Below are 57,671 nucleotides of genomic sequence, written 5' to 3' on the forward strand. Positions count from 1 at the left end.
TGGATGCGGGCGAGACCTTCACCTACAGCCTGGTCAACAACGCCGGCGGCCGCTTCACGATCGACGCCACCACCGGCGTGGTCAGCGTGGCCGGCGGCCCGGTACTGAACTACGAGGCGAACACCAGCCACGAACTGGTCGTGCGCGTCACCGACGGCGCGGGCCTGTCCAAGGACCAGACCATCAAGGTGCGCGTGGCCGATGTCAACGAAGCGCCGGTGGCCACCGACTGCTCGATCACCATGGCCGAGGACTCTTACGTCAACTTCCGTGCCACCACGATGGGTAGCGTGCAGTTCGATGATGGTCTGGCGCCGGCCGTGCGCATCGACACCTTGCCTTCGCAAGGCGTGATGACGCTCTTCGGCCAGCCACTGGCCGTGGGCCAGATGGTCAAGGTCGACGATGTCGAGAACATCGAGTTCAAGCAGAACCTGTTCAACCTGCAGTCCTTCGGGTACACGGACGTGGACAGCGGCGACAGCATCCAGGGTGTGCGGATCGATACGCTGCCCAGCCATGGCCAGCTGGGGCTCAACGGCTACGTCGTGGAATCAGGGCAAATCATCGCCGTCGCGGACTTGCAGAACCTGGTCTTCAAGCCAGTTCACGACTTCAACGGCGCCACCAGCTTCAGCTACAGCATGCAGGATGCGGCGGGCGCCTTCTCGCCCGCGCCGGGCACCTTCACCATCAACGTCACGCCGGTCAACGACACGCCCATCATCGACCAGGTCGTCTCGCAGGATGTGCGAGAGGGTGGCCTGACACGGCTGGAAGGGCTGCACTTCAGCGACGCGGACGCGGGCAGCAACGCCGTCACGGTCAAGCTGCACGTGAATGCCGGCATCATGCGTTCCAACGGCACCAGCCTGGTGCAAGTGGAGGGCGACGGCAGCGACACCATCGTGCTCACCGGTGCGCTGGGCGACATCAACGACTTCGTTGCCAATGGCGACGGCGTGCACTATGGCGCGCCGCAGACCTATGCCAAGCCGGAGATCAACTCCACCATTGAGCGGCTGGACGCCCAGGCCGATCCTGCGGTGCGCATCGTGATGAATGCGACGCAGGGCACCTTCAATGCCAACGAGAGGGCGGGCATCATGGTCACCGGCAATGGCACCGGCACGCTCACCGTCGTTGGTCGAGCCAGCGTGCTGAGCGATTACCTCGAGCATGACGTCACGCATTCGCAGGCCGCCCAGAGTACCCTGCTGCAAGTGCGCATCAACGACAACGGCAACGCGGGCGAGGATCCAGGCCTGACCGGCGAGGCCAACAATGAGAAGGCGTATTCATTCACCAGCTTGTTGGTGGTGCCGGAAGGGCACGATCTGCGGGCGTCGTATGTCGCAGGCTCGCCCGACAACGGCCCTGGGCTGAGCGCCACGACGATTGCCGGAATGGCGGTGGGCACGCCGCTGCTGCTGGCGGGGACGGTCGGTGCAAACTCTGGCATCCGGGCGCGCACGATCGAAGAATTCTTCAAATGGCTCTCCGAGATCCTGTGCGGCGCGCCAACTGCGGATGAACCCCCCTTCACCGACGAAACAGCGGTGGAGCTCGTGGAATCCTCCGATGCAGAGTATTCGCAGTTCGAGGCAGTGAATGATTTTCTCGATGCGAAAGAGATACTGAACGACAACGATAGCTTTGACAGCAGCGTAGACAGCCCGTTGAACGATCTGACGCCGCCGACGCCGCCGACGACGCCGACGACGCCGCCAACGACGCCGCCGCTGCCACCGGCCGTACCGTTCATCCAGGCCTTGTCTGTCTTGCTCGGTCTGGGACTGGGCGTCATCCTGCCCCTGGTTCTCACGTTCAAGCCTTCGGCATCGGACACCCATGTCAACGAAGCGCCCACCATCGAACTGCCTGGCTCGAGTCTGGACGTCTACCAGGGCGAGGCCACCGTCGTCAAGGTGAGGTTCGACGACACCGATGTCGGCGACAACCTCATGAAGGTCAAAATGTGGGCGGCCGATGGCACCCTGCAGGCTGTAAGTTCCGGTGGCGTCACCGTCACCACGCGTAGCGGCGTGAATTCGGATGGCGTTGAAGTCGAGGAAGTGAACCTGGCTGGCACGCTGAGCGACCTCAACGCTTTCATCGAAGCAGGCAAGCTCACCTACACCGCGGATCTGCTGGCCACCGGCCCGGCCCAGCTGCACATCGTCGTCAGCGACAGCGGTGGCAGGGGCGTGGACCCCGGCGCCGAAGGCCAGGGCGGCACGGGGGGCACGGACGACGAACAGGGGTCGGCGACCTACACGCTGAACATCCTGGAGGTGAACCACGCGCCCGAGAGCGGGGATGCCACCATCACGGTCAAAGAGCATCAGCCGCATGTCTTCACGATGGCCGAGTTTCCCTTCGCCGAGTCGGTGGACAGCAACAACCAACTGGCTGGCATCAAGATCACCGCGCTGCCGGGGTCTGGCCAACTGACTGTGTACGGCGTGCCGCTGTTCCTCGTCAATGGCGTGGCCGCGTTCGTGTCGGCGCAGGACATCGCTGACGGCAAGTTCGTCTTCACGCCGGCGAACTCCGGCACCCCGCAGGATTCCACCAGCTTCACCTTCGAGGTGCAGGACGACGGCGGCACGGCGCACGGCGGCAAGGACACGTCTGCCCCGCACACGATGTCGCTGAACGTCGACCATGCCCCGGTGCTGGCCCTGGACGAGTCCACCTTCAACGAGGCGCAGCAACCGAAAGGACAGCTCGCAACGGACGTCGTCATCACCGACGTGGACACCAACCCCGCGGGCATCACCACGGTCAATCTCACCGTCACGCAGCCGCATGCCGGCGACAGCTGGGCGGTGGACATGGTGCGCTTCGCCGATGCCTACCAGCAGCTGGGCGCAGGCGGCACCCCACCCACGGTGAACATCGCCTCCACCGGCGAGAACAGCTACGCGCTGACCTTCTCGGGTGAGAACGGCTCCACTGCGGTTTCCATCGCCGTGGCGCAGGCGCTCATCGACTCGCTGGTGTTCCACACCGAGAGCCCCAACATGGACGAGGGCACACGTGAGTTCATGGTGCAGATCGTGGACGAGTACGGCGTGCGTTCGAACGCCGCTTTGGCCTCCGTCCAGGTCACCAGCACTTTCGGCGAGATCGAGCGCGCCATCGAGGCGAGCAAGCAGGTCATCGCCGGCTTCGTCTCGCAGCCGACGACGGTATCGGTCGATTCGTTCGCCAGCGACCAGCAGCAGGGCCTGATGGAATGGATACACCGCCGCGGCGAACTCGCCGATGCGGTGCGGAAGGCGCTTTCCAAGGCCCCCGTCACGGGCGGCGTCGTCGAGCTGGGCGGCAGCCTCACGGAGGCGCTGGACGTGCTGGGCGTGGACTACGACAAGCGCTCGGCCAACCCGTCGATCGATGTGTCCGAGCAGCCGGGAGCGCTGTTCGCCGACGCCGAGCGCGGCACGGTGCGCCTGTCTGAGGAGTACCGGTTCGCTCTCTTGATGAAGATGGGCGAGCTTCGCGAGTCGATGCGGTTGAGCCAGTACGCCGAAGTCGTCGACGCCCTGGCCGAAGCAGTGCAAGGCGACGGCACGGCCGACGAATGGCAAGTGCCCAATGCGGCGTGGCTGGTGTCCTGGTTGAACTCGGTCGGCGTGACGCAGACAGGCCAACTGGCGACGGATGCATCGGGCACCTTGTCGGCCACCAAGGAAACGTTCCTGCAATTGCTGGCGGATCTCGACCAGCACCGCGTGGCCGAGATGGGCAAGCACTCTCCCTACGTCGAGATGGCCTCCTACCTGCTCACGCAGTGCAGGCCGGAGGGCGGCGTGTGGACGGTCGACAGCGCGCTGCTGGACCTGCTCGACAAGCTGGGCATCGAGCACCAGGCGCCGGCACAGCTGGCCAGCGGCGCCAACCTCGTGCAGAACCTGCTCGCGGTGGGCTCCCTCGCCTATACGAGCGACGGCAAGCTGGCCATGTCGCCCATGACGATCGACAAGCTGACGCGGTCGCTGGCCGATGCCATGGCCGACGGCAAGGGGATCGACTCCCCGGTCAGCGGCCTGCTGGATCTGCTGCAGGCAGCGACGGCGACGAATGGCATCTACACCCTCACCGCCCAGCAGGCCCAACTGCTGCAGGACTCGGGCGTTTCGTTCCGCGCCGTCGAGGCGTTGAGCGGTACGCCGCTGGCGGGCGAGGTTTCGCGAAGCGGGCCCGATGCGCCAGTCTTCTTCAATGAATCAACGCGTGCCTCGCTGCTGGCGCAACTGAGCGTGCTGCAGCTCCAGGCCGATCCGCTGCAGGCCGAGGGCGGTGCGGTGGGTGACCTCCTGCCGGTGCTGGAATCGCTGCAGCGCGCGGTGGACACCTCGTTCTACGGCAAGCCGCTGCAGCAAGTTGGAGCCTCGGACGATCTGCTGGAAATGCTGGTCGCGCAGGGCTTCCAGATCGATGACTTCAGCAACTACACCCAGGCTCAGCGCGACGCCATCGTGCCCGGGCGCGTCGAGTCGGAATCCGGTCTGCTGCAGGTGTTCAAGCTCGACGGTGCGCTCTTCATGGCCCCGGCCGCGGTCAGTGCGCTGACCAAGGAGCTGTCCCGCGAACTGCAGGACATCGGGCTCGATCTCGGCACCCGGAGCGTCCTGCCGGCAGAACAAACGCAGCTCTCCGACTTCACGCCGCTGGAGACGGCGCACCAGCGGCAGGCAGAGCATCCGTCCTTGCTGCCGCTCACCGATGCCATGGCACTGGTCAACGACACGGCGCATGCGCTGAGCGCGATGCTCCGTCCGTCTTCGTCGCAGACTTTGAACGGCGCGGCTTCGACCCAGATCCCGGGCATGGTCGTCGACATCGACCCAGACTTGTTCACCGCGATGATGGCTTCTGCCGGCATCGAAATGAAGAATCTGGGGCCGGTCGGAAGCCTCGACGCCGCCGGGGCAAGCTCGCTGGGCGACGCGGCCCAGCTGGCCTTGACCTACACGGCCGACGGCTCGCTGGTGCTCTCGCAAGCCACCATCGATGCGCTGCGCACGAAGCTCAACGCGCAGTACTTCCACGAACGTGCCGACCTCGCCCACAGCGCCATGGCGGCGCTGCTGCACGACGATCCGGACGCGCACCTGAACATCCTCAATGAGGCCGACAACACGCTGCGCGACGCTCCGGCCTCGACCGCGGGCGTGGGCCTTGCCGTCGTCGATGCCCAGTTGCTGCCGACACTGGTGCAGCTCGGCATCTCCCTGACGCTGCAGTCCCGGACTTCCCAGCCCACCACGGCCGACGTGGATGCACTGCAGTCGAACGAAGGCCGCTTCGTGATCGACGAAGCCCATCAGACGCTCATCATGAGCGAGGGCACGCGCACCGCGCTGCTGCGGCAGGTTGCCGCGCAGATGCAGGCCTCGCAGGTGACCGCGTACACGATCGATCCGCAATCCATCGCCGATGCCCGGTACGCAGGCAATCCCCAAGCGGCCGCCTACAACCCGATCGATGCAGCCGCCGTGCAGGATGCGCTCACGCACGCCGTGCCGGACGTGGTGCACGGCCTCGTGCGCGTCGACGTCGACGAGGCCCTGCTGGCGCGCCTGCACCTGGGCATTGCCGACGCGGGCAACTTCGATGGCAGCAGCGCCGCCGCGGCGACTGCGTTGTTGCAAGCCAAGGTCGGCACGGTGCAGCACGACGCCGATGATGGCAAGCTCGTGATGTCCGTCGCCACGCACACCCTGCTGCAGACGCAGCTGGAACTGGTACAGGACGCGGCCACCGGCGCCAGCCCGCTGGATCCCGCCACCGTGGTGGGCCGGATGGCCGAAGTCAACCAGCTGCTCAACGAAGTGCGCGTGGGGGTGTCCATCGACGACGATGGCTTTGTGTACATGCGGCCGGACAGCGACTTGCTGAGCAGGATCGAGCAGGTGCTCGGCATCACCATCACCGACCTGGGCGCGTTCGACAGCGCGGCCGATCCGGCCACCTATGCACTGGCGGCCCAGGCCAACACCGCCGCCCATACGACGGACGGCTGGATCGTCGTCTCCACGGCCACGCAGCAGGCCTGGACATCGCAACTGTCGGCGGCGGCGGCCGCCGTGGGCGGCGATCTGGAAGGCTCGCACCAGTTCGATCCGAAGGACGAAGCGCTTGCGGTCGTGAATTGGCAGGCCCGCTCCGAGTCAGTCGGCGCGTTCGATGCCATCGAGGCGCAGCTCACGCCGCTGCTGGTGGGTTCCAACTTCGAAGATTTCACGTCGAGCAGCGGCGTGGCGTCGCTGTGGCGCGTGGCGGCGGACGCGGGCTTGACCATCGCCTCGCTGGCCGCGCAGCTGGGTGGCCTGCAACTGACGGATCTGGGCGCCCTCGACACGCATGCAACCAGCACGATCGATGCGCTGCTGGAGGCGCCCTACGGCATCGTGAGGCAGCCCGGCGGCTCGCTCCTGATGTCCCCTGAGACGCGGCAGGACATCGTCGACGCGCTGGCCGGCCGGCTCGCAGATGCCCGGCAGGCGGTGTGCGCGCACGCGGTGGACGAACTGCTGGCCGCCCGCGAGGAGGGCGGCAGGCTGGTGCTGGAGGACAACTCGCTGGTGCAGGACCTGATGCGGCTGGGCCTTGGCGGCTCCGGCCGACTGGTCAGCGGCGATGCGCCGGAATTCGGCGAACTCGCCGTCAACGGCCGGTCGGAGGTGACGCTGACCGAGCTGACGCGTCTGCACCTGCTGTCGCAGATCGGTGCCGTGGAGTCGCTGCATGTGGATGTGAACGCAGACGACGCGGCGGCGCTGCTGGATGCGCTGCGTGTCGTTACGACCTCTCCCAATGGGATCGTGGCGGTGCCGGCCGGCGCCGGGCTGGCGCTGGCGGACGGCTGGCTCAGCCTCCGGGATGGCGGCGCCTATGCCGACACGGCGCTGGGACGCGGGAATCTGCGGGACGCACCGCTGGGCACCGTCCAGCACGGCGCGGACGGCACGCTCCACATGAGCAACGAGACCATGAGCATCCTGCTGGCCGAGCTCGACGGCGTGAAGTCGAACGGCAAGACGACCGGGAGCCTCTCTCCCGACTCCGGCAACTACCTGCAGGCCGCGGCCGAAACGCTCACCTACCTCGGGCAGCTGGACAAGGTGCACGACGGCGACACCCCCTGGTGGCAGACCTTCAAGTCCTGGGTATTCGAACCGGTGGGCAATGCGCAGCAGCACGCCGCCGGCCTGAGCGGCGGCCTGCTGGACCAGGCCGAGATGTTCGGACTGCAGCTGAACGAACTGCACATCGAGACAGAGCAGCAACTGTCCGACGCGATCAGCCAAGGCCAACTGCGGCGGGCGAACACCGTGGTCATCGATGCCGAGGGCAATGTCCTGATGGCCCCCGAGACGCGCAAGAGCCTGGTCGGCGCGCTGCTGGAGCAAGTGCACAACCACTCCGGCGTCGACTGGTCGGAGTACTACGGCGACGGCACCGGAGGCATCAACGCGTTCGCGGCGTCACTGGGCCTGCTGGCGGCCGACGAAGACACGGCTGTCGAAGGTCTCAAGCGCAACGTCACGGCGACGGCCAGCAACGCCAATTGGCTCGAACTCCAGGCCAACGCCAACACTTTGCTCGCGATGCTGCAACTGGACAACCAGACAGCAGCCCTGGGTGGCAACACCTATGGCACGAATCTGACGGCCGACACGATGAGAGTCTTCCAGGACGCCCTGGTGTACTTCGGGCTCGACGATCGCGCACTCGTGAGGGACCTGACGGGCGCCACGCTCGATGACGGCCACTATGCCGTCGATGGTGGCAAGGTGGTGATGACCACAGGCGCCTGGACCGAGCTTCTGCACACCGCGCAACAGGCCGTCGCCCTCAGCGGGCTGCAGGCCGAGCGAGACATGATGGAGGTCTTCGGAACCGGCGACCGCCTGGACGGTTCTCTGCTGCAGTTCGACACGTCCACGTTACCCGCCAGCTACGAGCACATCCTGGCGCTGAGCGAGCTCACGCTCAAGGACGCTTTCGGCGTTTCGCACGGCGTGGACGCCGGTACGCTGATAAGGATCTCGCGAGCAGCACAGGAGGCCGACGATCTCACGTCCTTCCGGAATGAGTCGGTGAAATACGTGGTTGACGGCGTCACCATCGACACGACGAACGGTGCCATGCTCGATCTGTATGTCCGGCTCACCGAGGAGGGCGATTCGTATGCGCTGACGAAGGACGGAGCCGGCATCGTCATGTCGTCTCAGGCACGCCATGACCTCCTTGCCGCAGCGACGAAGCACGTACAGGTGGCCAGCGCCAGCCTCGCCGAGATGGCGAGTGATTCGCTGGGCCAGGCCGAAGACTACTCGGGCGCGGCAGGCGTCAAGAAGTTTCCTGCCGGAGCCATTCTGACGCTGCTGGACGCACTGGGCATCCCGCACATGGTGGCGAGCAACTCGGCCACCGTCTTCACGAGCAAGCTGCCCAACGCGGTCTACATCAGCGGTGCAACCGCCTATGTCTCGGCGGACACCTATGCCACGCTCCAGGAGCGCGTTGACGCCATCGTTCATCACAGCACGGCAGCGGCAAGCAAGGCCCTGGACGACGTGGTCAACGGCACTGTCGTCGTGGGCGACGGCGACCTCTTCCATCAGAACTCTCGCGTTGAAGCGATGTCGGCCGTTGCGCACGACGCCACCGACAAGACCGCCGTCGCGAAAACCGTGGTCTCGGTGCACGTCAGCGCCGACACGATGCAAGCGTTCGTGGACAAGCAATTCATCTCGGCCTGGTCGACTATCGGCTCCCTGAGCGCTGCCACGCAGGACCAGTTCGACGCGTTGTGGTCGAGCGGAAAGATCGCGTCGGCGACCGCGGGAGGCCAGACGGTCTTCGTGATGTCCGAGGAAACGCTGGCGGAGCTCGAATCGAAGATCACCGACGCGGGCACGGCGGTCCAGTGGGGATTGAGAGCCGTTGACGCGTCGCTGATCGACGACCTGATCGGCGCGGGCATCAAGGTGTCCGAGGCGCGGTACCTGCTGGCGGACGGACAGTCGCATACCAGGTTCACTGACGCGACGCAGCTCGACCGTGCGTTGAACGATGCATCGCCCGGAACGGTTTTCGTCGATGACGAGGGCAATGCCTGGATCAGCGGCGACACGGCGGCGCTTCTGCAAACCCAGCTTGGCGCGGCGCTGCATGCGAAGGGCAGTCCGGCGATGGACATTCCCGGCAGCGTCTCCGCTCAGCTGCAGGCCTACGATGCGCTGACGCCCATCTTCAACGGGAAGGCGGATTCCGTACTGATCACCAAAGGCCCCGGTGGAACGTACGAGTTCGACCTGGCCCACATCGGCGAGGTCCAATCCCTGGGCATCGACATGAATCAGATCGCCACTACGGCGAGCCTGAGCGCATCGCCAGTGTCCAGCTACCAGATCGTCGACGGCAAAGCGGTGATCGATGCACGAACCTACGCGGCCATCAGCGCGCAGTTGCCGGTGCAGAAGTTCGCGCTGGAATCCTCGTTGTTCCAGAACGAGTGGCAGAAGGTCTCGTATGTCGGCAGCGACGGCCAAACGCACGTTTACTGGCGCAGCGCGGGGCAGGGCGACCACTTTGCCGACGCATTGACGCAGGCCAAGCTGCCGCTGGCCAAGCTGCCCTTGGAGGGTTTGTCGCTGGACACGCTCTCCGGCAGCATGGGCTACATGATCGATGGCACCGGGCATGTCCTGGTGTCGGACGACACCCATGCCAGGATCGAGCCGGTGCTGGAGCTCGCCACGCTGGTGGCGCGCAAGAGCTTTGCCGACTCGGTGGGGGCGGCGCTGCACAATGCCGCGACACACGACACGCAGCCGCTGGTTCTCATCACCGACCCGACGTTGGTCGATCAGATCCGAAGCTACAAGAGCAATGCGATCAGCTTCTCGTCGTTCGGCGTCGACAGCCAGAACCTCACCGAAGACGGCCGCGCCAAGCTGAGCAGCAGCGCGACCTACTTCTTTGGCAACGATGGCGACACCATCGTCATGAGCGTTGCCACCCGAGATGCGTGGGCCAGCGTGATGGGCGGCATTCCTGAGCTGTCCAACGCGGGCACGCCTATGGCCGCCGTGCCCGACGTCGTCGAGGTCAAGAGCACGATGATGACCGGGTTCCTGCAGAGTCAGTTCGGGCTGTCTCTGGGCAACTTGCACGACGCTTCCAGCGCGGTGATCGCGCCGTCGTCGATCGATGCCGACACGCTCAGCGACAGCGGGCGCCGCGAGCTCGAGGCAACCCACAACCTGGTGGTGGCCGACAAAAACGGCAACCTGCTCATGTCCAGGGAGACGTGGGCCTCGCTCTCGGCGACGGCGGAGCGCGCCATCGCGGTCGCCGGGCACGACCTGAGCAGTACCGCGGAAGAGCTGATCTCCGCCGGTACCGCCATCCAGGTTCGCAACGGCGACTTGGTTGAATTGGCGGGAGACGCCTCGAACTGGATCGAGATGTTCCGGGCGGCCGGCGTGCCGTATGAACTGGTGAACGGCTTGCTGGACGCCGCCGGCAATGCGAGCTGGGATCTGTTTTCCCCGGCCACGCCGGGCACCTTCGCGGTGGGTATCAACGCCGCAGGTCACCTGGTCATGTCGAAAGAAACGGCCAGCGACCTGGGAATTTCCAGTGCGTATGCCACGGACATCTATGCCGCGGCACAAAGCGCGTCGCTGAGTTCCCCCGGCATGCTGGAGTTGCCCGCAAGCACCGACCACAGCGCGTACGACTCTTCACTTTATTGGAGGCCTTCGACCTACAGCAGTGTCACGGCCTCCGCGACGACCGGCTACACGACGGTCACGCGACTGAGGTACATGCTGAACAGCGGCATTGCCACTGATACAAGCATAGTTCAAACGCATTATGAAAGCGACGTCTTGAAGATTTTCAAAGGCTTCAACGACCTGACTGCAGATGCAAAAAAGGAATGGCTGGCGCAACTTTCCGATTACTACATCCACAACAAGAATCTTTTACCGCCAGGTTATGACATTGCTCAGATGCAAAGTGCGCGAAGCGCAGTTGGTGTTCTTACTCAAAATATCCTTACGAACCAATTGGAAGATAAGCTCCAAAAGTTTAAACAGAAGGCGTATGAAATACTGGATGATATTGGAGATTTGGAGGGCTCTCGACTCCCCGCGGGACAGGTGAGAGCAAGGCTGGATGAACTAGCCGAAGCGATGAGATCTCTCTCGCTTGGCACAGAGAGCGTGATCTTTTCGGCAACAAAAATCGGCCAAAAAGCAGATGTGCTGTTGTCCCACGATGACGAAATTGAAATGCAGGTGGTGACAAAGGAGTCTGCTGTAGAAAATCGCATCACAGCTTTGAAAACGAAGTTGGAAAGGATCTTGACCGCTGGGAATGATATCAACGATGAAGATTATGACGCCTTCCAATCTGGATTGAATAGCGCCATTGAAAAATCCATGCGTAGTGTCCTAAAGGATATTGAAAGGCTCGACCATCAATCGGAGGCAACATGGGACGCCCTTGAAAAGGAAGTGCGGCACTCGGATAAGGTGAAGACCATTGCGAACCAGCAGAAGGCGGACCTGGAGCTCTCCAACGGCTTGCAAGCCATGCGCTTCTACGCATCGATCGGAAATACGGCGAACATCGTAACGAAGTGGGTAGACGCCTATCAATTGAATCAGCAGGCTCAAGCCGTGCTGGGGAATACAGCGGAGGCCGAACAACTTCGAGATCTCTACACATTCAAGGCCAGCTCGAAGGCGTTCGGGGGCGTCCAGACCCTTTTTTCTGCATCGCAGCTCTTCGGCTTCTACGGCTTCTTCAAGGATCCGGGGACACTCGCGGCCCACACTGCCTTGGCCAAGAAGCTGTATCCCGCCGATCTGCCGAATCCCTTCTTCAATAAGCCGGATCGCACAAGCCTGATGGAATGGATCAAAAATCGTCACCCGAAAGATGCTCTCACGCTGTGGCCTCTTGCTGATGCCAACCTTAAGCATAATTTAATCAATGTGATCTATCAGGCCGCCGACTGGAGTGGCGCGGTGTCAAGTCTCCTGGATGTGGCCGAAAACGGGAAGACAATTCAGATCAAGGGGCCGAGCTACTCGACCATCTTTCCCATGGTTACCGGTATCTGGGGGGCTACCACGGGGTTTGCCACGGTGTACTCGGACGGTATCGGTTGGTTTTCCGTCGATCGAGGATTGAGCGGCAGAGCTTCCATAATTAATGGGATATCGGCAAAAGGCTACTACGCATTAGCGGCGACCGACCTGGTTTACCAGACCGTGCAAATGGGTCTCACCGAAGGCGCCAACTGGGGGGCGTTCAGCACTGCCCTGTATGGCTCAACGGTGACGGGTCTTTCCTTGTTGGGCGTGCTGACTCCTGTCCAGATATTGGTGGCGTCGTGGATTCTGGCCCCCAACTTCATCAGCATCCAGAACGCCTACGAAATTGGTCGCGAAGCCAAGCTTCTGGAGGCCGAGGGCCGCACGGTAGAGGCGCAACACAACAATGCGCTCTACTATTCTGAGGCCATCAGAGGCTTTGGGGGGGTGCTCGGGGCCCTCGCCGCCGGTATCTATGATTTGATCGTCCAACCCAATACGTGGACGCGTACCGAGTACGAGAAGGCGGCGACGGAACGACTCGCCACGCTGGATGCGGAGGGTGCGTCGAATCGCCCCATCGATGCCGCGGTCGCCCTAGCAGCGCAGTGGGGCGTGTCGGACATGTACCTCATCACGGGCAATATCGTCGACTTCGGCCCCAGCCCCAATCCCATTCAAGTGGTGAAAGCCGGTGTGGCCCATCATGTGGTGAACGGGGTGTCTGGCGCGGCGCAGATCGCGTTCTACGATGCCTCCGTCAATATCACCGGCACGGATGACAATTTCTCCAACAAGGCGCCCTTGAAGATGTCCGCGGACAACGGTGTCGATCTGAGCAACCGGACCGGTCACGCCATCACCTATGTCATCGCCCCCGCTGGATCGATGGAGGTGGAAGGATCCCACCAACACGTGTCGACAGCCAATCTCGAGATCGACGTGTCGGGATCGTCAGCGGACTCGGTCAACCATTTCGTGGTCTACAACCCGAATGTCGTCATTCGTGGCGGCGCGGGAATCGACCTGTACTTCCTCCTTCAGGCTTTGACGCCGATCTTCGACAGCCAGGGGAACCGCGTCGCCGGCTTCATCAGCGACGGCATCCAGAGCCGAGGCCTTGATCTCGTGAGCTTCAAGTTCGCCGAGTCAACCGACACCCATGGTGGTGGCTACACCATCCAGAGCGGCATCGGCTATTCCGGCGCGTCGGCCTACGACGGAATCTACGCCTTCGAGGGGAGTGCTTTCGACGACCACTTCACACGCTATGGCGGCTCCGCCGCAGACGTTGCGGAAGTGTCATACGGCAGCTTCGGCGGCGTTGACACCTTCGATCTGCGCTCGGGAAACAACACCGTCGAACTGGCCTCCGGCGGCGTCGTTCACTTCAACTTGACCGACAAGCCGGCAGAAGACCTGCTCCCCGACACCCTGCCATTGCAGGCCTACAACACGTTGTTCCAAAACTACTTCAGCAGCGCCAACAGCAACTGGGTCGAGGTGAGCAATGCCGCGGGTGGCGGTTGGTTCGAGATTTATGGCCACAATCTGGCGACCGACGTCGTCAGCTTCAGCGCGTGGAGCGGCGCAGGGCTGTCGTTCACCAAACAGGGTTCGCCGGCCACCGTGAATGGACACGAGGTGTCCGCTGGCGACTACGTTGTCACCGATCTGCTGGACAGCACCAAGGCCCATGGCTTCTTCAGTGCCGATGTCGACCAGCTCTATGGCACGTCCCAGGCCGACAAGATCGAGGTCGACGGGGCGTCGAAGCTGAAGCAGTTCGTGGGCAATGGCGGCGCTGACGAGATCACGATCGACAAGGACGGCTTCAGCGTGGTCGAGGGGGCGGGCAACGCCATCATTACCCTGGAAGACGGCGCCTCGAACGCGACGGTCTATGCATCGAGTGGCAACGCGGTGAGCGTCAAAGCGATAGGCGGCGCCAACGATGTCGTCACCATCCACATGGCTGGAACGACATCGGAGCCGGCAGTGATCGTGGACGGCGGCGAAGCGTTTACCGACCTCCGTGCGGTCCTCACATCCGGCAATGCCAAGGTCTCCGCCGGCTGGCATGATTCGACGATCGTCATCAACGCAGACGCGGACAAGATCGAGATCAGCGACAACGTTGGACGCAAAACCGGCCCCGGCAAGCTGAACATCGAATTCCTGGATGCCGCCGGCAATTCGCTCGATGACAATCTCTTCGATGTCAGCCAGTTGTACTTCTACGAGGGCGGCAACAAGGTGGCGGGGTTCAAGAGCGAGTTGCTCGCCGACGGTGTCACGACGCAGTACGACACCACGTGGCATTCGGCGAGCGGACATGACGTGGCGATCACCCTCTACAGCAGAGAGACGGATCTCTCGCTCGGCGCGTACAACGAGACCGGAACGGGGCTCACGACGCTGGACAATCTGATCGCGTGGCCGCAACCACAGCCCGCGCCGGTGCCCGCATGACGCAGCAGCTCGCCATGCCCCTGCCCGGAAACGGGCAGGGCGCTGACGAAGCGACCATCGAAGACGCCGTGATCCGCATCCCGCAGGGGGAGGGGAGCGCGGTGCCCTTCGAGGTCTGCCTGGCCTTGTGCTCGTCACTGAGCGGCCGGCCGGTTTCCGCCATGTCGATCAGCGCCGACCTGCCGCGAGAGGACGACGTGCTCGCTGCGTCGGCCTACGCGCGCGCGGCCGAGCGTGCAGACCTGCGCCTGTCGGCGGTGGATGCCGCCGACGCGGGCGCGGCGGTGCGGCAGGGCGACAGCCTGATCGTCCCGCGCGGCGCCGGCTTCGCGGTCATCCGCAAGCTGGCCAAGGGCGTGCACCTGCTGACGCCCCGCGCCGGGGCGCCGGTGGCGCACGAGCCGCTGGACGAGGCGATGCTCGCAGCGGCCATCGCGCAAGGCGGCTGGGCCGTGCAGCCGGACTACCTCGCGCATGCGCCGGGCACCGATCTGGCGTTGCAGCCCGATCGATACGGCTGGCTGCGGCGCACGGTGGCGAGCCAGTGGCGCACCTACGCGCACGTGGCGCTGGCGTCGCTGATCGCGAACGTGCTGGTCATGCTCGCTTCGTTCTACAGCATGCAGGTGTACGACCGGGTGGTGCCCAACAACGCCTTCGAGACGCTGTGGGCCCTGTCCGTCGGCGTCACGCTCATCTACCTGTTCGACCTGGTCCTGCGCATCGCACGCGCCTTCATGATCGACTACGCCGGCAAGCGCATCGATCTCGAGGTCTCGTCGCGCCTGTTCCAGCAGGTCACCGGCCTGCGCATGGCGCAGCGGCCGGCGTCGGCGGGCTCGTTCGCCAATCACCTGAACGAGTTCGAGGCAGTGCGCGATTTCTTCACTTCGCTGACGCTGAGCGCGGTGATCGACTTGCCGTTCGTGTTCATCTATCTGGTCGCCATCGCGTTCATGGGCGGCGTCCCGGTGGCGCTGGTGCCGGTGCTGGCGATTGTGGTGATGCTGGGGGTGACGCTGCTCCTGCAGAATCCGATCGACCGCGCGGTCAAGGCGTCGATGCAGGCCTCCGCGCAGAAGCACGGGATGCTCATCGAGGTGCTTGCAGGCATCGAAGCGATCAAGCTGTCGGCCAGCGAGGGCGTGTTCCAGGGGACGTGGGAGCGCGCGGTGAAGAAGATCGCGATGGCGTCGATGCATTCGAAGCTGTTGTCCACGATCGGCGTGTCGCTGGTGGGCTTCGTGCAGTCGATCGCCGGCGTGGCCATCATCGTGGTCGGCGTGTACGGTGTGGCAGAGCAGCACCTGACGATGGGCGGGCTGATCGCGTGTTCGATCCTGGCCTCGCGCGCCGTGGCGCCGATCGGGCAGCTGGCGTCGATGCTTTCGCGCTGGAAGCAGACGCGCCAGTCGATGACGACGCTGGACCAGATCTTCCGCCGCCCGGTGGAGCGGCCGGCGGGCAAGTCGTTCGTCGTGCGCGACGCGCTGGAAGCCACGGTCGAGTTCAACGGCGTGAGCTTCAGCTACACCGGCGCGCCCGCGCCTGCGCTGCGCAACGTGAGCATCGCCGTCAAGCCAGGCGAACGCGTGGCCGTCATCGGGCGTTCGGGCTCGGGCAAGTCGACGCTCGCCAAGCTCATCACGGGCCTGTACGAGCCGGGCGAGGGTTCGGTGCTGGTGGGCGGCGTGGACACGCGCCAGCTCGATCCGCATCAGCTGCGCCGCTCGATCGCCGCGGTGGCGCAGGACCCGTTCCTCTTCAACGGCACGATTCGGGACAACATCGCGCACGGCACGAGCACGGCCGACGAAGCCCAACTGCTGGAGGCGGCCAAGGCTGCAGGCGTCGACGACTTCGTGCGTACGCACCCGATGGGCTACGACATGCCGGTGGGCGAGCGCGGCGCACTGCTGTCCGGCGGGCAGCGCCAGGCGGTGGTGCTGGCGCGTGCGCTCATCGGCGAAGGCCGCATCCTGCTGCTGGACGAGCCGTCGAGTTCGCTGGATTTCGCGGCCGAGAACAGCCTGCGCGCACGCCTGTCGCAGCGGCCGGCCGGCGAGACCCTGATCCTGATCACGCACCGCATGACGATGCTGGACCTGGTGGACCGCGTGATCGTCATGCACGCCGGCCAGGTTCTGGCGGACGGCCCGCGTGACGCGGTGATGAAGAAGCTCTCGCAGCCGAGCTGACGCGGGAGCGTGCCGTGTTCCACGATCGGTAATTCGCGCGTAACTGGTGGGGTTCTATCGTGGTAACCGGCCTCTGCAGGAGGGGCAGACCGGGTGCCTGCGGCGCTCAATTCAAAGGAGTGCTATGCGACATCGTCATGTTGCCCGGCTTGCCCTGGCGCTTGGGCTTGTCGGGGGAGCGATAGGTGCAGCGCAAGCCGGGTTTCCGGGCGACAGCGGCATCATCGTCTATGTGGATGCCAGCGGCCACATCAAGAAGGTGCAACCCGGCGGCGGAACTCCCGTGACGCTGGCCGTCGGAACCAGCCCGGTGGTTTCGCCCAATGGCAAGAGGGTTGCATACCACGCCGCAGTGGCCGGACGGAATCACGTGTTCGTGGTGAATATCGACGGCAGCAATGTCGTCGACCTCGGGCCGGGCTCGGCGCCGGCCTGGTCGGACGAGGGAACGAGGATCGCGCTGTCCAGCAACGGCCTCTACGTCGTCAATGCTGCCGACGGATCGCAGCGGACGCTCATCACGAATGATCTCGAGGTCGATCGGATCAGCTGGTCGGGTGGCGGCCTGGTCTTCAGCAAACTTGTGGCCACGCCCGGCGTTTACGACACGTTTCGCGTCAACCCCGACGGCAGCTCCAGGGAGTTGTTCAGGCCGGCTGGCGCATCGCCGCTCGGGGAGCCGTCGTGGTATCCCCATCCAAACGCAGCCATCGCCGTGGGTTCGGGCGCCAGGTGCCTCTACAAAACGAACACATCCAGTGCCGTCCAGGTGCTTTCCACCTGCAATCAGGCTTACCCCAGCGTCTCTCCGGATGGATCGAGCGTTCTCTCGACCGCGATCGGCTCGAACAACCTCGTGGTCTCACCTCTCTCAGGCGCATCTCCCCAAACTGTCGCGCAGTTCGGCTTGCAGGCGGACTGGGGTCGCCGCCCCCGCACCGCGATGCTCACCACACTGGCGAGCGGCCAGTGGTCCACCCCGGCCGCATTGGCCGGCGACACCGACGCCTACACGGCGGCCAGCGCAGTCACCGTGATGCCCGACAACGGCTCGATGGGCCAGACGCTTCAGCAAGTGGTGAGCGTGGGCTCGGATGGGCGCGCCTATCACCGTGCACAGCGGGTGGACGGCAGTTGGACCCCGAACGCGCCGATTCCCGGCGTCGGGGGGAGCAGCGCGGGCTTTTACGCCAGGCGAGTGGCCATTGGCGGCGCCAAGGACGGCAGCGCGCAGATGGTCGTCGTCGGCTGGGACGATCTCGTTTACCACGGCATGCGCTACGCCAACGGCAGCTGGTCCGGCATGAACCTGCTGGACGGCGCCGACGGTGCCGCGAACTTCGCGGCGCGCGATGCAGCCATCGCCATTTGTTGCGACTCGTCCACCTCACCCGGTGCGGCGCAGGTGGTCGCCAACGGCCTGGCCACGGGTCCCGTGTTTCACCGGGCACGCTTGTCTGACGGCCGCTGGCTACCGTTCCAGCAGGTGACGGGCCTGCTCAACTCGACCAGGCTCGCCGTCGCCGTCGACGCCGCCACTTCCAACACCTATGTGCTGGCGACAGCAGCCCCGCTCGGCATCGTGCGGCAGCTGCGCTACGCCAACGGCGCTTGGGACGCGTGGATCGCGTCGAGCAACTCGGCCGGCGCCACCGACGTGTCGCTGGCCATCAGCAACAACGCAGGGTCGGTCGTTGCGAAGGTGGCATATGTCGATAGCCTCGGCCAGCTGCAGTACCTGGAGCGCGCCGACGCCAACAGGCAGTACGCGTGGACCTTGCCGCTCACGACCCAGGTCTTGATGCCGAACGCTCGCAGCGTCTCCGTCAGCAACACGGCCGCGGGTGCCGAAGTGCTCGCCGCACAGATGCAGCCGCAGCAGTAGGCGGGGAGTGCTCAGGTTCCGCGATCGGTAGCTCTTCTGTAACTGGGGGCCATTTAAGCTGGTTCTCATGAATACGCTTGCGCCGAAGGAGGCCGCATGATCGGCGCAGGCTGGATACCGAGGTTGCGTTCCTGGATCAAGGACGCGACCCCGGACCGGGATGGCGAGGCGGGCACCCGGGCGGTGCGCTTTCTCACCTGGTCCGTTGCGATCTTCGTGCTCATCGCCGTCGCATGGGCTGCGATGTTCCATATCGAGGAGATCACGCGCGGCCAGGGCAAGCTGATCCCCGCCGGCCGGGTGCAGGCGGTGCAGAACCAGGACGGAGGCGTGCTTTCGGCGATCCATGTGCAGGAAGGCACGCGCGTGAGAGCCGGCCAGTTGCTGGCCGAATTCGACAGCAAATCGCTGGAAGCCGACTTTGCCGAGCCGCGCCGTCGCTGGCTCCAGAGCCTGGGCGTCATCGCCCGGATCGACGGCGAGCTGGCCGGCCGCCCCCCCGTCTTCCAGCAGGCGCTCGACGATCAGCCGCAGATCCGCGCCGACGAGCTGGCCGCCTGGCGGACGAATCGCGCCGAACTCGAGGCGACCCTCACGGGCCTGGACGAAGTCGGCCGGCAAAAGGGCGAACAGCTCGTGCGCGCCCGCAAGGAGTCGGCGCTGAGGCGGGATGAAGCCGACCTGTTGACGAAGGAGCTCGACATCCTTCGTCCGCTGGTGCCGGCGGTGATCGCCGAAACGGAGATGCTGCGCAAGGAGAGGGAGCTGCTCAACGTCCGCAGCGCGGTCATCCAGCAGGAGCACGCGATCGTGGAGCTGACCAGCGCGCTCGCCCAGAACCGGGCGGATCGCGCCAAGGCGATGGGCGACTATCGCGCGCGGCTCCAGAGGGAGCTCGCGGATCGCCGCGCCGATGTGGACATCAACGCCCCGAAAAGCGTGGCCCGCGCAGACAGGGTGGCGCGCAGCCGGGTCGTGGCGCCCATCGACGGACTCGTGAAGCAGGTGTACTTCCGGCACCAGGGGCAGGTCGTGCCGCCGGGCGGCGTGGTCCTGGACATCGTGCCGTCGCAGGATGTCCTGCAGATCGAGGCGCGCATCCTGCCGGGCGATGTGGGCTTTCTTCGCAAGGGCCAGCCGGTCCGCGTGAAGGTCTCGACCTTCGATTTCGCGGTCTACGGTGCCATCGACGGTGTCGTGCGCGAGATCAGCGCCGACACGATCCAGGAGAAGGACGGCAAGGAGTTCTACCTGGTGCAGATCGCGCTGCAGGGCGAGCTCAAGGACAAGGTGGGGCGAGCGCTGCAGCTGGTCTCGGGAATGCAGGTGAACGTGGACATCGTCACGGGAACCCGGACCGTGCTCACCTACCTGTTCAAGCCGATCGTGCGCGGGTTGAACCAAAGCTTCACGGAAAGGTAGCGCAATGCGAGCATGGGTCCTTACGTGCGTGCGTACATGCGTGGTCCTGTCTGTCTGTGCGGCCCTGCCGGCGTTGGCCGCCGACCGCGTGTCGATCCAGGAAGTCCTGCGCAAGGTCGTCGCGACCGATCCGCAGATCGCCATGCGGCAGGCCAGCCTGAATGCCGCGGAGGCCGAACGGCGGGCGAGTGAAGCGGTGTTGTATCCGTCCGTGGATCTGTCGACACAAGCCGGTCGGGCCGCGCGCAATGACGTAGGGGGGGCAGCTTCGTCCAGCGCCGACGATGGCCTTTCGCGCCCGGGCAGGTCGACGTCGCTGACGGTCTCGCAACTGCTGTTCGATGCCGGCAAGAGTTCTGCGCAGGTGCAGATCTCGCAACTGAGAGCCGACAGGGAGAGGATCGCACTGAGAAAGACGATCGACGAACGCGTCCTCGTCGCACTCCAGGCGTCGCTGGATCTGGCGGCCCAGCGCAGCAAGCTCGACCAGGTGAAGGCCGTCGAGGGTCGCCTCGAGCGCCTTGTCTCGATCGTGGAGGGGCGCTTGAGATCCGGGCAGGCACCGCTGGTCGAGTTGCGCCGTGCGCAGTCACGGCTTCTGGATCAGCGTCGTGCGGTTGCCGAGGCCAGCGGGCTTCGTCGCCAGGCGGAGCAGCGCTTCCTGCTCGTGACAGGCGTTGCGGGCACGGACCTCGAGCTCGGATCGATGCCGGCCCGGCAGCTCGATCCACGCGAGATCGGGAAGCTCAGGGCGGCATGTCAGAAGCAGTGTCTCGATGTTGCCGACGCGGAGCTCGCCGTGGAGGCCGCCCGCCGCGAGGTCGACGCGACCACGTCGGCGTTTCTGCCGAAGGTGGTCCTGCAGGCGAGCGCTGCGCACAACATGAACTCGACCGGCGCCCCGGACCACTATTCGTCCCGCAACGTCTGGGTGGTCGCGACGTGGAACCTGTATTCGGGAGGCGGGGACCTTGCGCGTCGTCGCTCGGCTCACGAGCGGGTCGCCGCGGGCGAGGCGCAGACGCAAGCGGTGGTGCAGCAGGCGACCGGCGACTTCGACAAGCTGGAGCAGGAGTACCTGACGGCCATCGAGGTCGAGCGCCTGGCCCGGTCTGCGGCCGAGGTTGCGGCAGATACGCGCAGCCTTGCCGAGCGAGGCTACGAGGCCGGTGTCAGACCGCTTCTCGACGTGGCAGACACGCTCGTCGAAGAGGCACGCGCCCAGGCCAATGTGATCGATGCAGGCACGCAGAAAGCGTTCGCGCAGTACCGGCTGTTGACATTGGTCGGTGACCTGGCGGCGCGCATGGGGGCGGTCGCGGAGTCCTGAGATGCCCCAAAGAGCAAAAGGCCGCTATCTCTGGAGATAGCGGCCTTTGCTTTTTTGTCTATTGGTGCCGGAGAGATGATTCGAACACCCGACCTTCTCATTACGAATGAGCTGCTCTACCGACTGAGCTACACCGGCTAAGCCCGCGATTATAGCGCCTGATGGTAGCCGGTCACGCGCTCGACCTCGTTCTTCGATCCCAAAACCACGGCCACGCGCTCGTGCAGCTTGGTGGGTTCCAGGTCGAGGATGCGCTGGCGGCCGTTGGTGGCGGCGCCGCCGGCCTGCTCGACCAGCCAACTCATGGGGTTGGCCTCGTACATCAGGCGCAGCTTGCCGGCCTTCTCGGGCTCGCGCTTGTCCCAGGGGTACATGAAGACGCCGCCGCGCATCAGGATGCGGTGCACGTCCGCCACCATGCTGGCGATCCAGCGCATGTTGAAGTCCTTGCCGCGCGGGCCGTCCTTGCCGGCCAGGCACTCGTCGATGTAGCGCTTCACGGGGGCATCCCAGTGGCGCATGTTGCTCATGTTGACGGCGAATTCCTTGGTGTCCGCGGGAATCTGGATGTCCTCCTGCGTGAGCATGAAGGAGCCCTGCTCGCGGTCCAGCGTGAACATGGCGACACCGTTGCCCACGGTCAGCACCAGCGTGGTCTGCGGGCCGTAGATGCAGTAGCCGGCCGCCACCTGCCTGGTGCCTGCCTGCAGGAAGTCGGCCTCCTGCACGCCGGGTGAGCCCTCGGGCTTCTTGAGTACGCTGAAGATGGTGCCGATGCTGACGTTGACGTCGATGTTGCTGGAGCCGTCGAGCGGATCGAAGAGCAGGAGGTACTCGCCCTGCGGATAGCGGTTGGGCACGACGTAGATGCTGTCCATCTCCTCGCTGGCCATGGCGGCTAGGTGGCCGCCCCACTCGTTGGCCTCGATCAGCACCTCGTTGGCGATGATGTCGAGCTTCTTCTGGACCTCGCCCTGCACGTTCTCGCTATCGGCCGAGCCGAGCACGTTGCCGAGCGCGCCCTTGTTGACGGCCTGGCTGATGCCCTTGCAGGCGCGCGCCACGACTTCGAGCAGAAGCCGCAGCTGGCCGGGGATGAGGCCGTCGGCGCGCTGCTGTTCGATCAGGTAGCGGGTGAGGGAAATGCTCTTGGGCATTCAAAAGACTCCGGGTTGAATGGGTTATGCAGCCAGCGCACGAGTGACGACTTCGTGCGTGTCCTTGCTGAGGTCGGGCTTGGAAGCGACGCGCATGATGGCTTCGCGGGCTGCGCTGCGGTAGGGCTCGGCCAGCTTGCTCCAGCGGTCGAGCGCGCGTGCAAGGCGGGCCGCGACCTGCGGGTTGATGGCGTCGAGCTCGATCACGCGCTCGCTCCAGAACACGTAGCCCGCGGCGTCGGCGCGGTGCAGCGCGCCGGGGTTGGCGTTGCAGTAGCTGAAGATCACGCTGCGCGCGCGGTTCGGGTTCTTGAGCGAGAAGTCGGGGTGTTTCATCAGCTGCTTGACCAGCGGCAGGATGTCGCCGCCGCGGTCGGGGGCGCCGGCCTGCAGCGAGAACCACTTGTCGATGACCAGCGCCTCGTCCTTGAACATGGCGTGGAAGCGCGCGAGCGCCTGCGCCGCCAGCGCATGGCCGGAGGAGACCAGGGCGTTGAGCGCGTTGAAGCGGTCGGTCATGTTGCCGGCGTCCTTGAAGCGCTGCAGCGTCTTGCCGGGCCAGACCGCATCGCCGGAGCCGCGCGCGGCAAGGCAGAGGTAGACCAGCGCGAGGCCGGCCAGCGCACGTCGGCCGGAGGACTGCGGGTCGGGGCTGTAGGGGCCGGTCTCGCGGTTCTGCTCGTAGGCCTCTTCCCAGTCGGCGAAGAGGCCGGTGGCGAGCTGGGCGCGCATGGCTTCGCGCACGGCATGTACGCGCTGCGGATCGACCACGTCCAGCTGTTCGGCGATATAGGTCTCCGAGGGCAGGGTGAGTACCAGTTCCTTGAAGGCGGCGTCGAGCTGCGGATCACGCAGCACGCGGCGCATGGCCTCGAGGTAGGCCTCGCCCAGCGGCGCCTCTGCGGGGCCGGCGGCCGGCCCGTCGATGGCCTGGATCGCGGCGCGCAGCGCCAGGCGCTGACCCGCTTCCCAGCGGTTGAAGGGATCGGTGTCGTGGGCCAGCAGGGCGAGCAGCTGCGCGTCGCTGTAGTCGTGGTCGAGGATCACCGGCGCGCTGAAGCCGCGCAGGATCGAGGGCACGGGCTCGGCGTCGACGTTGACGAAGGTGAACTGCTCGCCGGCGTGCGTGAGCACGAGGGTGCGCGTACCCGCGCCCGGCGCGTCCTCGCCCGAAAGCTGCAGCGGCAGCTCGCGGCCGTCCCCGCCCAGCAGGCCCAGGTTGACCGGGATCACGAAGGGCTCCTTGAAGGGCTGGCCCGGCGTGGGCGGGCAGCTCTGCACGAAGCTGAGGGTGTAGGTGCGCTGCGCGGCGTCGTACACGCCGTGGGCCGACAGGCGCGGCGTGCCGGCCTGGCTGTACCAGCGCTTGAACTGGGGCAGCAGGCGCGCGAGCTCGGAATCGGGGTTGGCGTCGGCGATGGCCTGGGCGAAGTCGTCACAGGTCACGGCCTGGCCGTCGTGGCGCTCGAAGTACAGCGTGATGCCGCGCGCGAAGCCCTGGCGGCCGACCAGGGTCTGCATCATGCGCACCACCTCGGCACCCTTCTCGTAGATGGTGACGGTGTAGAAGTTGCTGATCTCGATGTAGCTGTCGGGCCGCACCGGGTGCGCCATCGGGCCCGCGTCCTCGGGGAACTGGGCGGTGCGCAGCACGCGCACGTCCTCGATGCGCTTGACGGCGCGCGCTGAGGGCTCCGCGCACAGGTCCTGGCTGAACTCCTGGTCGCGGAAGACGGTGAGGCCTTCCTTGAGCGAGAGCTGGAACCAGTCGCGGCAGGTCACGCGGTCGCCGCTCCAGTTGTGGAAGTACTCGTGGCCGACCACGCTTTCGATGTTGCTGTAGTCGGCGTCGGTCGCGGTAGCCTGGTTGGCCAGAACGTACTTCGTGTTGAAGATGTTGAGGCCCTTGTTCTCCATCGCGCCCATGTTGAAGTCGCTGGTGGCGACGATCATGAAGCGGTCCAGGTCCAGCGGCAGGCCGAAGCGGGCCTCGTCCCAAGCGACCGAGTTGATCAGCGAGTTCATCGCATGCTCGGTCTTGTCGAGGTCGCCGGCTCGCACGTAGACCTGCAGCAGGTGCTCCTTGCCGTTGCGCGCCTTGATGCGCTGCTCGCGCGCCACCAGCTTGCCGGCCACCAGCGCGAACAGGTAGCTGGGCTTGCGGAAGGGGTCCACCCACTTGGCGAAATGGCGGCCGTCGGGCAGTTCGCCCTGCTCGACCAGGTTGCCGTTGGACAGCAGCACGGGGTAGGCGTCGCGGCTGGCGCGGATGGTCACCGTGTAGCTGGCCATCACGTCGGGGCGGTCGAGGAAGTAGGTGATGCGGCGGAAGCCCTCGGCCTCGCACTGGGTGAAGAAGGTGTCCTCGCTCACGAACAGGCCCATGAGCTTGGTGTTCTTGGCCGGCGCGCAGGTGGTGAAGATCTCCAGCTCGAAGGAGTCGGGCAGGTTGTCGATGAGGAGCTGGTCGGCCTCCATGCGGAAGGAGGCGCCCTGGCCGTCGACCAGCACGCGCGCCAGGTTGAGCTCGTCGCCGTCCAGGCGCAGCGGCTCGGTGGCCACGTCGGGATTGCGGCGCAGGCGCATGCGGTTGAGCACGCGGGTCTTGGCCGGGTCCAGGTCGAAAGTCAGGTCGACGGTGTCGATCCAGTAGGCGGGGGCGCGGTAGTCCTCGCGGCGAATCGCCACGGGCTCGGCTTGGGCATCACGCATATGCATCGAGTGTCTCCAGGGAACTTCTAAACGCCTTGTTTCAACGAGGCTTCGATGAAGACGTCGAGGTCGCCGTCCAGCACCTTCTGGGTGGCGGAGATCTCGACGTTGGTGCGCAGGTCCTTGATGCGGCTGTTGTCCAGCACGTAGCTGCGGATCTGGTGGCCCCAGCCGACGTCGGTCTTGCCTTCCTCGAGCTTCTGCTGCTCTTCCATGCGCTTGCGCATCTCGTGGTCGTACAGGCGCGAGCGCAGGCGCTTCCAGGCGACGTCGCGGTTGCTGTGCTGGCTGCGGCTGTCCTGGCACTGCACCACGATGCCGGTGGGCATGTGCGTGAGGCGCACGGCCGAATCGGTCTTGTTGATGTGCTGGCCGCCGGCGCCGCTGGCGCGGAAGGTGTCCACGCGCACGTCGGCCGGGTTGATCTCGATCTCGATCGAGTCGTCGATCTCGGGGTAGACGAAGATGCTGGCGAAGCTGGTGTGCCGCCCGCCGGACGAATCGAAGGGCGACTTGCGCACCAGGCGGTGCACGCCGGTCTCGGTGCGCAGCAGGCCGAAGGCGTATTCGCCCTCGACCTTGATGGTGGCGCTCTTGATGCCGGCGGTGTCGCCGGGCGTCTCGTCCTCGATCTGGGTCTTGAAGCCTTTGCGCTCGGCGTATTTCAGGTACTGGCGCAGCAGCATGCTGGCCCAGTCGCAGGCCTCGGTGCCGCCGGCGCCGGCCTGGATGTCGACGAAGGCGTTGAGCGGATCGGCCGGGTTGTTGAACATCCGGCGGAACTCGAGCTGCTGGATGTCGGCCTCGAGCTTGGCGGCGTCATCGGCGATGGCCTGCAGGCCGGCGATGTCGCCTTCCTCCTTCGACATCTCGTACAGCTCGGTGTTGTCGGAGAGGCCGCTGCCCAGCCGGTCGAGCGTGATCACCACGTCGTCGAGCGACTTCTTTTCCTTGCCCAGCTCCTGGGCCTTCTTCGGGTCGTTCCAGACCGCGGGATCTTCGAGCGATGCGTTGACCGTCCTCAGACGTTCGGACTTGGCATCGTAGTCAAAGATACCTCCGTAGGTCGACCGTCCTGGCGCTCAGGTCCGCGAGGGTTGCGCCGATTTGATTGATTTGCTCTGCATCCATGGGGAATCCTGACGGTGTTCGGGGAAACCTCGCATTTTCTCATGCCCGTCAAGGCCCTTCGCTCTCCAGGAAAGCCTCGATCAGGGCGGCGACCTGCTTCGGCTGGTCGTGGTGCAGCATGTGGCCGGCATCGTCCACGCGCGCGAGGCGGACATCGCGCACCGATTGGAGGCGTTCCCGGAAGTCGGCCAGCGTGTAGCGGCCCTTCCACCAGCCGTCCAGGCTGTCGTCGGAGGCCACCACGGCCAGCACCGGGGCCTCGATCGCGGCATAGAGGGCCAGCATCTCGTCGACCCGGAACAGGTTGGCGTTGATGATCTTGTGGGCCGGGTCGCCCAGGATTTCCCAGCGCGCGCCGCCGTCGGCCTGGGCCCGGGCGACGGACCAGTGGCTGGCCAGCCAGTCGGCCTTGTCCTGCGAGAGGCGGGGGTTGGTCTTCATCAGGCGGCGTGCCACGCCTTCGGGGCCGGCATAGGTCGCCAGGGCCATCTCGCCCTTGTGCAGCCGCTTGAGCTGGTCGATCCACTTGCCGTAGCGCCCCGGCGCCTCGGCCGGCTGCAGCGGCGGCATGCCGAAGCCCTCGAGGTTGACCAGGCGGCGCACGCGCTGCGGCCGGACGCCGCCGTACTGCATCGCGATGTTGCCTCCCATGCTGTGGCCCACCAGGTCGACGGGCGTGTCGCCGGCGTAGTGGTCGAGCAGCCAGTCGAGATCGGCCAGGTAGTCGGGCATCCAGTAGTTGTCGACCGGGCCGCCCTCGCTCTGGCCGAAGCCGCGCCAGTCGGGGGCGATCACGTGGCGCTCGGCGGCCAGGGCATCCACCACGAACTGCCAGGATGCGGCCACGTCCATCCAGCCGTGCAGCAGCACCAGCGGTGGGCGGGACGGCGAGGGCGTGCCCCAGGTGCGGACGTGGTAGCGCAGGGTGCGCACGGGGACGGATTCGCTGCGGGAGGGGCGGAGGGCTTGGTACATGGCCGATCGATGATACGGAGGCTGCGGCAGCCGCGCAGTCCGGCAGCGGACAGTGGCGCGCGGTAGCATTCCGCGCATGCAAAAGATCCAACTTGGGCAGAGCGACTTGCGCGTCGCGCCGATCTGCCTCGGCACCATGACCTTCGGCGAGCAGGTGGACGAGCCCACCGCCCACGCCATCCTCCACCGATCGCTCGAGCGCGGCGTCGACTTCATCGACACTGCCGAGATGTACGCCGTGCCAGCCCGCAAGGAGACCTGCGGCGCCACCGAGACCATCATCGGCAACTGGTTCGCGAAGAACCCCGGCGCGCGCGAGAAGGTCGTGCTGGCCACCAAGGTGGCCGGCCCCTCGCGCGGCATGCCTTGGGTGCGCGAGGGCGGTGGGATGACGGCGGCCGACATCGTGGCTTCCTGCGAAGGAAGCCTCAAGCGCCTGAAGACGGACGTGATCGACCTCTACCAGATCCACTGGCCTGAGCGCCATGTGCCTGCCTTCGGCAACATGTACTACGACCCGAAGCGCGAGATCTCGCAGACGCCCATTCGCGAGCAGCTCGAGGCACTGGCCGGCCTGGTGAAGGCGGGCAAGGTGCGCGCGATCGGCCTGTCGAACGAGACGTCCTATGGCGTGCACGAGTTCGTGTGCCTGGCCGAGCAGCACGGGCTGCCGCGCGTGGCCTCGGTGCAGAACGTCTACAACCTGTTGCATCGCGGGGTGGAGAACGGGCTGGACGAGACCATGCACCGGCTCGGTGTGTCGCTGCTGGCCTATTCGCCGCTGGGTTTCGGGCTCCTGACCGGCAAGTACGACGACAGTGGCATCACCGGGCCGTCCGCGCCGCAGAACGCGCGCATCACCCGTTACGAATCGGTGCGCAAGCAGCGCTGGGGCCGGCCGGAGGCACTTGCCGCGGCCCGGCGCTACAACGCCCTGGCTGCCGCCACCGGCATGACGCCGGTGCAGTTCGCGCTGGCCTTCTGCTACAGCAAGTGGCAGGTGGCGAGCACCATCATCGGCGTGACCTCGCTGGCTCAGCTGGATGAGGACATCGACACCTGGGGCCACAAGCTCTCGGAGGACGTGCTGGCTGAGGTCGACAAGCTGCGCTGGGAAATGCGGGACCCTGCGATTTGATGACGGCCCCCCGGCTTTTCACGCATTGCGTGCGCGTAACTCCACCCCCCGAGGGGGCGGCACGGCCGCCTTGGGGCGGCCCGGCGGCGGCCGCATGAGCAAGAAGAAAGCGCACATCAGCGAAACGCCCGCCACCCAACTCCTGCGGGCGGAGGGCGTCGCATTTACCGAGCATCCCTACGAGTACCAGGAGCACGGCGGCGCGCGGCACAGCGCAGAGGTGCTGGGGCTGGACCCCTTCACGGTGGTCAAGACGCTGGTGATGCAGGACCAGGACGCCAATCCGTTCATCGTGCTGATGCACGGCAATCGCACGGTCTCGACCAAGAACCTGGCGCGGCAGATCGGCGCGAAGTCGGTGGAGCCCTGCAAGCCGGAGGTGGCGAACCGGCACAGCGGCTACCTGGTGGGCGGCACCTCGCCTTTCGCGACGCGGCGTGCGATGCCGGTCTACATCGAGTCGACCATCCTCGAACTACCGAGGATCGCCATCAACGGCGGGCGGCGCGGCTACCTGGTCGGCATCGACCCGCAGGTCTGCGTGCGGCTGCTGGGCGCGAAGCCGGTGCAGTGCGCGCTGGCAGAATAGCCGGCCGCCGGGCGGCGCCATGCCGCCCGATCCGCCTGGAGACACTGTGAGTTCCTACCTGCCTTCGTTGATCGCGATCTTCCTGTCCTACCTCCTGGGCTCGCTGTCCTTTGCCGTGATCGTGAGCAGGGCGCTGGGCATGGCCGATCCGCGCAGCTACGGCAGCAAGAACCCCGGCGCCACCAACGTGCTGCGCTCGGGCAACAAGGGCGCGGCGCTGGCCACGCTGCTGCTCGATGCGGTCAAGGGCTGGTTGCCGGTGTTCCTGATCCATCGCCTGGGCGAGCCCTGGGGCCTGGGGGAGGGGACCGCTGCGCTGGCCGGGCTGGCGGCTTTTCTGGGGCACCTGTACCCGGTGTTCTTCGGCTTCCAGGGCGGCAAGGGCGTGGCGACGGCCGCCGGCGCGCTGCTGGGCATCGAGCCACTGCTGGGGCTGGCGACCGGGCTGACCTGGCTGATCATCGCCATCTTCTTTCGCTATTCCTCGCTGGCCTCGATCGTGGCGGCTTTCTTTGCGCCGGCCTATTACCTGATCGGCGGCGGCATCGCGTGGCCGCTGCGCCTGGAGGTGCTGCTCGCGCTGATCGCGATCAGCATGCTGCTCGTGTGGCGCCACCGGGAAAACATCCGCCGGCTTGCGGCCGGCACGGAGTCCAGGCTGGGCTCCAAAGCCAAGACCTGAAAGGATTCATCCATGGCCCAGATTCAACGCTTCCACGTCGGCCCGCGACTGTCGGAAACTGCCGTTCACAACGGCACCATCTACCTCGCGGGCCAGGTACCCGATGACACCTCGCAGGACATCCGGGGCCAGACCACGCAGGTGCTGGCCATGGTGGACCGGCTGCTGGCCGAGGCCGGCAGCGACAAGTCGCGCATCCTGATGACGCAGATCTTCCTGGCCGACATCAGCGAGATCGGCGCCATGAACGAGGTGTGGGATGCCTGGATTCCGCCCGGCCACACGCCGCCGCGCGCCACCGTTCAGGCGGCGATGGCCAATGCGGCCTACAAGATCGAGATCGTGGTGACGGCCGCGGCGGCCTAGAACCTTTTTTCCAGGACCATCTGGTCGGCATCGCGCCGCATCGAGAAGCGGTTGATGAAGCTGTTGCCCAGCAGCACGAAGGGCATGGGCTGCTGGGAGACGACGGCCTCGACGTCGTAGACCTCGACGTCGCCCACCCTCACCGAATTCAGCCGCACTAGCCAGCCCTGGGCGACGCCATTGGCGGTGTTCATGCGCACCGGCTGGCCCTTGCTGTAGTCCAGGCCGATGCGCTGCGCGTCCGCCGAGGACAGCGCGACAGTGGTGGCGCCGGTGTCGAGCATGAAGTCGACGCTGCGGCCGTTGATAGTGCCCTGCGCCCGGAAATGCCCGCCACTGGAGACAGGCAGCACGATCCGGCTGCCGCCTGCGCCACCGGCACCGCCGCCGATGCTGACCGGCTGGTCCATGCGTAGCGCCACACGCTTGCCGCCGGCCTCCACCAAGGCCTGGTCGGTGGAGAGCGACAGCAGCTTGACTCCCTTGAAGGTCTCGCCGACGGCCACCGTCTTGGGCGCGCTGCCGTCGACGATCAGGATCGCGCGGCTGCCGATGGTGCCGGTGAGCATCATGGATTGGGCGTGCGCGAAACCGCATGCCGCGGCCAGCAGCACCGGGGCAAGAAGGGCCTTCATCGGGCGGTCAATCCCGGAAATTGTTGAAGGACAGCGGCATGTCCGGCACGTCCTTCTTGATCAGCGCCATCGCGGCCTGCAGGTCGTCGCGCTTGGCGCCGGTCACCCGCACCGCGTCGCCCTGGATCGCGGCCTGCACCTTGAGCTTGCTGTCCTTGATCAGCCGCTGGATCTTCTTGGCGGTCTCGCTCTCGATGCCGTTCTTGACCTTGAAGACCTGCTTGACCTTGTCGCCGCCGATCTTCTGCACCTCGCCCTTGTCGAGAAAGCGCACGTCCACGCTGCGCTTGGTCAGCTTGTTGCGCAGGATGTCCTCGACCTGCACCAACTGGAATTCGGCGTCGCCGGTCAGCGTGATTTCCTTGTCCTTGAGTTCGACGGCCGCCGCGGTTCCCTTGAAATCGAAGCGCGTCGCGATCTCCTTGGCCGTGTTCTCCACAGCGTTCTTGACCTCGGGCAGATTGGGTTCGCAGACGGTATCGAATGACGGCATGGACACTCCTCCTGGATGGCGCGGTACGGATGCGACAATTCTCCCATGATCGTGGAGCACAACGTACCGCTGCAGCCGCACAACAGCTTCGGCATCGTCGCGCGCGCCCACTCTTTGGTGCGCATCGCCGGCGAGGCCGATGTGGCCGCATTGCTGGCGGATGCGCGCTGGCATGCAGCGCCCAAGTTCGTGCTGGGCGGCGGCAGCAACATCGTGCTGACGGGCGACGTCAAGTCGCTGGTGCTGAAGGTGGAGATCATGGGGCGCCGCCTGGTCGAGGAGACGCCGCGCGCCTGGATCCTCGAGGCGGGCGCCGGCGAGACCTGGCACGACGTGGTGCGCTGGACGCTGGAAGAAGGCTACCCCGGTCTGGAGAACATGGCGTTGATCCCCGGCACGGTGGGGGGCGCCCCCGTGCAGAACATCGGCGCCTACGGGGTCGAACTGCAGGACCGCTTTGAGTCGCTGGACGCCATCGACCTTGTCACCGGCCGCAGCTTCATGCTGGATGCGGCCCAGTGCGCTTTCGGTTACCGCGATTCGGTGTTCAAGCATGCCGCCGGCGGTCCGAACGACTTCGGCCTGGCCGGCCGGGCGCTGATCACGCGGGTGCGCTTGCGGCTTCCCCGTCCGTGGAAGCCGGTTCTGGGCTACCTGGACCTGGAACGCAAGATGGCCGAAACCGGCATCCATGCACCCAGCGCGCAGCAGATCTTCGACTGGGTCTGCGCCGTCCGCACCGCCAAGCTGCCGGACTGGCGCGTGCTGGGCAACGCCGGCAGCTTCTTCAAGAATCCCACGGTCACGCCGGAGCAGTGCGCCGACATCATCGCGCGTGATCCGAAAATCGTGCATTACCCGATGGCCGACGGCAGCATCAAGCTGGCCGCGGGCTGGCTGATCGACGCTTGCGGCTGGAAAGGCAAGACCATGGGCAACGCCGGTGTCTACGAGAAGCAGGCGCTGGTGCTGGTCAACCGTGGCGGCAAGGCGCATCCGGCCACCGGCGGGGAGGTCATGACCCTGGCCAAGGCGATCCAGACCAGCGTCTACGAGCGCTTCGGCATCCGGCTGGAGCCGGAGCCGGTGGTGGTGTGACGGAGCTGCTGCAGCTCAACTTCCGGCGCCGTATCCAGGTGCTGCTGTGGAGCCGGCGGCTGCTTTGGGTGGTTGGCCTGCTGGTGGTGGTGCGCTACCGGACGGCCGCGTCGCTGATCGCCTCGATCCTCGTCGGGCTGGCGCTGGCGGCGGCCCTCAAGGCCTGGGAGATGAGCGCGCGCCGGCAGTTCGTGCGCGAGGCCCACTTCCCACGCTTCCTCGGTGCCAAGTTGCGGGCCGCCTATCCGCAACTGCAGGAGCGCGACTTCGACCTGGTGCTGCGCGGCCTGCGCCAGTTCTTCATGGCGCATCTGCGCAGCGGCCGCAAGTTTGTCGCCATGCCTTCCAAGGTCGTCGACACCGCCTGGCACGAGTTCATCCTCCACACCCAAGGCTACCAGCGCTGGTGCGCGGCGGCCTTCGGCGGCCTGCTGCACCACACACCGGCCGAGGTGCTGGGCCGCGACGCGCGCCGCAACGACGGGTTGCGCCGCACCTGGTACTGGGCCTGCAAGGAGGAGAGCATCGATCCGCGCCAGCCGACACGGCTGCCGCTGCTGTTCGCGCTGGATGCGAAGTTCGGAATCGAGGGCGGCTTCCGCTACGTGCCCGACTGCAAGGACATCGACGCCCGCTCCAGCTCGGATGCCTACTGCGGCAGTGCCTTCGGCGAGAGCGACGGTGCCAGCGCCGGCGATGCCGACGGCTTCGGCGGCAGCGAGTCGAGCGGCGGCGATGGTGGGGACGGCGGCGGCGACGGCGGGTCGGGCTGCGGCGGGGGCGGCGACTGAAAAGCCGCCTCCGTGCCGGACACCGGCTTACTTCGACTCGTCGTTCTTCAACTGGGGCAGCGAAGCGCCCTGGCCTGAAGACAACAGGCCGACCTGGGTGTAGATGCCCAGCTTCTCGCGCGTGTCGACGATGTCGAGGTTGCGCATCGTCAGCTGGCCGATGCGGTCGGCCGGCGAGAAGCTGGACTCGCCTTTTTCCATCGTCAGCCGCTCGGGCTTGTAGGTGAGGTTCGGAGACTCGGTGTTCAGGATCGAGTAGTCGTTGCCGCGGCGTAGCTCGATCGTCACCTCGCCCGTGACCGCACGCGCCACCCAGCGCTGGGCCGTCTCGCGCAGCATGATGGCCTGCGGGTCGAACCAGCGGCCCTGGTAGAGCAGGCGGCCCAGGCGGCGGCCGTGGTCGCGGTACTGCTCAATGGTGTCCTCGTTGTGGATGCCGGTGACCAGGCGCTCGTAGGCGATGAACAGCAGCGCCAGGCCCGGGGCCTCGTAGATGCCGCGGCTCTTGGCCTCGATGATGCGGTTCTCGATCTGGTCGCTCATGCCCAGGCCGTGGCGGCCGCCGACGCGGTTGGCTTCGAGCAGCAGCTCGACCAGGTTCGGGTACTCCACGCCGTTGATCGCCGCCGGACGGCCTTCGACGAAGCGCACGGTGACTTCCTCGCGCTTGACCTCCACCTCGTCCTGCCAGAAGGCCACACCCATGATCGGCTGCACGATCTTCATGCCGCTGTTGAGGTGCTCGAGGTCCTTCGCCTCGTGCGTGGCGCCGAGCATGTTGGAGTCGGTGGAGTAGGCCTTCTCGGCCGACATCTTGTAGGCGAAGCCTTCCTTCTGCATGAAGGCCGACATTTCGGCGCGGCCGCCCAGCTCGTCGATGAAGGTCTGGTCCAGCCAGGGCTTGTAGATCCTCAGCGCGGGGTTGGTCAGCAGGCCGTAGCGGTAGAAGCGCTCGATGTCGTTGCCCTTGTAGGTGCTGCCGTCGCCCCAGATGTTGACATCGTCCTCCTTCATCGCGGACACCAGCATGGTGCCGGTGACGGCGCGGCCCAGCGGCGTGGTGTTGAAGTAGGTCAGGCCGGCGGTGGTGACGTGGAAGGCGCCGGCCTGCAGGGCGGCGATGCCTTCGGCTGCCAGTTGGCTGCGGCAGTCCACGAGGCGTGCCTTCTCGGCGCCGTAGAGCATCGCCTTGCGCGGGATTTCGTCGTAGTCCGGCTCGTCGGGCTGGCCCAGGTTGGCGGTGTAGGCGTAGGGGATGGCGCCCTTGTTGCGCATCCAGCGCAGCGCGGCGCTGGTGTCCAGCCCGCCGGAGAAGGCGATGCCGACCTTCTGGCCGGCGGGAATGCTTTGAAGAATGGTGGCCATGCTCGAATCCCGTTTCAACCGAAGTGGCAGATGTAGCTGTAGGGCTCGCCGCTCACGCGGATCTGGAAGCTGGAGTTGCCGGGCACGCTGAACTTCTCGCCCGGGCCCGAGGCCTTCCACTCGCTGCTGTCGGCGAGCAGGTACTCGCAGTTGCCGCCCGTGCCTTCCATGACTTCCGGCGCGCCGGTGTTGAAGGTGAGGGTGGCGGGCAGGATCACGCCCACCGATTTTTTGCTGCCGTCAGCCAGTGTGAGGCTGTGGCTCACGCACTTGCCGTCGAAATACACGTTCGCCTTGGTCGACACCGTGGCGCTGGAGAGGGATTCGGTCATGCTGGTCTGGAAGGGACTCCGACGGCGTTGGGCCGCCGGACGCGCGCCCCGCGAAGGCGAGCCCCTGCAAGGGTTGGAAAGCCCGTGATTTTAGGCCGGACCGGCAGGCTCGCCGGCCGTGCTCAGCGCCAGCGACCGTGCCAGCCGCCGCGCCAGCCGCGCGAATAGCCCAGGTTGAGCGAGAGGCCGATCGGCGGATAGACGTAGGGCGCCGGGTAGTAAGCCGGGCCCACATAGACCGGCGCGGGGTAGTAGACAGGCGCCGGCTGCGCGTAGACCGGCTGGGGCTGGGCATAGACCGGCGCGCCGCCGCCGCCCGAGACCACGACACCGGGCTCCGGTGTCACGTTGTTCCAGTCGGGGCGGGGAATGTCGACGGGCGCCGCGGCGATGGGCGGCTGCGGGGCGACCGGGGAGGTCGTCGCGACGCCGTAGTCGCCCACTTCGATCGGGATGCTGGCGCCGGGCCGGGCGTCGGTCACCATGGTGTAGTGCCTCCCGCCGTATTCGTAGGTAACGTTGTAGCGGGTGCTGCCGGTGGTTTCGTGCGAGGGCGTGACCGAGACCACGCGGGCCCAGACCTCGGCCGCCTGCGCCATCGTGGCGGAGCCGGCCAGGACGGCCAGCAGAGAGAGGGCGGTCAGCTTGCGAAGGGAATAGGGGGGGCGCATGTCGGAACTCCTGAGAACGGGGCGCGAGGCCCGCTGAACTTGTTCGATGCGATCCGCTGGTCCGGGTTCAACCGTTTACACAGTGTGGCTTTTCCACTGGGCAGCATCGAATCCTGTCGTAACGCCGCCTCGTGGCCCCCAGTTGACCACGGGACGCTTGATCAGGCTGGGGTTGGACAGCAGCACGGCGCGGGCGGAGGCAGCGTCGACGACCGAATCCCGCGTTGCGTCGTCCAGGCGCCGCCAGGTGGTGCCGCGGCGGTTGACCAGGGCTTCCCAGCCGGGCGCGCGCAGCCACTGGTCGAGCTCGGTCTCGGGCACGCCTTCCTTCTTGAAGTCGTGGAAGCGATAGGGGATGCCTTGTTCGTCCAGCCAGGCGCGGGCGCGCTTGACGGTGTCGCAATTCGTGATGCCGTAGAGGGTGGTGGTCATGCCACGATGATGCCCGCGCGGCGCCTGGGCGACAATTCCGGGCTCCATGAAAACCCTTGCCGACTGGCTCGCACACGCCGAGCACCTGCATCCCAAGAACATCGAGCTGGGGCTCGATCGCGTGCGTGAGATGGCCCGCCGCCTTGGCCTCGTGTTCGAGTGCCCGGTGATCACCGTGGCCGGCACCAACGGCAAGGGCTCGACCTGCGCGATGCTCGAAGCCATCCTCATGAGCGCGCGCTATCGCACGGCGGTCTTCACCTCGCCGCACCTGGTGCGCTTCGAGGAACGGCTGCGGCTCTCGGGCGAGGCGGTCGAGGGCGAGGCCCTGGCTGCGCATTTCGAGGCGGTGGAGCGGGCGCGCGGCGACATGGCGCTGACCTACTTCGAGTTCACCACGCTGGCCATCCTCCTGTGCACCGCAGCCAGCAAGCCGGATGTCGCCATCCTCGAGGTCGGGCTGGGCGGCCGGCTGGATGCGGTGAACATGGTCGATACCGACTGCGCCGTCATCACCAGCATCGACCTGGATCACATGGAATTCCTCGGTCCCGATCGCGAAAGCATCGGCTTCGAGAAGGCCGGCATCATGCGCGCCGGCAAGCCGGCGATCGTGAGCGATCCGGTGCCGCCGCAAAGCGTGATCGACCATGCCGAGGCCATCGGCGCCGACCTGTGGCGCGTCGGCCGCGACTTCAACGTCTCGGGCGACAAGCAGCAGTGGGGCTGGGCCGGCCGCGGGCGGCGTTACAGCGGCCTGGCCTACCCGGCGCTGCGCGGCGCCAATCAGCTGGTCAACGCGGCCGGTGCGCTGGCTGCGCTGGAGTCGCTGCGGACGCGGCTGCCGGTCACCGCGCAGGCCGTGCGCACGGGGCTTGCCACGGTCGAGTTGCCGGGCCGCTTCCAGATCGTGCCAGGCGAACCCGCGCTGGTGCTGGACGTGGCGCACAACCCGCATTCGGTGGCGGCGCTGGCCGAAAACCTCGACGCGATGGGCTTCTATCCGACCACCCACGGCGTGTTCGGCGTGATGGCCGACAAGGACCTGGCCCCGATGTTCGCGCGCATCGGCCCCATGATCGACCGCTGGTACTTCACGGACCTGCCGACCGCGCGCGCGGCCAAGGCGTCCGACCTGATGTCGCAATGGCAGGCCCAGAACAAGCGTGCGGACGCCTCCGCCAGCGCGCATGCGGCACCCATGGAAGCGCTGCAGGCCGCCATCGATCGCGCGGACCCCGCTGATAGAATCGTGGTCTTCGGATCGTTCTTCACAGTGGGTGGTGTGCTCGAGCACGGAACACCACGTCTGCGGGCCCGGCACCTGCCGCCGGACGCTTGATGGGCCTGAGTTCCGGCGCCTTTTCTACCTCACGCTGCACTCCATCAGGGAATCGAATTTCATGGCGTTCTTCAAGTTCCGCTCCCGCGGTCCGCAGGCCAACGAAGGGCGAAACACCAGCGTCGCGGCGGCGCCGGCCGAAAGCATCGAGGCGATGCGTCGGCGCGCGCGGCACCGGCTGCTCGGGGCGGCGGTGCTGGTGCTGGTCGGAGTCGTCGGGTTCCCGCTCCTGTTCGACACCCAGCCGCGGCCGGTGTCGGTCGACATCCCGATCGAGATCCCGGACCGCAACAAGACCAAGCCGCTGACCCTGCCGGCGCAGCCGGCCCCCGCGACGAGCGCCGCGCCCGCGCCGGCACCGACCCCGCCGGCTGCGGCCAAGCCATTGAGCAGTGAAATGATCACCGAGATGGCGGACGGCACCGAGGTTCCGCCCTCCCGGCCGGCGCCGGCCGCGCCGCCTGCAGAAACCAAGCCTGCGCGTGTGGCGGAGGCGAAGCCAGAGCCCAGGCCCGAGGTGAAGCCGGAGCCGAAGCCCCGGACCGAAGCCAAGGCCGAGGCCAAGCCCGACACGAAAGCCGACACCAAGACCGCGGCCAAGTCCGCCGACGACGGTAACCGCGCCCGCGCCCTCCTTGAAGGCAAGACCGCCGCGGCGGCCGCTGCCAAGCCCACGACCAGCACCCCCGCCGCGGCGGACGAGAACGGCCGCTTCGTGGTGCAGGTCGGCGCTTTCGCCGATGCCGACAAGGCCCGCGAGGTGCGGCAGAAGCTGGAAAAGGCCGGCCTCAAGACCTATACCCACGTCGCGAAGACCTCGGACGGCGAGCGCACGCGGGTGCGCGTGGGTCCCTTCGGCACCCGTGCCGAGGCCGACAAGGCGGCCGGCAAGGTCAAGGGCTTGTCTTTGTCGGCAGCCGTCCTCAGCTTGTAGGCGGACGTGACTGCGCTCGACTGGATCGCCATCGTGCTGCTGGTGGTGTCGATGCTCTTTGGTCTGGTGCGGGGATTGGTGTTCGAGGTGATCCTTTTGGCAGGCTGGGTGGCGGCCTTTTTGTGCGCGCAGTGGTTCGCGGCCGACGTCGGCGCCTGGCTGCCCTTCGGCGATCCGGAGGGCTCCTGGCGCTATGCGGCGGGCTTCGTGCTGGTGTTCGTGGCGGTGGCTTTCGGCGTGGGGCTGGTGGCTTCGCTGACGCGCAAGTTGATCGCCGCGGTAGGCCTGCGGCCGGTGGATCGGCTGCTGGGCGCCGTCTTCGGCCTGGCGCGCGGTGCCGTCGCGCTGCTGGTCGCGGCGGTCATGGTTCATTTGCTGGCGTTCGCGGACGCGGCCTGGTGGCGCGAGTCGCGCAGCGCCACTGTTCTGGATGCGGCATTGCAGGGCCTCAAGCCCGCTCTGCCTGAAAAATTGGCAAGCTACCTGCCTTGAGACCCTGAGAGGATCGCTTCAATGTGTGGAATCGTCGGCGTTGTCAGCAACGCACCCGTCAACCAGCTGCTCTATGACGCGCTCCTGCTGCTGCAGCACCGCGGGCAGGATGCGGCCGGCATCGTCACCCTGCTGGAGCGCAAGTTCTTCATGCACAAGGCCAAGGGCATGGTGCGCGACGTGTTCCGCACCCGCAACATGCGGGCCCTGCCGGGCGGCGTGGGCCTGGGGCAGGTGCGCTATCCGACCGCCGGCAACGCCTTCAGCGAGGAGGAGGCCCAGCCTTTCTACGTGAATGCGCCGTTCGGCATCGTGCTGGTGCACAACGGCAATCTGACCAATGCGCACGCGCTGCGCGCCGAGCTGTTCTCGACCGACCATCGCCACACCAACACCGAGAGCGACTCCGAGGTGCTGCTCAACGTGCTCGCGCACGAGCTCGACCGTGCCACCCGCGGTGGCACGCTCGACAACGAGACGCTCTTCGCCGCCGTGCGCAACGTGCACAAGCGCCTGCGCGGCTCCTATGCAGTGGTGGCGCTGATCGCAGGCCATGGCCTGCTGGCCTTCCGCGATCCTTATGGCATCCGGCCCCTGGCCGTCGGACGCGGCGCCGACGGCACGCTGATGGTCGCCAGCGAATCGGTCGCGCTGGAAGGCTCGGGCCACGCCTTCGAGCGCTTCGTGGCACCGGGCGAGGCCATCTTCATCGACCTGCAGGGCAATCTGCACGCGCAGCAGTGCGCCGAATCGCCCACCCTCAATCCTTGCATGTTCGAGTTCGTGTACCTCGCGCGGCCCGATTCGGTGCTGGACGGCATCTCGGTCTACCAGGCGCGGCTCAACCTCGGCGAGACCCTGGCCCAGCGCGTGATCTCGACCGTGCCGCCCAGCGAGATCGACGTGATCATCCCGATCCCCGAATCCAGCCGCCCGAGCGCGACGCAGCTCGCGCACCTGCTGGGCATCCCGTACCGCGAGGGCTTTGTGAAGAACCGCTACGTGGGCCGCACCTTCATCATGCCGGGGCAGGGCGTGCGCAAGAAGTCGGTGCGCCAGAAACTCAACGTGATCGGCAGCGAGTTCAAGGGGCGCAACGTGCTGCTGGTGGACGACTCGATCGTGCGTGGCACGACCAGCCGCGAGATCGTGCAGATGGCGCGGGACGCCGGCGCGCGCAAGGTCTATCTCGCGAGCGCGGCACCGCCGGTGCGCTTCCCCAACGTGTACGGCATCGACATGCCGACCAAGGACGAGCTGGTCGCCCATGACCGCACCATCGAGCAGGTGCGCGAGCTGATCGGCTGCGACGCCCTGATCTACCAGGATGTGGAGGCGATGAAGCGCGCCGTGCTGAAGGCTGCGCCCGCCGGTGGACTCAGGCTCGACGGCTTCGACGCCTCCTGCTTCGACGGCGTGTACGTCACCGGCGACATCGACACCGAGGCCATCACGCGGATGAACGGCAACCGTCCGCGCATCGAGGAAACCGAAGAGGATTCCTCGCGCCTCGCACTGCCCAACCTGAGCGAGACCTGAGAACGTGACCGACCGATCCCTGCCCCCCGGCCTGCATCGCGACACCCTCGCCGTGCGTGCTGCGCTCGAGCGAAGCCAGTACGGCGAGAACTCCGAGGCGCTGTTTCTGACCAGCAGCTTCGTGCAGCCCGATGCCGAGACCTCGGCGCGCCGCTTCGCCGGCACCGAGGACGGCTTCACCTACACGCGCACGTCCAACCCGACCGTGGCCAGCTTCGAGCGGCGCCTGGCCGCGCTGGAAGGCACCGAGGCCGCCATCGGTGCGGCCAGCGGCATGGGCGCGATCCTCATGATGTGCATGGGCCTGCTCAAGGCCGGTGACCACGTCGTGTGTTCGCGCTCCGTGTTCGGATCCACCCTCAACCTGATCGGCCGAGAATTCGGCAAGTTCGGCGTGGAGACCACCTTCGTCTCGCAGACCGACGTGGCGGAGTGGAAGGCCGCGATCAAACCCAACACCAAGCTGCTGTTCGCCGAGACGCCCACCAACCCGCTGACCGATGTCTGCGACATCCGCGCGCTGGCCCACCTGGCGCACGGCGCGGGCGCCTTGCTCGCGGTCGACAACTGCTTCTGCTCGCCGGCGCTGCAGCGCCCCACCGAGTTCGGCGCGGACCTGGTGATCCATTCGGGCACCAAGTACCTCGAAGGCCAGGGGCGGGTGCTGGCCGGTGCGATCTGCGGCTCGCAGAAGCTGATCGACGTGTTCGCGACCGTCGTGCGCACCGCCGGAATGGCGCTGTCGCCCTTCAACGCGTGGGTCGTGCTCAAGGGCCTGGAGACGCTGGGCATCCGCATGCAAGCCCATTGCGCAGGTGGACTCGCGCTCGCGCAGTGGCTCGAGGCGCAGCCCGGGGTGAAGCGTGTCTACTACCCAGGCTTGGACTCGCACCCGCAGCATGAGCTGGCGATGCGCCAGCAGTCGGGGCAGGGCGGTGCGGTGGTGTCCTTCGACGTGCCGGGCGACACGCCCGAGGCGGCGCGTGCCAACGCCTTCCACGTGATCGACAGCACCCGCGTGCTCTCGATCACCGCCAACCTCGGCGACACCAAGACCACCATCACCCATCCGGCCACCACTTCGCACGGCCGCCTGACCGAAGAGCAGCGCCAGGCCGCCGGCATCGGCCAGGGCCTGATCCGCGTCGCGGTCGGGCTCGACCACATCGACGACATCCGCGCCGACCTCTCGCGCGGCCTCGACACGCTACGCCACTGATTCCATGACCGTTCGCACTCGCATCGCGCCGTCGCCCACCGGCTTTCTCCATCTCGGCACCGCGCGCACCGCGCTCTACTCGTGGGCCTATGCACGCCATCATGGCGGCCAGTTCGTGCTGCGCATCGAGGACACCGACGTTGCGCGTTCGACGCAGGAGTCTGTCGAGCAGATCCTGGCTTCCATGCACTGGCTGGGCCTCGACTACGACGAGGGCCCGGTCTACCAGATGCAGCGCCTCGATCGCTATCGCGAGGTCGTCGAACAGATGCTGGCCGCCGGGACGGCCTACCGCTGCTACTGCACGCCCGCCGAGCTCGACGAGATGAAGGAGGCGCAGCGCGCCCGCGGCGAGAAGGCGCTCTACGACGGCCGCTGGCGGCCGGCGCCGGGCAAGGTGCTGCCTCCGATCCCCGAGGGCGTGCCGCCGGTGATCCGCTTCTGCAATCCGCCCGAGGGCGACGTGACCTGGGACGACCTCGTCAAGGGCCCGATCACCATCAACAACCGCGAGATCGACGACCTGATCATCGTGCGCACCGATGGCGTACCGACCTACAACTTCGCGGTGGTGGTCGACGACTGGGACATGGGCATCACGCATGTGTTCCGTGGTGACGAGCACATCAACAACACGCCCTGGCAGATCAACATCTTCCGAGCGCTGGGCGCGCCCCTGCCGCAATTCGGGCACGTGCCCGTGATCCTCGGCGAGGACGCCCAGAAGCTTTCCAAGCGCCGCGGCGCGGTGAGCGTCACCGCCTACGAGGAGGGCGGCTACCTGCCCGAGGCGATGCTCAACTACCTCGCGCGCCTGGGCTGGAGCCACGGCGACGACGAACTGTTCACGCGCGAGCAGATGGTGGGCTGGTTCGACGGCTCGCACCTGTCGAAGAGCCCCGCGCAATGGGACGCGGCCAAGCTCGCCTGGGTGAACGCGCAATACATCAAGGCCAAGCCCGACGAGGAACTCGCGCCGCTGGTCGCGGCACAACTGGCGAAACGCGGCATCACGGCCGACGAGCGGCTCCGCGCGATCTGCGCGCTGTTCAAGGATCGCTGCGAGACCACCGTGGCGCTCGCCGACTGGGCGGCGGCCTTCTATGCCGACGTGCAGGCCAGCGACGCCGATCGCACGCAACACGTGACTGAAGCCGTACGTCCCGCGATCGCGACCCTGTCCGACAAGCTCGCCACGGTGGCCTGGGACAAGGTGTCCATCGCCGCCGCCATCAAGGAAGTGCTGGCCGCGCACAGCCTCAAGATGCCCGCGCTGGCCATGCCCGTGCGCGTGCTCGTGATGGGCAAGGCGCAGACGCCGTCGCTCGACGCCGTGCTCGCACTCTTCTCGCGTGAAGAAATTTTGAAGCGACTACAGGAAGCCTGAATTTCCACGCTATAATTTGAGGCTCGACACCCACAGGGGGTATAGCTCAGCTGGGAGAGCGCTTGCATGGCATGCAAGAGGTCAGCGGTTCGATCCCGCTTACCTCCACCATCAGGGCGTCGAGAAAACAAGCGTTGATCGCAACGCGGTTCTTAGGTTTATGACCCTATCGTCTAGAGGCCTAGGACACCACCCTTTCACGGTGGCTACCGGGGTTCGAATCCCCGTAGGGTCGCCAGTTTTCACGCAAGTGAAGAAGGCACAAGTCGGCGGCACTTGGCTCCAACCGGAGCGAACGCAGCCTACCAGGAGTGGTAGTTCAGTTGGTTAGAATACCGGCCTGTCACGCCGGGGGTCGCGGGTTCGAGTCCCGTCCACTCCGCCAAGAATCAACGGGTTACAGCAGATCTGCTGTAACCCGTTTTTCTTTGCGCTGCAGTTTCCCTTCCCGGTGCGCCGAAGCTCTCCGTAGCCAAGTACGCACCCCTGACTGTGCTCCTGCCACCCCGATGCAGGTGTGTACCGGTCGATCGGTGCACCGGGCTACCCTTGCTGTCAGCCTTTTGGAGACAGCAGATCATGATCATCAGACCCAAGCAAAACTGGTTCCGCCTCCTGTTCGTGTGGAACGGCTCGGTATTGCGCACGATCATTCCGCAGCTGGTGTTCGTCGGCGTCGTCAGCTGCCTGGCCGTCTTCACGCACGGACGCGTCTTCGGCGAGAAGATCCCGCTCAACACGGCGCCGTTCACGCTGTTCGGCGTGGCGTTGGCCATCTTCCTCGCGTTCCGCAACAACGCCAGCTACGACCGCTTCATCGAGGCGCGGCATCTCTGGGGCAACCTGCTGATCGCGTCGCGCGCGCTGAGCTCGCAGATGCTCTGCTATCTGCCCGAAAGCGTCGACAAGGCCGAGCGCACGCGGCTTGCGCACACGATGGTCGCCTTCGTCTATGCCTTCAAGCACCAGCTGCGCCAGACCGATCCGATGCCCGATCTGCGCCGGCTGCTCGGAGATGCGCGGGCCGAATCCCTGGGCCACAAGTTCTACAGGCCGGTCGCCATCCTCCACGAGCTCCGCGGCAGCCTCGCCGTTCGCGAAGGCCGCCGGGTACCGGACACCACGACCTGGATGTTCGACGCCCAGCTCAACGACATGGGAAAGACCGTGGGCGGCTGCGAGCGCCTCGTGTCGACGCCGATCCCGTTCGCGTACAGCGTGCTGCTCCATCGCACGGTCTATGCCTACTGCATCCTGCTCCCGTTCGGCCTGGTGGATTCGACGGTGCTCTTCACGCCGCTGATCTGCGTGTTCGTCTCGTACACGCTCATCGCGCTGGAAGCGATTGCCAACGAGGTGGCCGAGCCCTTCGGCACCGCGCCGAACGCGCTGGCGCTCGATGCCATGACGCGCACCATCGAGCGCTCGATCCTCGAGCTGTGCGAGCGCGAGGTCCCGGCGGAGATCGAGCCGGCGAATCCGTACCAGCTGACCTGAGCCCGTCTGGCATCAGGCGGCAGCCGCCGAGCGCGTCACCCGGACCGGAACGGACTTGTACGACGGCGTGCCGCTTTCTTCGTCGATGTAATCCAGCGGAACCAGGGCGTTCGCTTCCGGGTAGTACGCGGCGATCGAGCCGGGTGCGATGTCGTAGGCAATGGCGGTGATTCCCTCGAGGCGAAGCGGCCGGCCTGGCGTGGCGGTCTCGATGTCGACGAGATCGCCGTGTTCGAGCCCGCACGCGGCCAGGTCCGTCTCGCTCATGAACAGCACGTCGCGCCGCCCGAACACGCCCCGGTAGCGGTCGTCCAGGGCGTAGATCGTGGTGTTGTACTGGTCGTGGCTGCGGATGGTCACGAGGCGCAACACGTCGCCGGCGAAGAGATTCGCATCTTCCGTCACGCCGCCGTACACCGAGAACCGCGCCTTGCCCGAGGGCGTGGTCCAGCGGCGCTCGGTGGGCGGCAGCGGCAGGCGGAAGCCGCCGGGCATGCGGATGCGCGTGTTGAAGTCCTCGAACCCCGGGATGGTCTGCTCGATCAGGTCGCGGATGCGGTCGTAGTCGGCCACCAGGTCCATCCATGGCACCCTGCTGTCCGGCAGCGTCGCCTGCGCGATGCCGGCGACGATGGCCGGCTCGGAGCGCAGATGCTCCGATGCGGGCGCGAGCTTGCCGGCCGACGCGTGGACCATCGACATCGAATCCTCGACGGTGATCGACTGCCGGACGCCCGCCTGCACGTCGAGCTCCGTGCGGCCGAGGCAGGGAAACACGTAGGTCTCCTTCGCGACGAGCAGGTGGGAGCGGTTGAGCTTGGTGCCGACGTGGACGCTCAGGTCCAGCTTCTTCATCGCCGGGAAGCACTGCGCCGGATCGGGCAGCGCGACGGCGAAGTTGCCGCCCAGGCAGATCAGCGCCTTCGCCGAGCCGTCGATCATCGCTTCCATGGCCTGCACGGCGTCATGCCCATGTGCCTCGGGTGGCTCGAAGCCGAAGACCTTCTCGATCTGCCGCAGGAAGTCGGTCGGCGGCTTCTCGGTGATGCCCACCGTCCGGTTGCCTTGCACGTTCGAATGGCCGCGCAGCGGGCAGATGCCCGCGCCCGGCTTGCCGAAGTTGCCGCGCATCAGCAGCAGGTCGGCGATCAGGCGGACGGTCGCGGTGCCCTTGTTGTGCTGCGTGACGCCCATGCCGTAGGTGACGATGGTCGCATTCGATTTCGCGTAGGCGGCCGCGACCTGTTCGAGCGCCTCGCGGGCCAGGCCGCTCGACCGTTCGATGTCGGGCCAGGCCGCCGCCTCGAGGTCGGCGGCGAGCGCGTCGAAGCCTTCCGTGTGGGCCTCGATGAACGCACGGTCGAGCACATCGCTCCGCTCGGCCTCCAGCGCGAGCAGCGCCTTCATGATGCCCTTGAGCGCGGCCGCATCCCCGCCGGCCTTCACCTGGAAGTAGGTCGAGGCGATGCGGGTCGAGCCGTAGGTCGCCATCTCGACCAGGTTCTGCGGATCGGCGAATCGCTCGAGCGCGCGCTCGCGCAGCGGGTTGAACACGATGATCGGCACGTTGCGCCGCGACGCCTCATGCAGGGTTCCCATCATCCGCGGATGGTTCGTGCCGGGGTTGTGGCCGATCGAGAGGATGAGCTCGCAGCGCTCGAAGTCGTCGAGCGACACCGTGCCCTTGCCGATGCCGATCGATTGGGGCAGCCCGACGCTGGTGGCCTCGTGGCACATGTTCGAGCAGTCCGGGAAGTTGTTCGTGCCGTACTCGCGCGCGAACAGCTGGTAGAGATAGGCCGCCTCGTTCGATGCCCGGCCGGAGGTGTAGAACTCGACCTGGTCGGGCGGCAGGCTGCGCAGGATCTCGCCGATCCGGCGGAACGCGTCCTCCCACGCGACCGCGCGGAAGGTGTCGGTGTCGCGGTCGTAGGCGAGCGGATGCGTCAGCCGGCCCATGTCCTCGAGCTCGAAATCCGATCGCGCCAGCAGCGAGGACACCGTGTTCTGCGCCAGGAACTCCGGCCGCACGCGCTTGCTCGTCGCCTCCCAGGTGACCGCCTTGGCGCCGTTCTCGCAGAACTGGAAGGTGGACCGATGCTCCTTGTCCGGCCAGGCGCAGCCCGGGCAGTCGAAGCCGTCGGGCTGGTTGGTCCGCAGCAGCGTGATCGGTGCCTTGATCTTCTCCATCTGCAGGTGAATGGCCTGCGCGGTCGCGCGCAGGGCGCCCCAGCCTCCGGCGGGGCCGTCGTATTTCCTGATACCGGGTACTTCGCGTCGAACGGTCATCGAACAAACTCCATCAGAGCGCCCGAGGAGGGATCCCCCAGGCTTGCTCGAAAGTATTCGATCGACCGAAGCGCGCCAAGACACAGTTCGGCGCTCATTGCCGCGTGGACTGCGCTCTTCGCGGCCGCCGGCGACGGTGGTGACTCAGGGCTTCCAGTCCGACAGGACGCGTTCCCGGTCCACGTGCGGCGCAGGTGGTGGGGACGCGATCAGGGTCCCGATGCTGACGAAGCCAGCCAGGGTCTCCCCGGGCGCGATGCCGAGCGCCTGGCGAAGGATGTCATCCTGGCAGCGCTCCCCGCTGAGCACGATGGCGCCGAAGCCCGTCGCATGGGCGGCCAGCACCAATTGGCCCAGGGCCGCGCCCGCGGCCAGCCACTGCTCATGGAGGGGCACCGCGGCATCCGGCTGGGGCCGCACGACGAAGGCCAGCATCGTCGGCGTCTGCGTGGCATGTGCGCGGGCGCGCTCGATGTCCTGGGCTGTCGCATCGGGTGTCCTGCGGCGCTTCTCGTCCTCGAACAGCTGCGCCAGTCCGGCGCGCTGCGCGTCGCCGAAGTCGATGAGCCGCCAGGGCAGGAGGCGGCCGTGGTCCGGCGCGCGAAGCGCCGCATCCACCATGAGCGCCAACTGCGCTGCGCTCGGCCCGGGCGGCCCCAGGCGCCGCGGGGAGACCGAGCGCCGGGCCAGCATCGACGACAGCAGCGGATCGGTGCTCATCGTGTGCTCCGGGCGGTCATGGCCGCTGCGATCCGGCCCAGCTCGATCACCGCCGCCTCGATCTCCGGCGACCACGCGTAGCTGTAGTTGAGCCGCATGAAATGGCCATACGTGTTCGAGGTCGAGAACATCCGCCCGGGGCCGATGGTCAGGCCGCGCTCCAGCGCCTCGCGGTAGAGCGCCATGGTGTCCACCTGGGGCGCCAGCTCGACCCACAGCACGTAGCCGCCCTGCGGGCGCGAAAGGCGGGTGTGCTCGGGGAAGAAGCGCCGGACCATCGAGCTCATGATGCCGGCCTGCTGCGCCAGCGTCTGCCGCACCCGGCGCAGGTGATGCTCGAAGCCGTCGTTCTTCAGGTACTCGGCGACGCCCAGCTGGGGCAGGGTGGGGGTGCTCAGCGTGTTGAGGAACTTCAGCTTCTCGACCTCCTGGCGATAGCGCCCCGGCATGGCCCAGCCGATGCGCACGCCGGCCGTCAGGCTCTTCGAGAAGGAATTGCAGTGCAGCACCAGCCCCTCGGTGTCGAAGGACTTGAGCGTGGTCGGCGGCGCCTCGCCGTGGTAGAGCTCGTTGTACACGCCGTTCTCGATCAGCGGCAGGCCATGGCGCGCGCTGAGCGCGACCAGCGCGCGCTTTTTCTCGTCGGTCATCACGAAGCCCAGCGGATTCTGGAAATTGGGCATGACCATGCAGGCGGCGACGGGCTGGCGCTCGATCGCGCGCGCGAGTGCTGCCAGGTCGATCCCCTCGTGCGGATCGGTGGCCACCTCGATGGCGCGCATGCCCATGCGCTCGATGGCGTGCAGCATCGCGTAGTAGGTGGGCGATTCCACGGCGATGACGTCGCCGGGTTTGGCGACAGCCTGCAGGCACAGGTTGATGGCTTCCGTGGCGCCCGCGGTGACGATGATCTCGCCGGGGTCCACGGCCAGGCCGGATTCGAGGTGACGCCGGGCGATCTGCCGGATGAGCTCCGGATTGCCCGGTGGCAGGTCGTCGAGCACGGTGCGCGCATCGCGCAGGCGCTTCGCGATGGCGCCGATCTGCTGATGGACGCGCTGCCAGGGCAGCAGGGTCGGGTCCGGATAGGGCGAGCCGAGCGGCACTGCGCCGTGCGAGCGGATCGACTTCAGCGTGGCGAGCACCAGCCGGCTGACGTCCACATCGGTGGACGTGTCCGGCGGCTGCGAGACCGCAATCGGCTCCGAAGGCGGCTCGGCCTGCAGCGCACGCACGAAGTAGCCGGACTGCGGCCGGCTCTCGATCAGGCCGCGGCTTTCCAGTTGCAGGTAGGCCCGGGACACCGTGGTGACGCTCAACTGGCGGGTGCGGCAGGTCTCGCGGATGGAGGGCAGGCGTTCGCCCGCCCTCAGCACGCCATCCCGGATGGCGCGCTCCAGTTCATGGAACAGTCTTTCGTAGAGCTTCAATCCGCAGATCCTGGTGCCGGCGCGCCAAGCCCAGGCCGGCGTCGGTCAGGGTGGCGGCGATATTCTGATCATGCAGCCTCGTGAGTTCCACCAGTTTCGCATCGATGAGGGTGGAGAGGGATCGCATGACGAGGCGCTGCGGGAGACCGAGCCGCTGGCGCAGCTGTGCGACCGGCAGACGGCCCGCGTCCTCATGCGCATGGAGCAGGGCGGCGAGCAGCGCCGCGAGCGCGGGATCGGGGCTCTCGCTCATCGGATGCTCCGATCGGCGAGGCGTGGGGCGGAGGGCGGTGTGTCTGCTTCGTGGGTGAGGGTGAGGGGTTGAAATTCGAACATTCAGGAACAGTGGCGTTGCCTTGACGGCGTGACGCCATTGTTCGATGCCACGCCATGGAAGACGGGGCACAGTCCTTCGACAGCGGAAGAAGAACAGTCAGCTGGCGCGGCCTGCGTCCAGCGGATTCGGCGAGGGTTCGCCCACCTTCGTGAGCGTGTTGCGATCGGTGTGGTGGAAGGGTTCGGCCTGTCCCTGGATCTGCATCACCGTGTCCTGGTTGTACGACCAGGTTCCGTCGGCGTTGAAGGCGACCTCGATGCGCCACTCCAGCGTGGTGAAGGCATGCTCGATGAAGGGGTTGGAGACGATGCCGTTCACCAGGCTGCCGCGCGTGGCCGTGAGCTCGAAGCGGTCGGCATCCGGGCTGGCCCGGCCGCTCGCCATCGCGATCTGGCCGCGCGGAATGGCGAGGGTGTGCAGGATGTTCCCGGTAGCGGGCTCCCAGAGCCAGTAGCCGACCTGGTCGTGGTACATCTTGCTCAGGCCCGGCTTGTGGATGAAGGTGTGGTAGCGCAAGCCGTAGAGCACCTGGGGGCCGTTGGTCTGCGGGTCGATCGGCTGCAGCTCGTAGTGCTCCACGTAGACCTGCGTCTTCGGGCCCTGCGCCTTGGGCTTGACGTCCACGCCCTTCTCGCCGCGCCACAGGCCGGCCATCCTGCGCAGGGGGCCGAGGTTGGCCAGGGTTTTGCCATCCAGATCGGAAGGCTCGGTGTAGATGTCTTCGGGAAAGTTCGCCATGGGGTGCGTGTCGTTGGGGTGGGGTGGGGGGCTGCTCGGCCCGGGCCGATTGTGCCTCGCCGCTTTGCCTGGACCTTCCCCCTATGGGAAGGTCAATAGCAGCCTTTGGCGGGATGCGAGCTTGCAAACTTGTCATGTGTGCCGTATCGGCCCGTCGATAGAATCCTGTGATGCTTCGCCTGCGCGCACTGCTGCTGTGGCTCTTCATGCTGGCTTTGCCCTTGCAGGGCTATGCGGCCGCGGCCATGGTCTATTGCGTCGTTCCGGTATCGGCGGCCGCGGTGGCCGAAATGCCGGCGCATGCAGATTCGCACGATCACGCCAGCCACGACCATGGCACGGCGATGCAGCAGTCCCGGCACGACGGCACCAGTCACGGCGCCGCAGGCGAGCCGGACGAATTCCACCAATGCGGTACCTGCGCCGCCTGCCACGCCAACGCGATGGTCAGCGCGTTGCCGGTCCTGCCGCAGAGCGACCTGCCGCAGGCCGACCTGGCGGCATCCTTCGTCGCGCCGGCAAGCCCGCCGCTGCGCGTCCTCGACAAACCTCCTCGCGCGTAGTCGCGTCCCGCCCTCGCCGCTGACCTCGGTTGCCGGCCTGGCGCGCGCACGCCTGCATCTCGCCTGACGTCAAGGCCCGACAGGGTTGCCGACGCCATTTCGTTCATGCACATCGCGAGGACTTCATGTTCCATCCATGGCCGGCCCGTTGGCTGGCGACATTGCCCGCGCTCGCGGCGCTGACGGCCGTCGCGCAGACGGTGCCCGCGACCGCTGCTGGGGCCGATGGCCAGGCGCCCCTGTCCTTCCGCTCCGCTTTCGACGGCTACCGTCCGTTCAAGGACGAAAAGGCCATTGCCTGGAAAGAGGCCAACGACGCGGTCCGCGCCCGCGGCGGCTGGCGTGCCTACGCCGAAGAGGCCGCCGGCCAGGGCTCGACCGGCGATGGCGCGCCGGCCCAGGCTGCCGATCCCCATGCGGGCCACGCCGTGCCGATGCCTGCGCAGAAGGAGTCGCGGCCATGACGAGGTGCCTGCGCCTCGCGGCCGTGGCAGGCGCCGTCATGCTGCTGGCCGGTTGCGCCACGGTCGGCATCGATGACGCGCTGCAGGAGACGAATGCCGGCGCCCCGCAGTTCACCCAGGGCAGGGTCGAGCTCGGCCGCACGCCGGAACAGCGCGAGCGCCGCGCCGCGCTGTCGCAGGAATTGCTCGCCGGCCCGCTGTCGCAGGAGGGCGCGGTGCAGCTCGCGCTGGCGAACAGCCCGGCATTGCAGGCGCTGCTGGCCCAGGGCTGGGCCGAGATCGCAGCCGCCAACCAGACGAGCCGCCTTCCCAACCCCGTGTTCTCCTTCGAGCGTATGCGGCTGAAGGACGAGCTGGAGATCGGCCGCCTGCTGTCCTTCGGCCTGGTGGACCTCATCCTGCTGCCGCAGCGGCTGTCGATCTCCCGCAGCCAGGCGGTGCAGGCCCGGGTCCAGCTCACCGGCGCGGTGGTCGACCAGGTCACGCGCGTGCGGCAGGCGTGGGTCCGGGCGGTCGCCGCCCGGCAACTGCTCCAATACGCGGAGCAGGTGCAGCAGTCGGCCGAGGCCAGCGCCGAGCTGGCGCGCCGCATGCAGTTGGTTGGAAATTTCAGCAAGCTGCAGCGGGCGCGCCAGCAGGTCTTCTATGCGGATGCGACGACGAGGCTGGCCGCCGCGCGGCATGCCGCCACGGCGACGCGCGAGGAGCTGGTCCGGGCCCTGGGCCTCGATGACGCCCAGGCTGCGTCTTTGAAGCTGCCGGAGCGCCTGCCCGACCTGCCGAAAGCCCCGCGCGAAGCGCGCGAGGTGGCGGCGGCCGGCGGCGAGCAGCGGCTGGACGTGCAGCTGGCCCGCGCGCAGCTCGACGTGGCAGGCAAGTCGCAGGGTATCAACCTGCTGTCGACCTTCATCGACGTCGAGATCGGCGGCCGGCGCGACACCGTGTTCGACAACGCGGAGCGCACGAGGAGCACGCGCAGGGGCTTCGAGCTCGACATCGTGCTGCCCCTGTTCGACTGGGGTTCGGCCCGCCGCGACCAGCTGAACGCGCAGTCTCTCGCGGCGGCCCACCGGTACGACGCGACGGTGCGCGGCGCGACCTCGCAACTGCGCGAGGACTACTCCGCCTACCGCACCGCCTACGACATCGCGCGCCACTACCGCGACGAGGTCGTGCCGCTGCGCCAGGCGATCGCCGACGAGAACCTGCTTCGCTACAACGGCATGCTGATCGGCGTCTTCGAGCTGCTGGCGGAGGCGCGCGACCAGGTCGCGGGCGTGACGCAGGCCATCGACGCGCAGCAGCAGTTCTGGCTGGCCGATGCGGCGCTCGCCGCGTCGGTGATCGGCAAGCCTGCGGCCTTCTCGACACCCATGGCGGGCCCGGCTGGGGAAGCCGCGTCCGGCGCCGCGCATTGAGCAGCTATCACGACTTCGCAATCCACATGAACACCAGACGCAACTTCCTCGGCGGCGCTGGCGCCATCACCGGCGCCCTGGCCGCCGCATCGGTCGGCAAGGCCGCGATGGCCGCCTTGCCCGAGCCGGTGCTGCAGACCCGGCCCGACACCGTGCCGCCGCCGGCGCCGCCGAACGGCCGCCCCTACAACCCTGTGGTCACCCTCAACGGATGGTCGCTGCCCTGGCGCATGACCAACGGCGTCAAGGAATTCCACCTGGTGGCCGAGCCGGTGGTGCGCGAGATGGCGCCCGGCTTCAAGGCCCACCTGTGGGGCTACAACGGGCAGTCTCCCGGGCCCACCATCGAAGTGGTGGAGGGCGATCGCGTGCGCATCTTCGTCACCAACAGGCTGCCCGAGCACACCAGCATCCACTGGCACGGCCAGCGCCTGCCCAACGGCATGGACGGCGTGTCCGGGCTCACGCAGCCGCCGATCGGGCCGGGCAAGACCTTCGTCTACGAGTTCGTCGCGCGCCGCCCCGGCACCTTCATGTACCACCCGCATGCGGACGAGATGGTGCAGATGGCGATGGGGATGATGGGCTTCTGGGTCACGCACCCGAAGGGCGAGCATCCGCTGATCGACCGGGTGGACCGCGACTTCGTGTTCCTGCTCAACGCCTACGACATCGAGCCCGGCAGCGCGACGCCGAAGATCATGACCATGCTGGACTTCAACCTCTGGTCGTGGAACAGCCGCGTCTTCCCGGGCATCGACTCGCTCAACGTCCGGCAGGGCGACAAGGTGCGCATCCGCATGGGCAACCTGACGATGACCAACCACCCGATCCACCTGCACGGCCACGAGTTCATGGTCACCGGCACCGACGGCGGCCCCACGCCGAAGAGCACGCGCTGGCACGAGGTCACGACCGACGTGGCAGTCGGCCAGATGCGCCAGATCGAGTTCGTGGCGGACGAGGAGGGCGACTGGGCCTTCCACTGCCACAAGAGCCACCACACGATGAACGCGATGGGCCATGACCTGCCCACGATGATCGGCGTCGACCACAAGGACATGGTCGCGAAGATCACGAAGCTGGTGCCCGACTACATGGTGATGGGCGAGCGCGGCATGGCCGACATGACCGAGATGGAGATGCCCATTCCCGACAACACGGCCCGGATGATGACCGGCGAAGGTCCCTTCGGCTCGGTCGAGATGGGTGGCATGTTCAGTGTGGTCAAGGTGCGCAGGGGGCAGAAGCCCGGCGACTACACCAACCCCGGCTGGTTCAGGCATCCCAAGGGCCAGGTGGCCTACGAGTTCGGCGAAAGCCTGCCCGAGGCGCCGCGCGCCCGCGGCGCCGGCGCGGCCGCGATGCCCGCGCGGAACATGCCGGCACCCAACATCGAGGTCCAGGTCCGCAAGCCCGGCGGCCACTCGGGCCATTGACGAAATCTTCACAACCCAAGCTTCGAAAGCACTTCCATGAAAAACCTGTATCGCGCCAGCCTGGCCGTTCTCGCGCTTTTTGCGGCCGCTGCCCAAGCTTCCGGCACGCATGCCGGCGGCCACCACGACGACAGCCGGATCGGCCAAGCCGGCACGGCTGCCAAGGTGACCCGTACCGTCAACGTGGACATGACCGACGGCATGCGCTTCAACCCCGCCCGCATCGAGGTCCGGCAGGGCGAGACCGTCCGCTTCGTCGTGACCAACTCCGGCAGGCTCAAGCACGAACTGGTGCTCGGCACCGAGAAGGCGCTCAGGGAACACTACGAGGCCATGAAGAAGAACCCCGAGATGGAACATGCCGACCCGAACATGGTGACGCTGGCCGCGGGCGGGACCGGCGAGGTGATCTGGCAGTTCACCCAGGCGGGGCAGATCGACTTCGCCTGCCTGCAGCCGGGGCACTACGACGCCGGCATGAAGGGTGCCGTGAACGTTGCCGCATCCGCGCCGGTGGAACTCGCCGACGGCGAGGTTCGCAAGGTCGACAAGGACAACGGGAAGATCACGCTCAAGCACGGTCCGCTCAAGAACCTCGACATGCCCGGCATGACCATGGTGTTCCAGGCCGGCGAGCCGTCGATGCTCGACCAGGTCCAGGCCGGCGACAGGATCCGCTTCCTGGCCGAGAAGGTGGGCGGGAAGTTCACCCTGGTCCGGATCGAGCCAGCACGCTAACGCCGCAGAATGGCCGACACCTGCGCCGTCCCGGTGTCGAGCGAGCGCATCGAGCTCAGCCTCAGCGAGGCGTACCGCAGGATCGGGTTGTTGATCAGCTTGCCGGTGAAATGGCCGTTGAAGCGCGTGTCCTTGCAACCGCTCATGTCGAGGTCGAGCGAGGCATTGGCGGTGGAGACGAAGTCGGCGCTGGAGCCGGTCAGGATGCAGGCCGCGTCGGGCAGTTGGCCGCGCACGCTGCCATCCGCGGCGATCTGCAGGCTGCCGTTGTAGACCGACGGCGGGCCCTGCGCGCCCGTGTCCTGCTGCGCCACGTACAGGAGGAAAGGGCCCTGCCATCCGCCGAGGTAGCGCGCGTACTCCTGGGCCTGCGCCATGGGCGCAAGCGAGACCGCGGCGAGAAGCAGCAGGAGGCGCATCGCGCGAATGGTAGCCATCCTGCCCTGGTTCAGCGCATCAGCGAGAGCGCGAAGGGCAGGCTGGCCACCCCCAGCAGCGTCGACAGGGTCACCAGGCCGGCCACGTAGGCGCCGTTGTAGCCCATGCGCGCGGCCAGCACATAGGCGCTGGAAGCGGTGGGCACGGCAGAGAAAGTCATCAGCACCGCGGCCTGCGCCGCGTCCAGCCGCAGCGCGAGCGCCAGGCCCCAGGCGATCAGCGGCAGCACCAGGTGGCGGATGGTCAGCACCGAGACCGCGAGCGCCTTGCCGCGCGCCAGTGTCGCGAACTGCATGCCGGCGCCGGCGGCCATCAGGCCCAGCGCCAGCGATGCGGCGCCGATGCGGGTGAGCGTGGGGGCGAGCCAGTCCGGTACGGTGAAGCCCAGCAGGTTGGCCGCCAGGCCGCTGAGCGTCGCGATGATCAGCGGGTTCCGCAACAATTGCCGCGCAAAGCCAGCGTCCGCATGCCGCGCCATGGGCCAGACTGCGGCGATGTTGAAGAGCGGCACGCACACCCCGATCAGCACCGCGATCATCAGCAGGCCGGCCGCTCCCCCCACCCGGTCGGCCAGCGCCAGGCAGATGAAGGAGTTGAAGCGGAATGCGACTTGCGCGCTTGCCGCATGGTCGCGGCGGTCGATGTGGGTGCGCAGCCCCGGCAGGAAGGGCAGCGCGTAGGCCAGCGCGATGCCCGCCAGGCCCACCCCCACGCCGGCCGTCAGCAGGTGCGAGGTGGCGTCGAAGTCCAGCGGGCTGCGCACGATCGAGTGGAAGAGCAGGACCGGAAAAAGAAAGTAGTAGACCAGGCTCTCGACCTGGTCCCAGACGCGGCGGTCCAGCGGGGTGTAACGGCACAGCAGCCAGCCGCAGGCGATCAGGGAGAAGTCGGGGAAGAGCAGCTGCGCGAAGTTCACCGCCCGAGAATAAACGCTGCGTTCCGTGGGTTATCCACGAAGTGTCGCCACGGCGGAGCCGTTAGCATCCGGGCTTTGTTTTCGTATCTCCAGGAGCACCCTCATGCAACGTCGTCAATGGAACGCGCTCGCGGCTGTCGCCGCGCTGGCCGTGATCGCCAGCCCCGTCTGGGCGCAGGGCTATCCCAACAAGCCCATCGAGCTGCAGGTGCCGTTCGCGCCGGGCGGCACCACCGACATCGTGGCGCGCGTGATCTCCGAGCCGCTGGGCAAGGCGCTGGGCCAGAGCGTGGTGGTCATCAACAAGGCGGGCGGGGGTGGCATCGTGGGCGCGGCCGAGACGGCGCGTGCCACGCCCGACGGGTACAAGCTGGGCGTGGCCACCGTGTCCAGCACGGCCGCCAACCCGGCCATCAACCCGAAGGTGCCCTACGACCCGGTCAACGACTTCACGCCGATCGTCAACATCGCGGCGACGCCGAACATCATCGCGGTGCACCCGAGCTTCCCGGCCAAGAACTATGCCGAGTTCGTTGCAGAGATCAAGAAGAATCCCGGCAAGTATTCCTATGCTTCCTCGGGCACCGGCGGCATCGGCCACCTGCTGATGGAGCTCTACAAGAGCCTCACCAACACCTTCGTGACCCACATCCCCTACCGCGGCGCCGGTCCGGCGCTGAATGACGTGGTGGCGGGCCAGGTTGCGATCATGTTCGACAACATCCCCTCGGCGCTGCCCTTCATCAAGACCGGCAAGCTGGTGCCCATCGTGGTGTCGGCGCCGCAGCGGCTGAAGGATCTGCCCAACGTGCCGACCTTCAAGGAAGTGGGGCTGGAGCCGGTCAACCGCATGGCCTACTACGGCATCCTCGGGCCCAAGGGCCTGCCCAAGGAGGTGGTGGACAAGATCAACGCCGGCGTGAAGAAGTCGGTGGAAGACCCGGCGGTGCGCAAGCGCATCGAGGACACCGGCTCGCTGATCGTGGCCAACACGCCCGAGCAGTTCGCCGAGCAGATCAAGGCCGAGTACGCGGTCTACAAGCAGGTGGTGGCGAAGCAGAAGCTCACGCTGGACAACTGATCCGTCCGCCTCGACGACGAGCCGCCCGCGCCACGGGCGGCTTTTTTGTTTGTCATCATCGCCCCCATGACCGAGGCCATCGACCCGCCCTTCGCCCTGCCCGAGATCGACGAATTCATCGACGCGCTCTGGCTGGAGGACGGCCTGTCGCAGAACACGCTGGCGGCCTACCGGCGCGACCTCGTGCTGCTGGCGCGATGGCTGCACGCACGGGACGGCCGGGCGCTCGATGCCGCGCTCGAGAGCGATCTGCAGGCCTACATGGGGGCGCGCCTGACGGCCAGGGGCAAGGCCACGTCGGCCAACCGCCGCCTGACCGTGTTCAAGCGCTATTTCCGGTGGGCGGTGCGCGAGCACCGCATCGCTGCCGACCCCAGCCTGAGGCTGGTGCCGGCGAAGCAGTCGCTGCGGGCGATCAAGACGCTGTCCGAGAAGCAGGTGGAGGACCTGCTGGCCGCGCCCGAGGTGGATACGCCGCTGGGCCTGCGCGACCGCGCGATGCTCGAACTCATGTATGCGAGCGGGCTGCGCGTGAGCGAGCTGGTGGCGCTGCGGGTCTTCGAGCTGAGCCTCAACGACGGCGTGCTGCGCGTGCTCGGCAAGGGCAGCAAGGAGCGGCTGGTGCCCTTCGGCGGCGAGGCGCGGCGCTGGATCGAGCGCTACATGCACGAGTCGCGGCCCGCCATCC

General features: G+C 66.8%; 42 protein-coding genes, 4 tRNA genes and 1 pseudogene (1 of these 47 running past the window's edge). 29 read left to right on the plus strand and 18 right to left on the minus strand.

Annotated elements, in window-relative coordinates; genetic code table 11:
- Nucleotides 1-77: 77 nt before the first annotated feature.
- From A8M77_RS36100 to A8M77_RS18195, 5 genes are all read left to right on the plus strand, one after another.
- Nucleotides 78-14,600 (plus strand): Ig-like domain-containing protein, encoded by a 14,523-nt coding sequence (locus tag A8M77_RS36100; protein WP_238136869.1) that lies wholly within the window; start codon nt 78-80, stop codon nt 14,598-14,600.
- On the plus strand, nt 14,564-16,798 hold the full coding sequence (locus A8M77_RS18180) for a type I secretion system permease/ATPase (RefSeq protein WP_086922916.1): 2,235 nt from the start codon (nt 14,564-14,566) through the stop codon (nt 16,796-16,798). The genes A8M77_RS36100 and A8M77_RS18180 overlap by 37 nt, the downstream gene beginning before the upstream one ends.
- A 124-nt stretch (nt 16,799-16,922) precedes the next feature.
- Nucleotides 16,923-18,683 carry a hypothetical protein gene (locus A8M77_RS18185; protein ID WP_143694646.1) on the plus strand — a complete coding sequence of 587 codons (1,761 nt, stop codon included), beginning with the start codon at nt 16,923-16,925 and terminating at the stop codon, nt 18,681-18,683.
- A gap of 96 nt (nt 18,684-18,779) precedes the next feature.
- Nucleotides 18,780-20,105, plus strand: a complete 1,326-nt coding sequence (locus tag A8M77_RS18190) for an HlyD family type I secretion periplasmic adaptor subunit (protein ID WP_086922918.1) — start codon at nt 18,780-18,782, stop codon at nt 20,103-20,105.
- A 73-nt stretch (nt 20,106-20,178) separates the two neighbouring features.
- Nucleotides 20,179-21,435 (plus strand): TolC family protein, encoded by a 1,257-nt coding sequence (locus tag A8M77_RS18195; RefSeq protein ID WP_158100946.1) that lies wholly within the window; start codon nt 20,179-20,181, stop codon nt 21,433-21,435.
- A gap of 62 nt (nt 21,436-21,497) precedes the next feature.
- Here the strand turns inward: A8M77_RS18195 and A8M77_RS18200 are convergent.
- The 5 genes from A8M77_RS18200 to A8M77_RS18220 form a co-directional block, all read right to left on the minus strand.
- Nucleotides 21,498-21,573 (minus strand) — tRNA-Thr (locus A8M77_RS18200).
- An 11-nt stretch (nt 21,574-21,584) separates the two neighbouring features.
- Complete coding sequence (locus A8M77_RS18205; protein ID WP_086922920.1) at nt 21,585-22,592, minus strand: class 1 fructose-bisphosphatase; 1,008 nt, start codon at nt 22,590-22,592, stop codon at nt 21,585-21,587.
- A gap of 24 nt (nt 22,593-22,616) precedes the next feature.
- A complete protein-coding gene (gene pepN / locus A8M77_RS18210; protein WP_086922921.1) occupies nt 22,617-25,310 on the minus strand; it encodes an aminopeptidase N in 2,694 nt (897 codons plus the stop codon).
- A gap of 20 nt (nt 25,311-25,330) precedes the next feature.
- A protein-coding gene (gene prfB, locus A8M77_RS18215) for a peptide chain release factor 2 (RefSeq protein ID WP_143694647.1) occupies nt 25,331-26,435 on the minus strand; the annotation gives its coding sequence in 2 pieces (ribosomal slippage) (nt 25,331-26,353 and nt 26,355-26,435; 1,104 coding nt in all).
- A gap of 48 nt (nt 26,436-26,483) precedes the next feature.
- The gene (locus tag A8M77_RS18220; protein WP_086922922.1) at nt 26,484-27,410 is read right to left on the minus strand and encodes an alpha/beta fold hydrolase; all 927 of its coding nucleotides are present in this window, start codon (nt 27,408-27,410) and stop codon (nt 26,484-26,486) included.
- 76 nt (nt 27,411-27,486) lie between these two features.
- On the opposite strand from A8M77_RS18220, the gene A8M77_RS18225 reads away from it, so the two are divergent.
- The 4 genes from A8M77_RS18225 (at nt 27,487) to A8M77_RS18240 (ending at nt 30,185) form a co-directional block, all read left to right on the plus strand.
- A complete protein-coding gene (locus A8M77_RS18225; protein WP_086922923.1) occupies nt 27,487-28,548 on the plus strand; it encodes an aldo/keto reductase in 1,062 nt (353 codons plus the stop codon).
- A 94-nt stretch (nt 28,549-28,642) separates the two neighbouring features.
- Nucleotides 28,643-29,137, plus strand: coding sequence for an aminoacyl-tRNA deacylase (locus tag A8M77_RS18230; RefSeq protein WP_086922924.1), 495 nt, complete (start codon nt 28,643-28,645; stop codon nt 29,135-29,137).
- 46 nt (nt 29,138-29,183) lie between these two features.
- A complete protein-coding gene (gene plsY, locus A8M77_RS18235) occupies nt 29,184-29,819 on the plus strand; it encodes a glycerol-3-phosphate 1-O-acyltransferase PlsY (RefSeq protein ID WP_086922925.1) in 636 nt (211 codons plus the stop codon).
- Nucleotides 29,820-29,831: 12 nt separating this feature from the next.
- On the plus strand, nt 29,832-30,185 hold the full coding sequence (locus A8M77_RS18240; protein ID WP_086922926.1) for a RidA family protein: 354 nt from the start codon (nt 29,832-29,834) through the stop codon (nt 30,183-30,185).
- Here the strand turns inward: A8M77_RS18240 and A8M77_RS18245 are convergent.
- Nucleotides 30,182-30,820: a retropepsin-like aspartic protease family protein gene (locus tag A8M77_RS18245; protein WP_086922927.1), complete on the minus strand. Its 639-nt coding sequence runs from the start codon at nt 30,818-30,820 to the stop codon at nt 30,182-30,184. The genes A8M77_RS18240 and A8M77_RS18245 overlap by 4 nt on opposite strands.
- 7 nt (nt 30,821-30,827) lie before the next feature.
- A complete protein-coding gene (locus tag A8M77_RS18250) occupies nt 30,828-31,313 on the minus strand; it encodes a YajQ family cyclic di-GMP-binding protein (protein WP_086922928.1) in 486 nt (161 codons plus the stop codon).
- Nucleotides 31,314-31,358: 45 nt separating this feature from the next.
- On the opposite strand from A8M77_RS18250, the gene murB reads away from it, so the two are divergent.
- Nucleotides 31,359-32,411: a UDP-N-acetylmuramate dehydrogenase gene (murB, locus tag A8M77_RS18255; RefSeq protein WP_086922929.1), complete on the plus strand. Its 1,053-nt coding sequence runs from the start codon at nt 31,359-31,361 to the stop codon at nt 32,409-32,411.
- Nucleotides 32,408-33,202 (plus strand): glycine-rich domain-containing protein, encoded by a 795-nt coding sequence (locus tag A8M77_RS18260; RefSeq protein WP_086922930.1) that lies wholly within the window; start codon nt 32,408-32,410, stop codon nt 33,200-33,202. The genes murB and A8M77_RS18260 overlap by 4 nt, the downstream gene beginning before the upstream one ends.
- Before the next feature lie 27 nt (nt 33,203-33,229).
- Here the strand turns inward: A8M77_RS18260 and argG are convergent, their stop codons facing one another.
- The 4 genes from argG to A8M77_RS18280 form a co-directional block, all read right to left on the minus strand.
- A complete protein-coding gene (argG, locus tag A8M77_RS18265) occupies nt 33,230-34,567 on the minus strand; it encodes an argininosuccinate synthase (protein ID WP_086922931.1) in 1,338 nt (445 codons plus the stop codon).
- Nucleotides 34,568-34,581: 14 nt separating this feature from the next.
- A complete protein-coding gene (gene ppnP, locus A8M77_RS18270; protein ID WP_086922932.1) occupies nt 34,582-34,899 on the minus strand; it encodes a pyrimidine/purine nucleoside phosphorylase in 318 nt (105 codons plus the stop codon).
- Between the two features lie 122 nt (nt 34,900-35,021).
- On the minus strand, nt 35,022-35,570 hold the full coding sequence (locus A8M77_RS18275) for a hypothetical protein (RefSeq protein WP_086922933.1): 549 nt from the start codon (nt 35,568-35,570) through the stop codon (nt 35,022-35,024).
- A gap of 75 nt (nt 35,571-35,645) precedes the next feature.
- On the minus strand, nt 35,646-36,002 hold the full coding sequence (locus A8M77_RS18280; RefSeq protein WP_086922934.1) for an ArsC family reductase: 357 nt from the start codon (nt 36,000-36,002) through the stop codon (nt 35,646-35,648).
- A gap of 46 nt (nt 36,003-36,048) precedes the next feature.
- Between A8M77_RS18280 and folC the strand changes: the two genes are divergently transcribed.
- The 10 genes from folC to A8M77_RS18330 all read left to right on the plus strand — a co-directional run bounded on the left by folC (nt 36,049) and on the right by A8M77_RS18330 (nt 44,412).
- Nucleotides 36,049-37,344 carry a bifunctional tetrahydrofolate synthase/dihydrofolate synthase gene (gene folC, locus A8M77_RS18285; RefSeq protein ID WP_238136870.1) on the plus strand — a complete coding sequence of 432 codons (1,296 nt, stop codon included), beginning with the start codon at nt 36,049-36,051 and terminating at the stop codon, nt 37,342-37,344.
- A gap of 61 nt (nt 37,345-37,405) precedes the next feature.
- Nucleotides 37,406-38,278, plus strand: a complete 873-nt coding sequence (locus A8M77_RS18290; RefSeq protein WP_086922936.1) for an SPOR domain-containing protein — start codon at nt 37,406-37,408, stop codon at nt 38,276-38,278.
- 6 nt (nt 38,279-38,284) lie between these two features.
- A complete protein-coding gene (locus A8M77_RS18295; protein WP_086922937.1) occupies nt 38,285-38,770 on the plus strand; it encodes a CvpA family protein in 486 nt (161 codons plus the stop codon).
- Between the two features lie 21 nt (nt 38,771-38,791).
- Nucleotides 38,792-40,309 carry an amidophosphoribosyltransferase gene (gene purF / locus A8M77_RS18300; RefSeq protein ID WP_086922938.1) on the plus strand — a complete coding sequence of 506 codons (1,518 nt, stop codon included), beginning with the start codon at nt 38,792-38,794 and terminating at the stop codon, nt 40,307-40,309.
- Nucleotides 40,310-40,313: 4 nt separating this feature from the next.
- Nucleotides 40,314-41,528 (plus strand): O-succinylhomoserine sulfhydrylase, encoded by a 1,215-nt coding sequence (locus A8M77_RS18305; RefSeq protein ID WP_086922939.1) that lies wholly within the window; start codon nt 40,314-40,316, stop codon nt 41,526-41,528.
- A 4-nt stretch (nt 41,529-41,532) separates the two neighbouring features.
- A complete protein-coding gene (gene gltX, locus A8M77_RS18310) occupies nt 41,533-42,915 on the plus strand; it encodes a glutamate--tRNA ligase (protein WP_086922940.1) in 1,383 nt (460 codons plus the stop codon).
- A 35-nt stretch (nt 42,916-42,950) separates the two neighbouring features.
- Nucleotides 42,951-43,026, plus strand: a tRNA-Ala gene (locus A8M77_RS18315).
- A gap of 51 nt (nt 43,027-43,077) precedes the next feature.
- Nucleotides 43,078-43,153, plus strand: a tRNA-Glu gene (locus tag A8M77_RS18320).
- 70 nt (nt 43,154-43,223) lie between these two features.
- Nucleotides 43,224-43,300: transfer RNA gene (locus A8M77_RS18325), tRNA-Asp, on the plus strand.
- A gap of 194 nt (nt 43,301-43,494) precedes the next feature.
- Entirely contained in the window at nt 43,495-44,412 is a 918-nt protein-coding gene (locus tag A8M77_RS18330) for a bestrophin family protein (RefSeq protein WP_086922941.1), read from the plus strand.
- Nucleotides 44,413-44,424: 12 nt separating this feature from the next.
- Here the strand turns inward: A8M77_RS18330 and A8M77_RS18335 are convergent, their stop codons facing one another.
- From A8M77_RS18335 to A8M77_RS18355, 5 genes are all read right to left on the minus strand, one after another.
- Nucleotides 44,425-46,701, minus strand: a complete 2,277-nt coding sequence (locus A8M77_RS18335) for an FdhF/YdeP family oxidoreductase (RefSeq protein ID WP_086922942.1) — start codon at nt 46,699-46,701, stop codon at nt 44,425-44,427.
- A gap of 144 nt (nt 46,702-46,845) precedes the next feature.
- The gene (locus tag A8M77_RS18340) at nt 46,846-47,421 is read right to left on the minus strand and encodes a nitroreductase family protein (protein WP_086922943.1); all 576 of its coding nucleotides are present in this window, start codon (nt 47,419-47,421) and stop codon (nt 46,846-46,848) included.
- Nucleotides 47,418-48,851 carry an aminotransferase-like domain-containing protein gene (locus A8M77_RS18345; RefSeq protein ID WP_086922944.1) on the minus strand — a complete coding sequence of 478 codons (1,434 nt, stop codon included), beginning with the start codon at nt 48,849-48,851 and terminating at the stop codon, nt 47,418-47,420. The genes A8M77_RS18340 and A8M77_RS18345 overlap by 4 nt, the downstream gene beginning before the upstream one ends.
- Complete coding sequence (locus A8M77_RS35285; protein ID WP_143694648.1) at nt 48,823-49,104, minus strand: hypothetical protein; 282 nt, start codon at nt 49,102-49,104, stop codon at nt 48,823-48,825. The genes A8M77_RS18345 and A8M77_RS35285 overlap by 29 nt, the downstream gene beginning before the upstream one ends.
- A gap of 180 nt (nt 49,105-49,284) precedes the next feature.
- Nucleotides 49,285-49,926, minus strand: coding sequence for an FABP family protein (locus tag A8M77_RS18355; RefSeq protein ID WP_086922946.1), 642 nt, complete (start codon nt 49,924-49,926; stop codon nt 49,285-49,287).
- Nucleotides 49,927-50,096: 170 nt separating this feature from the next.
- On the opposite strand from A8M77_RS18355, the gene A8M77_RS18360 reads away from it, so the two are divergent.
- The 6 genes and pseudogenes from A8M77_RS18360 (at nt 50,097) to A8M77_RS36875 (ending at nt 54,548) form a co-directional block, all read left to right on the plus strand.
- Complete coding sequence (locus A8M77_RS18360; RefSeq protein WP_086922947.1) at nt 50,097-50,489, plus strand: DUF2946 family protein; 393 nt, start codon at nt 50,097-50,099, stop codon at nt 50,487-50,489.
- Nucleotides 50,490-50,614: 125 nt separating this feature from the next.
- Nucleotides 50,615-50,953: a hypothetical protein gene (locus tag A8M77_RS18365; RefSeq protein WP_086922948.1), complete on the plus strand. Its 339-nt coding sequence runs from the start codon at nt 50,615-50,617 to the stop codon at nt 50,951-50,953.
- Complete coding sequence (locus A8M77_RS18370; protein ID WP_086922949.1) at nt 50,950-52,371, plus strand: TolC family protein; 1,422 nt, start codon at nt 50,950-50,952, stop codon at nt 52,369-52,371. Before A8M77_RS18365 ends, A8M77_RS18370 begins: the two co-directional genes overlap by 4 nt.
- Nucleotides 52,372-52,397: 26 nt before the next feature.
- A complete protein-coding gene (locus tag A8M77_RS18375) occupies nt 52,398-53,810 on the plus strand; it encodes a multicopper oxidase family protein (RefSeq protein ID WP_086922950.1) in 1,413 nt (470 codons plus the stop codon).
- A 36-nt stretch (nt 53,811-53,846) separates the two neighbouring features.
- Nucleotides 53,847-54,311 (plus strand): annotated as a pseudogene (locus A8M77_RS18380) (cupredoxin domain-containing protein); the annotation flags it as partial.
- Nucleotides 54,288-54,548: a copper-binding protein gene (locus A8M77_RS36875; protein WP_238136872.1), complete on the plus strand. Its 261-nt coding sequence runs from the start codon at nt 54,288-54,290 to the stop codon at nt 54,546-54,548. The pseudogene A8M77_RS18380 and the gene A8M77_RS36875, both read left to right, overlap by 24 nt.
- On the opposite strand, the gene A8M77_RS18385 is transcribed toward A8M77_RS36875, so the two are convergent.
- Together A8M77_RS18385 and A8M77_RS18390 are read right to left on the minus strand one after the other, a co-directional pair.
- The gene (locus tag A8M77_RS18385) at nt 54,545-54,985 is read right to left on the minus strand and encodes a hypothetical protein (protein ID WP_143694649.1); all 441 of its coding nucleotides are present in this window, start codon (nt 54,983-54,985) and stop codon (nt 54,545-54,547) included. The two genes, A8M77_RS36875 and A8M77_RS18385, sit on opposite strands and share 4 nt — an antisense overlap.
- Before the next feature lie 11 nt (nt 54,986-54,996).
- Complete coding sequence (locus A8M77_RS18390; RefSeq protein WP_086922953.1) at nt 54,997-55,902, minus strand: AEC family transporter; 906 nt, start codon at nt 55,900-55,902, stop codon at nt 54,997-54,999.
- Nucleotides 55,903-56,005: 103 nt separating this feature from the next.
- Between A8M77_RS18390 and A8M77_RS18395 the strand changes: the two genes are divergently transcribed.
- Both A8M77_RS18395 and xerD read left to right on the plus strand, forming a co-directional pair.
- Entirely contained in the window at nt 56,006-56,983 is a 978-nt protein-coding gene (locus tag A8M77_RS18395; RefSeq protein WP_086922954.1) for a tripartite tricarboxylate transporter substrate binding protein BugE, read from the plus strand.
- Nucleotides 56,984-57,049: 66 nt separating this feature from the next.
- A protein-coding gene (gene xerD / locus A8M77_RS18400) for a site-specific tyrosine recombinase XerD (RefSeq protein WP_086922955.1) crosses the window boundary here: on the plus strand, nt 57,050-57,671 show its 5' portion. Its footprint extends 293 nt past the window's final position; only the first 622 of its 915 coding nucleotides appear in the window; its start codon is at nt 57,050-57,052; its stop codon lies off the right edge, out of view.

The sequence above is a fragment of the Variovorax sp. JS1663 genome (assembly GCF_002157355.1).
GTDB lineage: Bacteria > Pseudomonadota > Gammaproteobacteria > Burkholderiales > Burkholderiaceae_C > Variovorax.

Bases quoted from the DNA above. Each gene is read 5' to 3' on its own strand.
- A8M77_RS18245 (WP_086922927.1), bottom strand. From the start codon at position 30,820: ATGAAGGCCCTTCTTGCCCCGGTGCTGCTGGCCGCGGCATGCGGTTTC.
- A8M77_RS18340 (WP_086922943.1), bottom strand. From the start codon at position 47,421: ATGAGCACCGATCCGCTGCTGTCGTCGATGCTGGCCCGGCGCTCGGTC.
- A8M77_RS18290 (WP_086922936.1), top strand. From the start codon at position 37,406: ATGGCGTTCTTCAAGTTCCGCTCCCGCGGTCCGCAGGCCAACGAAGGG.
- A8M77_RS18205 (WP_086922920.1), bottom strand. From the start codon at position 22,592: ATGCCCAAGAGCATTTCCCTCACCCGCTACCTGATCGAACAGCAGCGC.
- A8M77_RS18220 (WP_086922922.1), bottom strand. From the start codon at position 27,410: ATGTACCAAGCCCTCCGCCCCTCCCGCAGCGAATCCGTCCCCGTGCGC.
- folC (WP_238136870.1), top strand. From the start codon at position 36,049: ATGAAAACCCTTGCCGACTGGCTCGCACACGCCGAGCACCTGCATCCC.
- A8M77_RS18240 (WP_086922926.1), top strand. From the start codon at position 29,832: ATGGCCCAGATTCAACGCTTCCACGTCGGCCCGCGACTGTCGGAAACT.
- pepN (WP_086922921.1), bottom strand. From the start codon at position 25,310: ATGCATATGCGTGATGCCCAAGCCGAGCCCGTGGCGATTCGCCGCGAG.
- A8M77_RS18395 (WP_086922954.1), top strand. From the start codon at position 56,006: ATGCAACGTCGTCAATGGAACGCGCTCGCGGCTGTCGCCGCGCTGGCC.
- A8M77_RS18385 (WP_143694649.1), bottom strand. From the start codon at position 54,985: ATGGCTACCATTCGCGCGATGCGCCTCCTGCTGCTTCTCGCCGCGGTC.
- A8M77_RS18355 (WP_086922946.1), bottom strand. From the start codon at position 49,926: ATGGCGAACTTTCCCGAAGACATCTACACCGAGCCTTCCGATCTGGAT.
- A8M77_RS18330 (WP_086922941.1), top strand. From the start codon at position 43,495: ATGATCATCAGACCCAAGCAAAACTGGTTCCGCCTCCTGTTCGTGTGG.
- A8M77_RS18185 (WP_143694646.1), top strand. From the start codon at position 16,923: ATGCGACATCGTCATGTTGCCCGGCTTGCCCTGGCGCTTGGGCTTGTC.
- purF (WP_086922938.1), top strand. From the start codon at position 38,792: ATGTGTGGAATCGTCGGCGTTGTCAGCAACGCACCCGTCAACCAGCTG.
- A8M77_RS18250 (WP_086922928.1), bottom strand. From the start codon at position 31,313: ATGCCGTCATTCGATACCGTCTGCGAACCCAATCTGCCCGAGGTCAAG.
- A8M77_RS18335 (WP_086922942.1), bottom strand. From the start codon at position 46,701: ATGACCGTTCGACGCGAAGTACCCGGTATCAGGAAATACGACGGCCCC.
- A8M77_RS18360 (WP_086922947.1), top strand. From the start codon at position 50,097: ATGCTTCGCCTGCGCGCACTGCTGCTGTGGCTCTTCATGCTGGCTTTG.
- gltX (WP_086922940.1), top strand. From the start codon at position 41,533: ATGACCGTTCGCACTCGCATCGCGCCGTCGCCCACCGGCTTTCTCCAT.
- A8M77_RS18225 (WP_086922923.1), top strand. From the start codon at position 27,487: ATGCAAAAGATCCAACTTGGGCAGAGCGACTTGCGCGTCGCGCCGATC.
- A8M77_RS18365 (WP_086922948.1), top strand. From the start codon at position 50,615: ATGTTCCATCCATGGCCGGCCCGTTGGCTGGCGACATTGCCCGCGCTC.
- A8M77_RS18370 (WP_086922949.1), top strand. From the start codon at position 50,950: ATGACGAGGTGCCTGCGCCTCGCGGCCGTGGCAGGCGCCGTCATGCTG.
- A8M77_RS36875 (WP_238136872.1), top strand. From the start codon at position 54,288: ATGAAGGGTGCCGTGAACGTTGCCGCATCCGCGCCGGTGGAACTCGCC.
- A8M77_RS18190 (WP_086922918.1), top strand. From the start codon at position 18,780: ATGATCGGCGCAGGCTGGATACCGAGGTTGCGTTCCTGGATCAAGGAC.
- murB (WP_086922929.1), top strand. From the start codon at position 31,359: ATGATCGTGGAGCACAACGTACCGCTGCAGCCGCACAACAGCTTCGGC.
- A8M77_RS18375 (WP_086922950.1), top strand. From the start codon at position 52,398: ATGAACACCAGACGCAACTTCCTCGGCGGCGCTGGCGCCATCACCGGC.
- A8M77_RS35285 (WP_143694648.1), bottom strand. From the start codon at position 49,104: ATGAGCGAGAGCCCCGATCCCGCGCTCGCGGCGCTGCTCGCCGCCCTG.
- ppnP (WP_086922932.1), bottom strand. From the start codon at position 34,899: ATGACCGAATCCCTCTCCAGCGCCACGGTGTCGACCAAGGCGAACGTG.
- A8M77_RS18280 (WP_086922934.1), bottom strand. From the start codon at position 36,002: ATGACCACCACCCTCTACGGCATCACGAATTGCGACACCGTCAAGCGC.
- A8M77_RS18275 (WP_086922933.1), bottom strand. From the start codon at position 35,570: ATGCGCCCCCCCTATTCCCTTCGCAAGCTGACCGCCCTCTCTCTGCTG.
- A8M77_RS18230 (WP_086922924.1), top strand. From the start codon at position 28,643: ATGAGCAAGAAGAAAGCGCACATCAGCGAAACGCCCGCCACCCAACTC.
- argG (WP_086922931.1), bottom strand. From the start codon at position 34,567: ATGGCCACCATTCTTCAAAGCATTCCCGCCGGCCAGAAGGTCGGCATC.